This window comes from Vibrio qinghaiensis, assembly GCF_002257545.1.
Taxonomy (GTDB): domain Bacteria; phylum Pseudomonadota; class Gammaproteobacteria; order Enterobacterales; family Vibrionaceae; genus Vibrio; species Vibrio ordalii.
The window spans coordinates 2,652,107-2,709,777 of the sequence record NZ_CP022741.1; the positions used below are offsets into that span (position 1 = coordinate 2,652,107).

The following is a 57,671-nucleotide window of genomic DNA, read 5'->3' on the forward strand; positions in this document are numbered from 1 at the left end:
ATCTTTTTACCAATTTATTTGATTAAAATAATACGGGAGGGAGATCCTATTATTACACATCTTTCTTCATATTTTTTTGTAACAACGGTATTCGCACCTACTACACTATATGGTGGTATATTTGCCCCTCCTAATAACGTACTTGAATGCCCCAACCAACTCCCTTTACCTATAAATATTTTTTCGCTTGGTATATGTCCTTGATACATTATTGGTTTATCTTTCTCTACAAAACCGTGGTTTCCGCTATTTATATGTGTATATGGTGCGATAAGAGTATAGTCTTCTATATGAATTTTTGAATAAGCCTGTACATGGCTAAATGCATTAATCCTAACTGAATCACCAATAAATACTCCCTCTCCACCAGGATGAGCTTGTAGATATACTCCTTCGTCAATCTGCACATTATCAGAAATATAAATCAAATCTGAACCTGAAATCCTAATAGAATTTGGAATAAGTCTAAAGTGCCCATGTTTACCCCACCGAATGTTATCACCATAAAATAGAAAACATTTTTTATAAATTCGTTTATAAATCAATTGAAATAAAATCAAATCTAAACATACTTTAACATAATGAATAAAGCCGTCTTCAATAAAAGCTTTATTTATTATTATCATTATTCTTTTTCTTAACATTTCATTTAACCTTATATTGATAGCATATAAGAAATGACATTAAAGTAAAAATAAGCAATGAACCATATGCAGCTCCGCTCAAGCCGTAAGAACTTATAAATAAAGGATAAATAATGATAGTTAATATTACAGTTGGTATATTTACAAATAATAAAAGATGATGAGGGGGCCTTTTAATTAGTAGATAAGTAGCTAATGGCCTAGTCACATTAAGAAAGAAAATTCCCAAATTAATCCACAACCCTAACTTATAAAATTGATCAATGTTTTCTTTTTTTACACCAAAAAAACCACCCAAGTAGTCACCAAAAAACAAATAAAAACAAAATTGAAATAATGAAATTGAAGTGCAAATTAGCAAAACCTTTCTAAAGGAAAAGTTATCATTACTATTATCATTTGATATCAAAACAGGTACAAAAGACTGGAAAAACATTGGAATAACAAAAAAAAGATTACTTACTTTCGTTATTACCGTATACATTGCTATATCGTCATTAGTATATGAAAACAATTTGATAAATATAATGTTTGAGTTATAAACAAAATAAGTAATCACTCCAGTAATATGCGCCCATATTGAAAAACCTAAAATACTATCTTTGACGCAATTATATGTCACCATGAAAGATACATTTTTTATGTGTACCATTTTTGATAGTTTAATCAACCACAGAATAGTAATAATTAAACTCCAAAAAAAATATATAGTAAAGTAAACTCCCATGCTAGGGCATAAAAGCAGGATAAAGCAAAGAAAACATAAAATAAATTTACTACCAAGCTCAAATTGTGCGACTGAATTTTGCTTTAGATTCATTCTCATGAAAATTCTAGCTATTTCAGCTGCTTGTATTTGTTGAGTGATAGCAGAGAATACTATTGAATAGAAGATCCAGTTGACTTCTCCTATATATATATATATAAGGATTGCCGCAACATAATGTAAAATGATTTTTATAATAGAGAATCTAATAAAGGATGATATAAAGCAACTGATTCTATTCTTTTCAATCCATTCCTTTTGGTTTCTTAACAACCCTGTTTCTGGTGATAAAAATAACAGATTGAAAAAAAATATTGATGAGGTTGCAAGTCCAAACGTTGCTAAATCCTCTGAATTAAGATTATTTAATACAATCCATAGTGTTACAAAATCAAAAACTCTGGATCCAATTGATTCTATTGCTGAATAGCTAAATGCAGAACGTAAACTTAATACTTTATTTGATACTGATACTGCCACGAAATTTCTTCTCCAGCTTTGAATTTAGCATTATTAAGCATATTGGATTTCCAAATTGCTTTTCCTGTTGATGAAGAAATAACCTTCTCATGATTAATATCTAAATTAACGTTTATCTCACAATTTGATTCTAAAAATTCTGCGTAAGGTGAAATGTGTAAATATTCGAATTCAATACTTTTTAAAAACTTTATTTTATCGTTAACAGCAATGCCATTATTAGAAAATTTAAAACTTCTAGAAAATACCAATAATGGGGATATCCCAATAAAACCGTTCTTATTTCCAGTAAAATTTAGTTGCTCTAAAAAATAGAAAGTATTATCTTTTTTACAAAATGTCGTAAATAAATTACGCCAATATATATTTATTTTTTTTCTTGTTAAATTAAATAATCTTTGTTGAATTGGCCATTTTTTTTTCAGTTTACCATAAGGTAATGGCAGAGATTGTATTGATGAAGAAGTTAAGGCTTCTTCACCACCATATCTTGGCGTTAACTCAATACCATTAAAATGAATATAAGGAAGGGGCTGCTCATCCGCAACATGGCCAAAACCTGAAAGAGGGACACTCCAAACAACTTCAGCTCCACATTTTAATTTTTCTTTATATACCGTCATTTAAACGTTCCCGCCATAAACAAACAGTACCCTAAAAATGGTTGATAATCATATAACGTGTTATAACCATACCATCCATCCGGATGATCGGATTTAAAACAAACATCATTATCTTCAGGCTGTCTAGATCTTAATACCAGTGGATACGAGCCATCCTCTCTTTGTAAACTGATAACTTTATCTACTAGTTTGTTAAGAATATTCTCATCTAATTTTTCAATATGAGAATGGCAAAACTCAAGTGCGTAAATTAAAGAACCATAACCAAATATCTGCTCTTGACCTCGACCAATATAAATTGCAGTTCCATCCTTAAGTATGTAACTTATCGCACATTTAACTCCCTCTAAAAAACGTTTCTTAAGTGTTTTATTTTCAGGATGTTGCTCAATTATGTGCGCTAGAATAAACAAACAAAAAGCATGATATTGCAATGAACGAGTCTTAAATTCATCTAGGATTAGTCCATCTTTATTTTGAAAAAAAAACAAACCAATATGTAATTTAAATTTATCAAAAATAGAAAATTGACCGCAGAATATTTTATTTATATTTCTCAAAAGAAACCAATTAAACATTCTGGTTCCTTTTTCATGATATCCGTCCAAAAAAAAACCTTTATTTAATCTGTTCTGTTTTTTTAATTTCTGTAGAGCAAATACCACAAATTCCCAAGAATAATTAGGATGATTATTATCTTGTCGTTTAAGGTGCATTACTGCTTTTTCTGCCAATTCATTAAATTCAACGCTATCAGACTGCTTTGCTAATAAATAGCTAAAAGCATACCCCCAGCTGGGTTGATCTGGATAACCAAATTCTTTATTAAACTTTATATTTAGATAACACACTAGTCGCTTAGCACTTTGTGATAACTTGATTTTTCTGTTAAGCATCTTCACTTAACCTTAATTTGGTTTTGATTTTCAAAAAGTCATTTTTAACATTAACAACACCAACCACCATTAGAGGAAAGTTTGGATATTTCTTTTCTCTAATTCTAAATAAGGTATTTTTAATAATTCTAGGTAAATATTTCTGATATGGTATGACACCTTCAATCCTTGGATTGCACCCTCTAAGAATTAATTCAGAATACTCCGGTTTGGCTATTTTCCTGTGATGCACAATCCACTTATAACGACCATCAGGTTGTGACTCATCTCTAATATAAAAAACATTATCAAAATATTTCTCTATTGATGAGCCTTCATTAAAAAACTCCAGCCAATGCTTATCTCCCAAAGGAACCTTAACAGGCTTATCATCTGGATATTGATAATAAATATTGGAGTTATTATGTTTAATTTCCATTTCAGAAATATAAGCATTTCGATTATTGCTTAAAACCACAAATCTCGATACGAAATCAAAAAGAAAAGAGTCTTGTATTGCATGAATATCTAATTCTCTAACTAATGAATCACTTCCAATATCAATTAATTCTTTAATTTTACCTTTAGCAACACAATTATCTACATCAAAACTTCGATTAATCACTTTTTTACAGTATGTTTCTTTATCACAAACTCTATCTCGAGCTCCCGAAAAAAAACCATGTTGATTACCAAATTCGATATCTATAGCTAAATCACCTGAATTTATAAATTTATGCAGCATTATCAGCCTTAATAATGTTTGTTTTTTCATATTAGAACAGTCTGATTTTGACCATCTCTTATAAACTCTAGGGTTTGTTTATTTTCTTAAAATCATCCTTATTAGAACGCAAAAATATATAATTATTTTTTATCATTCACATAGCTGTAGTTATAGTACCCATAACCATAGGTACTAGACGCTTTCTTCTCTACCGCATTAAAGATCACACCTTTCACTTCAATACCGGCTTGTTCAAAACGGTTTCTGGCAACATCAATCTCTTTGGCGGTATTTAGGCCAAAGCGTGCCACCATCAATGTTGTGCCTGCATGGGCACCCACAATGCTTGGGTCAGTCACCGCAAGTACCGGCGGGGTATCAATAATCACTAGGTCATAATTTTGTGAAGCCCACTCAACCAAAGCTTTAAAACGTTGATGCATAAGCAGTTCTGAAGGGTTGGGTGGCACTTGGCCGCGCGTCATAATGTCTAAGTTATCTACTTGGGTGGTTTTGATCGCTTGCGCGTAATCAATTTTGCCACTGAGCAGATCCGAAAGGCCATTTTCCCAGGTTACGCCAAAAGGTTGTTGTAAGTAGCCTTTGCGCATGTCTGCGTCAATCAACAGCACTTTTTGCCCAGTTTTGGCTACAACCGCAGCAAAGTTGGTGGAAACAAACGATTTACCAATGCCCGGCGCAGGGCCAGAAATCATCACCACGTTGTTTTTGGCTTCTAACATTGCAAAGTGCAAACTGGTGCGCAGGCCGCGTAGCGCTTCAATAGAAAGGTCCGCTGGGTTGCTTTCCGCCAGCAGCATCATCTCTTGTAGGGATTTACGCTTTTTATTGATTTTTTCTGCAAATTCCAGCTGCAGAATCGACTTAGGTACACTGGCGTAAACCGAAAGGCCAAGCTGTTCAATATCGTCTGGGTTTTCTACGCCGCGGTGTAGCGCCGCTTTCACCAATACCCCGCCAACGCTTAACATGCCGCCAAGCAAGGTCGCTAATACGACTATCAGTGGTTTTTTTGGTTTCACAGTTTGAGCATAGGTGGCTGCGCTGTCTAAAATGCGCACATTGCCGACTGTTCCGGCTTTAATGATGTTCAGCTCTTGCACTTTGTTCAGCAATTGAATGTAAATTTGCTGGTTCACTTGCACGTCACGCGTCATGCGTAAAATTTCGCGCTGGGTTTTAGGCAGCTTTTGTACTTGTTGATTTAAGCGCTCTTTTTCACCAAGCAAGATTTGGCGTTTATCCAATAGTGATTTGTATGCCGGGTGGTCAGTGGTGAAACGCTGGCTCACTTCACTCTCTTTAAACGTGAGTTCGTTAAGCTGCGCTTCTAGCTTCACCATCACTTCTAAGGTGGATTTCGCTTCTAAGCTTAAATCAATCGAATCATTGGCTTGGCGGTAGCGGTTTAATACCTCTTCCGCGCTGTCTAATTCGGTTTTAATGGTTGGCAGGTGGCCTTTTAAGAAAGCTAAACTTTTTTCAGCTTCTGCCGAGTTGCGCTGCACGTTCTGCAAAAAGTAGTTTTGGCTTATATCATCCAAAATAGCTTGTATTTGGCTGGGGTTTTCACCGGTGAAAGAGAGTTCAACAATGCCGGTTTGTTTACCGCGTTCAGTCACTGATAGGTTATCTTTTAGCCATTTAATCGCATCTAACTCGCTTTGTTTGCTGATGTTAAATGCAAAACCGCTGCTCGTGTCTAAATCAGTGACAAACAGTTGGTAATCATCATTTTTTGCCAGTTCGCCTACTTTACCGCTGAGTATTACGCGGCCATCTTCACGCACTAACTGGTAGGTTTTTTGTTCTGCATCCTGCACCACTATTTGGTGGCCCGTTTGCAATGCGTAACTTGGTATGTAAAAACGGCTGACTTGAATGCGGTTTATTTCCCCGCGAAGGCGCGCAATGCCTTTACCAATAACGGGAAAGTAATCCGGCTCAACTAAGGTTGTTAGGTTAAATTTATGAACGGTGTCGCCTAAAATCATCCGTGATTTGATGATTTCAATTTCAGTGGTGGCGGATGATTCAGAAGAGAAGAGATCGCTCATTTCCCCGCCGACTAATGATGAAATACCGCCAGAGCCTTTTTGTTCGATTTGAATCAAAGCATCGGCTTTGTATATCGGTGTTGAGAGCAAGGCAAAGGCAATGCCAAAGATAGCAAAGAAAGTGGTCGTCGCGAGAATGATCCATTTGCCATCCAGCAGAAGGCCAAACAATTTACCGAGATCGATTTCGTCAGAAGTGGTGTCGACGCGTTGTTTAATCTGTTGTGCTGTCATTGTGTTTAAAGTCCTAACGGCCTGTTTTGGCTTATGGTGATTACAGCTTTTTGGCCCAAGCTTGCGCGGCTTGGTCAATTAACTGGTAGGCATGGTCAAATGCTTCTTTGCTTTGGCGATATGGGTCGGGGATCTCTTGCTGGCCTATCCATTGCCCAAATAGCATGGCTTTGCCGCGTGCTTCAGGGGCAATCTCACTTAATGCACTAATGTGCCCCTTTTCCATCACGAGAATTAAATCATACTGGCTGCAAAGCGCTGAGGTGAGCTGCTGCGATGCATGGCCAGATAAATCAATGCCATGTTCGGCAGCAACTTGGCTGGCCATGGCATCGGCGGGTTTGCCCTCAAGATGGCTTTTGGCGCTAGCAATGCCAGCCGAAGCCACTTCTTTATTCGGCAATAGCTTTTGTAATACTCGCTCGCCTGTTGGTGAACGGCAGATGTTACCGACACACACCACTAATATTTTAGAAAACACGTTTTTTCTCTTATTTACTGTTCAGTTATGGCCAATTTTTCATCCGTAACGCACCTTCAGACAGCTCATTAAAGCCGTTGATGGTTGGCAACAATTGCCTGATCAAACGGTTCCAGCGCCCAACGGGCGTGGTGGTGACATACACCACATCATAAGGTTGCAGTTCAAACTCTGTGCCCATGACTAACGCCGTGGCATCTTGCATATTGAGCTGGTAAATATTGGCGATAGGGTCATCTTGGTTGGGCGCCGCGTGGCTTAACACGGCTTGCTGTTGTTGCGCGCCGCGAATCACAAAAATACCCGTGGCATCGGCTTCGTATTCATTAATGCCGCCGACTGTGCTCAAGGCTTCGGTCAGGCTCATACCTGTACGGTCAATTTTCAGCATTTGTGGCTGTTTGACTTCGCCCATCACAAACACTTTTTGCCCGTCGTTACGTGGCACATGTACGATATCGCTATCGCGCAGTAAGCGGTTTTGCGTTAAATCGCCTTTCTGGATCAAAGCATAAAGAGAAAGAAGTTCCTCTTTACCATTACGAGTCAACGTCACATTGCGCCAATCTGCATCCGTGGTAATACCACCAGCACGGTTAATGGCATCTAATAATGTTAAGGGAATATTTGAGATGGCTTGCTGACCCGGCGTTTTAACTTCACCAGTAATGTAGGATTTTTGCGAGCGGAAAGAAGCGACGTTGACATCGACCTGAGGTGATTCAATGTACTTAGCTAACTTTTCTGAAATCACTTGGCGGATTTCCGTTACGGTTTTGTCCGCCACACTCACTTCACCAATGTAAGGGTAAAAGATGGTGCCATCCGCATGGACCCAGTTACCCGCTTCCGCCGAACTGCGGTATGAACCGGCAGGAATGGTTAACTCCGGATGATCCCAGATGGTGATATTAAGCACATCACCAGGGCCGATGTAATATTCGTAGCGAGCAATTTCTTGTTCTAACGGAGCATTGGGTTGGGTAATAGGCTGATTTTTATATTTTTTCAGCTCTTTAATAAAAGCAGGAGTAAGGGGGTAGACATTCACTTGAGAAGATAAGGATTCGTTGCTTTCTGCTTCCCATGCGGCATTTTTTTCACCCGTAGGTAGGTGTGAACCCGGAATGGTGCACCCCGTTAAAACTACTGAGGCGATAATCAAAGGCAAATACTTTTTTGACACGCGAACGTTCCTGCTATTTCAATCACAGCCATGACCAAGGTGCTTATACCCTTCCTACTTGAAGCTGCAGCGGTGTTGGCTACGTTCGTTCACCCCAATCACATAGTTTGCCTATGCTCATGGGGACTCACTCACTTGCCGCCTACCTGCAACTCCAAGTTGTTTGGGTATATATGAAGCCAAGGCACATGAATAATGTGTTTATCTATCAATGTGCTAGAAGTTATATATAAAAACTTGCTGGCACGCTACCGCCCTAGGGCGATCCCTATGACGGTGTTAAATGCGTTTAAGCCAATGATAATTGAAAATAGGTTATTCATTAAAAGTGCGATGCAGCGCGCACCAATCAAACTTTCAAATTACAATGCAATCAATAAGAAAGTAGAAAAAATAAATTTTGATTTCTCAATTTTTTGTACTATCAAAGGCTGCGGAATGATACATAGGTTACTATTGAATGTGAAGTAAGTATTTTCCCACCCTGTAAGTATTTTCCTTATTGATTTCGATCTATTTGCTATCAAGCCAATTAATGAGTGATTATTTTTTAATCTCAACTTAAATAGTCGATTCGCCTAGAGTGCAACTTGTTTACATTGGGATCAATAATGTTTATTGTTGCGACGCCCAATCTATATTGGGTATACATCGATGTAATTAAACTTCATGGGGAATACTATGAAAAAAACAGCAATCGCACTATTAGCATCTTTTGCTTTTGGTGGCGTAGCGATGGCTGCTGTTGAAGAAACAACAGCCGCGTCAACCACTGGCGGAGCCGCTGGCGGTACAGCAGCGACAACGGCAGCAGTAGGTACAGTAACGGCAACGTCTGTAGCTATCGGTGGCGCACTAGTAGCGGGTATAGTAGTTGCTTCAAGCAATTCAGGTACTTCTACTACCACCACAGTAACCGCAGCGCAATAAGCGCCTGCTTAATTCACAACCGCCATTGGCGGTTGTTTTTTTAATATTCAAATGACGAATTTTCTTATTAAGCCCCTATTATGAAGTTTGCTATTCACTCGTTATTTATTTGTTGCGGTTTTCTAATTACAGGCTGTACACAAAACACTCAATATTTTACTGATTCTTTAAATCTTGCTCTATTTGGCCCTGAATCATTAAGTATCTCGCAAAATAAAATTAATGAGTTGCCCTACGCCAGTATTTATGTAAAGCAAGGGGATAACCCTCAAGCATTAATGATATTAGCTTGGGCCGAAAAAGAGTCTCGCCAATTTCAATCCAACCCGCTGGCTTTAAAATATTTATCCGCAAATCATGAGATGATCGTTACCTCGGCAGGGCGAATCACTAAAACCGTGAATTTGCTGGATGCGAATTTATCCAATATTCGATCGCAGCAGCCTGATCCTCTAGCGATTGGTTTACATGATGCCAGCACTCCGCGCTACTGGGAATATGAGATCAGTTGGCAGCCGGGCTATCACACCCAATATCACGCTCAATCTCGCTTTGTTGTACAAGGTGAGGAGCAAAAGGTATTGCCACAGGGTGCTAGAAATTTATTACATGTGGTGGAAAATGTGACAATTTTAGCGATTGACCAACATTACACCAATCACTACTGGCTTGAGCCAAGCAGTGGCGAAGTCGTCGTTAGCGAACAAACGCCAGCTCCCGGCATGGCGCGCTTTGAACTGATTGTTGCTAAACCTTTCTCAGGAGCGAATAAGTGATGATTTTATGGCTCAACTTAATACGCCACGTTTGGCTAGAAAAACGCACGTTACTGAGCGCATCAGTGCCAAAAGCTGCATTAATAAAAGCTACATTAACAAAAGCTACATTAATAAGAGCTATATTAATAAGAGCTATATTAACAAAAGCCACATTAATAAAATCTACATTAATGAAGCATTTTCTGCTGGGCGTATTGTGCGCACTATCACCGGCGGCCTATAGTGCACCCGCTAGTGTGGTGGAAGTGAGAAGCGCAGAGAAACCGGCCCTCTCCCTCTCTTTTGCATCGGTACCAAGAGTGGATGAGTTAGTCATCAATGCGCTAAATGCCAGTGCGCAGTTACCTGCCGATATCGATTGGCTAAGCAGCGCCTTGTTTGATGTGACAAGCCCGTATCAAAAAAAGCAGCAGGTTCTGCTGGCGATCACCCATCAAGAAAGTTTGGCCACATCGGCTCACAAAAAGCGCTGGCGTCAGATGAAAGAGCAGCTACGCGCGAATGCTTTTGCACAGCGTATTTTTACTCCGCTTGATCCCGACATCACGCGCATCACTACCAGTCAGAACCCGAAATTACAAGGTCAATGGCTGCTGTCACTCAATGCGTTACCCACCACAGTATCAGTTTTGGGGAATGTTAAACAAGCTGGTGACATGGCTTGGAAACCACGCACTGATGCGGGTCATTATGTTCGCTCGGCAGGCCTTGCTGAGGCGGATATCTCGCAAGTATGGGTGATTCAACCCGATGGTCACGCCTCACTGCATGATATCGCCTATTGGAATCACGACTTTCAAGATATCGCGCCCGGAGCGACACTTTACGTGCCTTTCCCTATCGAAACGACGTCACTTTATCCTCAATATTCACTACACAATGTGAACGACATTGTCGTTGAACTGCTGCGAAATCAATTGCCATGATGAAACTGAGTTATCTTTCGTCTTCGACGATTCAACCACCTCGCGTCACTTGTATGGCGTGCTGCATTGCGTTTAGTTTGGCGTTACCGAGCCAAGCTGACGAATTCAGCTACCCAGCGCTGGTGCATTCTCAAACTGATTTTGGTGGTACAGGCTTAATACAGATGCCCAGTGCCCGCATGATGCCAGAAGGTCAATTCAGTTTAAGCGTCACAAACAACGATGATTACATTCATTACGTCAGTTCACTCCAACTCTTCCCATGGCTAGAAGCGACGATTCGTTACACGCAAGTGCATGAGCTACTTTACAGTGGCGATACCAGCTTTAGCGGTGATACGAAATACACGGATAAATCGATTGATGCCAAACTGCGTTTGCTAGAAGAGGGATATTGGCTGCCGGAAGTGTCGGTAGGGTTACGTGATGTTGGCGGTACAGGTTTGTTTGATGGCGAATTCATTGCAGCCAGTAAACGTTTTGGCCCATTGGATGTCACACTCGGCGTTGGCTGGGGTTATTTGGGTAACAACGCGAACTTAACGGGTGATAAATCCTCAACACCAGATTGCGGTCGCGATGGTAGTTACAGTGGTAAAGGCGGCCAATTTGATATTGGACGGATGTTCACGGGTTGTACGTCGCTGTTTGGTGGGGTTGAATACCAAACACCTTGGCAACCACTGCGTCTAAAAGTGGAATACGATGGCAATGATTACCGCAGTGATTTTCCCGTCACCCGTAGTGATGCAGTAATGCCCGTTTCAACACCGTGGAACTTTGGTGTGGTATACGCTCTTGCTGATTGGGCTGATTTACGCCTTAGCTATGAACGCGGTAATACCTTTACCGCAGGCATTACCTTGGGCACGAACTTGGCAACCATGCAACCGGTGTGGGTTGATGAACCCAAACCCAATTATGCTCCGAAAGCGAAATCACATGAGTTAGACGATGCTGAATGGCAAACGCTGCTTCATGACCTTGATGTAATCGCCGGTTATAAACAAGCGACTTTGTACCAAGATGATGCCACCCTCACGATCGAAGCTGAACAATATAAGTATCGCGATCGCAAAGAAGCGCATGAACGCGCCGCATTGCTGCTGGCGAATCAAGGCATTGATGCACAGACATATCGCATCATCGAGACAGCCAATAATCAGCCTCTCACTGAAACCAGAATAAAAGCGAATGCGTTTGCCCGCGTTGCTGACCGTGATTACCCTAACGCTCACATTACCGATGCCAGTGCGCGTGGTAACCCTGTCGCGATCAATGGCGAAGTAAAAGCGCAGCAGTATGATGCGTGGCAATTTGGGTTAGCGCCTGTGTTGCAGCAGTCTTTTGGTGGCTCTGAAGACTTTTATTTATACGCTCTTGGTGTTAGTGCTAATGCCAGCGTACAGACACGAGATCATTGGCTACTCTCTGGCAGCCTTTATGGCAACCTTGCCGATAACTACGACAAATACAAGTACACCGTACCGCCAGATGGTACTGATTTAAAACGGGTTCGTACCTTGTCTCGACAATATTATGAAGATGCTGTTCGCCTTGATAACCTGCAACTAACCTACTTTGATACTTTCGGCCAAAGTTGGTTTGGTCAAAGCTACGCAGGGTATCTCGAAACTATGTTTGCTGGTGTCGGCGGCGAAATACTCTATCGTCCATTAGGTAAAAATTGGGCGGTTGGGATTGACGGAAACTATGTAAAACAGCGCGACCCTGACACCGCTTTTGGTCTGTATAAAGAAGAAGTGCATTCTGATCCACAAACGGGTCGAAACTATCGAGTACAAACGGGTACAGTAACAGGCCATGCAACGCTCTATTGGCAGCCTAAGTTTTGGTCATTGATCGACAATACGTTACTCAAGGTCAGTGCGGGGCGTTACTTAACTGAAGATATCGGTATGTCGGTCGATTTTTCTAAACAGTTTGATAGTGGTGTGATTGCCGGGGCGTTTATTTCTAAAACCAACCTTTCTGCAGAAGAGTTTGGTGAAGGCAGTTTTACCAAGGGATTTTATGTTTCAATTCCTATGGACTTGATGACCATTCGGCCGAGTACACAGCGCGTGACCGTATCTTGGTTACCGATTCAACGTGATGGTGGGCAAATGCTGAACCGACAATATCGCTTGTACGATATGACGGATGCACGCTCCCCTTGGTATGGTCGCCCTATCTCAAGCAACTAGCTTAGACTATTGTTACTAATAAAAAGAGAGCTCATTCATGGGCTCTCTTTTCAATCTCTGCCTAAAGAATATCGCTACTTTTCAACAAGAAACAGCCAACCCACTATTGATTAAAGCATCTACTATAACTATTTTTTATGTGACGCATAGCAATGTAATCGATTGCATCTATACTTTTATTAGGTAAACACATTTGATCTAGATGCGCATCAAGATCTCGGTATTGTTGGCTTTGAATAGGAGGTTCTTATGTTCCTTCAGCCTGTTATCGGATCTCATTTCTGTCGATTATCTCGCTACTTAATGTTAGTGCTTACTTTCATTTTAGTAGGTTGCGCAGCGTCTAATGGGCCAACCATGAAAGCGCAAAATCCCCCAGCGATTAATTATGAATTCACCGGTATTCCATTGCTGTATTTTGGTTATGGATCGAGTGTGCCCTTAACTCCAAATTTAAGCTTAACTGCAGCCCATGTGGCAAAAATGAATTATGCCAAAGTGGTGGCTTACCATCCCACTTGTGATGTGGCTTTGATCGAGTCAGACAACCAACATGTTGTACTTCCAGAATTAGGGCTAGTTTATCAAGGAGAAAAAATAGAGGCGTTTGGTGTGAGTGGCAGTGGTGATGTGGTGATGGGAAAAGGGACGTACCATTTGGACTTAAACTTCGTCAATAGCCGTTACTTCAGCCAATGCCCAGCCAGTATTACCGACGCCCCAATACGTTCGGGCATGAGTGGCGGTGGTGCATTCAATGCACAAGGCGAATTGGTCGGTATATTAGCGGCTATTGCCAATAAAGCAGATACGAGGCTTGTGAACGGAGAAAAATTAGATATCGAACGCTTAAGCATTTTTGTTTCGATCAATTTCATCCAACCGTGGTTGAAAGCACAAGTGAACACTTACCACCACGGAGAATATCAATGGCCAAATGTAGAAACGAACGAAACAAGGTTAGCGCGAGCAGAGTAACATTGATAAAAAAGATAATTGCCAAGAATTTCATTGCGTCACAGTAAGGTCAAAAGATCTTTTGTGACGCAGACGGATTAAACCCTATCCCCAGCGCCTTTACCTAAGACGGTTTGAATAATACAGGTAAAATATAGCGTGAGTGACATGTTTTGAATCATCTTCAGATCCCAATCTGCCAACAGTTCAGGAGTTGACATATCGATCTCGTTTACCTGTGCCAGACCTGTGATCCCAGGGCGAACATCAAACACTCCTTTCTCGTCTCGGATCTGAATTAACTCTTGTTGGTTAAATAAGCATGGTCGAGGTCCAACTAAACTCATCTCACCTTTAACGACGTTAATCAGTTGAGGAAGCTCATCTAACTTCGTTTTACGCAAGATACTACCCAGCTTAGTTACTGAACTCGCGCCCACCAAGTGAGTCGCAACCGATTGAGTATCGACTGGCATGGTTCGAAACTTGATTAATGTAAATGGCTTCTTGTGACGCCCAACTCGAGTTTGCATAAACACCGGTGAGCCAGTGTCAAAATACCCTAACACGCAAACGATCAATAAAATCGGCCAAAGAATAGATAGCCCTAGCAAGGCAAAGACAAAATCTAAAATACGCAACATTAATGGTTCTCTACTTTTTATTGTGTAAGTAAGCACTTACGGTTTTTTGGATACCTTGTTGAAAGGTGTATGGCGGTGACCAACTCAGCTCACGCTTGGTATCACTGATATCGACATGCAGGTCACAACATAAACGTTGAGCCATCGATTTTTTGCCAGTAATGATGAATAACGTCTTAAGCACACGCTCAGGAATAGGCAATAAACGACTAGGTACAGCAAGCGAATTTGCGATAGTTTTCAGTATCTCAGTTGTTGAAACATCAAGATCATCAGATACTAGAAATGTCTTTCCTACAGCGTTCGTGTGAATACAACAATTAAGGATTAAATCCACTAAGTTCCCAAGATATACTAAGCTGCGTTTGTTATGTATGAGTCCTAAGGGTAGAGGTATACCTTTTTCAACCCACTGGATCATACTGAGGAAATTCGCTTTTACACCTTCACCATACACTAAGGGTGGCCGTATAATGACCACTTCTAAGCCCGTTTCATCGGCTAATTTCTTTAACCCTTGCTCGGCTTCATATTTACTTAGGCCATAAGGATCGTCAGGAATGAACGAAGTTTCAGGCCGAAAAGGCTGATCAGTTTTTGAATACTCACCATTCACTTTGATTGAACTGATGAAAATAAATCGTTTCACGCCCGCTTCCACCGCCTGACGAGCTAAATTCAAGGTACCCGCAGTATTAACATCACGATAAAGCGTCAGTGCATCCTGAGCTGAATCTTGCATTTGATGCACTCTAGCGGCGCAATGGACGACACAGTCCACACCATTGAGCGCTAAACGCCAATCCGTATTCGCCTCCAAAGAGGTAACAAAATCAGATTGAGAGTGGTTGGTGCGATTCAACGTACGACTCTGGCCAATGCACTCCCAACCGATACGTGATGCCTGTTCCATCACTTTAGAACCAACAAATCCAGAACTGCCTGTAACCAATATTTTCAAAATGTGACCTTTAATTTAAAGCTAAGTGCATGCAAACTGTGCTCAGGGTTAAACTCCACCACTGAAAGAAATATTTGAACAATAATCGATATTCCAAGTTAGGGTAAAGGGTAGCCAATTTGCCTCAAGCAAACTACAATTCTAGCGATAACAATAATATCCATATCAACATCGTACGTACACCGCCGATGTGACTCATAAAGGCTTAGTAGCAAGTAATGTTCACACCTATTGAATTTCTTCTCAATGCACAAAGACAAAACAAGCGCCTAATTACGATTTGCTATGACATTCTAGCGATTATTTGTTCTCTTTACCTCGCGATTGCACTGCGACTAGATACCTTTAGTTTTTATATGGGAGCGAAAGAGCTCGCCAGCTTAGCAACCACACTAGGTGTAACTATTTTTTGCTTTGTCCGGCTTGGAATGTACCGAGCGGTTCTACGTTATATGATGATGCCTGCAATCGGCTATATCTTCCTTTCCGTTTTCTTATCAGCGCTTACGCTTGCCTTAAGTGGCTTCTTCTTTCAGGCCTTTATTCCTAGAAGTGTACCCTTTATCTACGCTGGACTTGCTATTCTTAGCTTAGGTGGCCCAAGAATCCTTATCAGAACCATTTATTATCACTATTACAAAAGACAAAAACCAAACGTCTTTATCTACGGTGCTGGATCCACTGGGAGAGATCTAGCCTATGCCCTTATCCAAGGTGATGAATATCACCCTGTCATACTGCTTGATGATGATCCGATTAAAGCTGGCCAAATCATGTTTGGTATTCGTGTGCATCACAGCGACCAATTTGAACGACTACAGTCACTTTATCAGCCAGTCAAATTGCTGCTCGCAATTAACAATATGAATAAAGGTGAGCGATTAAGACTGCTTGAAAGGCTCTCTCATTGGCCAATTGAAGTTCAATCTGTCCCTTCAGTGGAGGATATTGCCGCTGGTAGAGCGCAAGCCACAGATGTTCAGGACTTAGATATTTCAGATTTACTGGGTAGAGCACCAATAGCGCCAGATAAGGCGCTATTGAGCAGAAATATTACTGGGAAAAGTGTGATGGTGACAGGGGCTGGTGGCTCCATTGGTTCTGAACTGTGCCGTCAAATTATTGCCCAAAATCCCACAACGCTCGTTTTATTTGAACTCAATGAATACAATCTATATTCCATCGATCAAGAACTACAAGCCATAAAAAAAAATCTAAAATTAGAGACCAAAATTGTCGCGGCTCTTGGTTCGGTGCAAAAGGAAAACCGTTTACATAAACTAATGGTCGCTCATAAAGTTAACACTATTTACCATGCTGCGGCTTATAAGCATGTACCGCTTGTAGAAGATAACGTCATCGAAGGTATTCGCAACAATGTATTCGGTACCCTAGCATGTGCTACGGCGGCTATCGAGGCTGGTGTCGAAAGTTTCACACTCATTTCAACCGATAAAGCGGTACGTCCTACGAATATTATGGGCACCAGTAAACGGATGGCAGAATTAGTTCTACAGGCACTGGCTGATAAAGGAACCAAAACTATTTTTACTATGGTGCGTTTTGGTAATGTGCTTGGTTCTTCAGGTTCTGTTGTACCCCTCTTCAAAAAACAGATAAAAGCTGGCGGCCCTGTTACCGTTACTCACCCTGACATTATCCGCTACTTTATGCTAATACCAGAAGCAGCCCAGTTGGTTATTCAGGCTGGAGCAATGGGGCATAATGGACAAGTCTTTGTGTTAGATATGGGCGAGCCAGTTAAAATTGTCGACCTAGCAAAACGGATGATCCACCTGATGGGTATGAAAGAGTACTTTGATGGCAATAGCAATGAGGGAGATATTGAAATTAAATTCACTGGTTTGAGACCCGGTGAAAAGCTCTACGAGGAATTATTGATTGGTGACAATGTCGAGGGCACAAGCCACCAAAAGATAATGACGGCTTGTGAAGATAAGCTCACTTGGAAAGAGATGCATCCCCTACTCCAAGAATTGGATATATGCTGTCATAACTTCGATGTTGAATGTATTAAGCGTATCTTACTTGAAGCGCCAACTGGTTACTCACCACAGCAATGAGATATTAATGAAAGTATTACAAGTATACCGAACTTGCTACCCAGAAACTAACGGTGGTGTGGAGCAAGTCATCCGATTTATCGCTTCCGGAACGAAAACACTAGGTGTTGAGACAAAGATACTGACGTTGTCTGATAATGATGTGTCCCCCTACAGTTGTGAAGGCACAGAAATAATCCCAGTAAAGAAAACATTTGAGGTTTCTTCAAATGGGTTTTCTTTAAAGCTTATATCTGAGTTTAAAAAATTATCTGAGTGGGCTGATATAATCCACTATCACTACCCTTGGCCATCAGGTGATTTAATATCATTATTCAACACCATTCAAAAGCCCAGCTTAGTGACTTATCATTCTGATATTGTTAAACAAAAGCTCTTAAAGGTTTTGTATAAACCTCTAGAGATTCATTTTCTAAACCATGTAAATATAATCGTCGCAACATCACCTCAGTATGCTCAAACCAGCACTAACTTACAGAAATATAAAAATAAGGTACGGGTAATTCCACTTGCGATTGACGAAGAGACTTACCCAACTCCGTCAAAAGACAATATTGATATGTGGCGGGATAAAGTTGGAGAAGGTTTCTTTTTGTTCGTTGGGGTATTGCGTTATTACAAGGGGCTCGATTACTTGCTCGAAGCAGCAAAAATCAACCGATTACCGATAGTGATTGCCGGAGATGGCCCGGAAAGAGAAAAACTAGAAGCATATATAGCCGAACATCATTTAGAAAATGTAAAGTTGGTAGGATTCATTTCTGAAGAAGACAAAGTCTCCCTGCATTTATTATCTAAAGCTTTCATTTTTCCTTCACATTTACGTTCAGAAGCGTTTGGAGTGTCTTTATTGGAAGCACAGATATCAAAGAAACCGATTATTAGTTGCGATATAGGAACAGGATCTACCTATGTCAACATCCATAATAAAACCGGAATTGTAATAAAACCGGCTAATGCAACTGATTTAAGTGATGCGATGAGTAAGCTCGAGAACAACAACATTCTCTGCAACAATCTAGGTCAAAACGGATATGAACGAACAAAAAAATTATTTAATTTAGAACAACAGTCTCATAGCTACTTAAAACTCTATCAAACTATTATGGGGCTTACCTAAAATAGGCTTTAGTATTTTCATGGACCTCAATGGAATCCATTAAATCATTTATAGACCACCAACGATAATCACAGTGCTGCTCTCTAGGTAAACACTTCAAATCATGATCTAGTAATATATTATAGCCAAGCACGATATAATGCGTTGTAAAATCTGTACTACTAAAATTATCATTGTAAAGATGTTCAAAAACTCCTTGAAACTTAAATTGGGAAATTTCATAGCATTTTCCCAATTCATTTCCAGTTAATCGACTAAACGCATCTCTTATTCTTTCATCCTTTAAAATACGCCCCCCCGGAACAAACCAATATCCTTGAGCGGGTCTATTATTCCTATAACCAAGTAAAATTTCACCAGAAGAGTTTCGAACAATCAAGTCTATCGATATGAGTGGCGTTGATTTTATTACATTTTTGAATGTATTAATTTCTAACATAGTTTTATTGAATAATAAATAATAGTATCAGTGAAAAACCGCCTTCTTAGAAGGTGGTCACGGAAAAATCATGAACACTCTCATTAATAAAGGCTCGAAAACACCTTTAAAAGGTACTCTGAATCCATCGTACACATTGCTCTTTTGTGTTTAATACTTGCTTTTAAAGTCGTTTCACTCTTCAGCATGTTTAAGCACATTTGTCTGATCCTTGCGAAGTTCTCTGCACTTTCTTCAGCCCTTTTTCGGCAAGCATCTTCGCCAAATTCAGTATCGAGTGTCCAATGCATCGACTCAACTAACCAGTGTGAACGCGTTGCATTTAACAATTCCTTAGCATTTAAATCCTTCGAGCTAATATAGTATCTCACCGTCACTTCCGACTCTTTCGCTACGGCTTCTTCTTGTCTCACAGAAACGACGATACCCATTGTTTTTAGCTCGGGCCAATCAAATTCTAAGTCACCTAAAACTCTCAAATCTGTGTTGGTTAAGGCCAACCTAGTCTCTTGTCTGCCTCGCGATTTTTCTTGCGTGCTATAAGAATCACCGTCGTGTTTTTGCAGCATACTCATATCAAAATAGTTATCGAACGCTTGCTCCAAACGACCTTGATTTCCTTTCACCGCTAGTAGGTAATCCGCGTTTTTGTTTAGTACTTTTTGAGCAATTTTCTTTTGGCATCCCATCGCATCAATACTGACCAAGCAACCAGATATATCAAGCAGTTCCAGCAACTCTGGGATGGCCGTAATCTCGTTACTTTTTTCGTAGACTTTATGCTGTCCAAGACTCACGCCATTTTCGGTCGCAAAAGCATTAACCATATGGATGGCGCCAAGCCCTCGAGAGTTATCATAAGAGCCCCTAACGGTTTTTCCATCAATAGCAATGACTTCACCTTTCGTTAGCTCACAGCAATCTTTCATCCATTCGATAAAGCATTTTTGTAGGCGAGTCGCATTAATCATGCCCATCGCCCTGGCTATCGTCGAGGTAGAGGGAACGCCATGGCTAAAATCACCAAATCGCTTCAAGAAATCCAACCGAGCTTCGCCGTATAGGCTAATCGCTTTCCAGTCATCTTGACCAGAAAGCACAGCACAAATTGTTAACAAAATGATATCCGTTAACTTGTGTTCGACTTTACCTTTTTGGCGGTAATCTGGAATGACATCGAAATGCATAAATGGGTGCTGGTTACTCATTGTTGGACCTCCAATTTGTTTATGGAGGTATTAGAAAACACTGAAAATGATCGTCAAATTGATCATTGGTTAATTGTTTGTTGTGTGATGCCGCTATCCATCAGAACAAGAAAACTGTTAGCTCACCATGCTACAAATCCTTTAAACATGGGCATGTTCATGATTTTTCCCTGATCTGCCGATGGAATGTCTGCCTCAAAATGACCATATCGTTTTAGGAAATCTAAGCGAGAATTGCCAAAGTCAATAATGTCTGATAATTTGTGTGCTATTTTATTTTCCTGTCGATAATCTTTAATGATTTGAAAGTGCATGAATGGGTTGGTTAACTCGCTCATATTTAGGCTCCTATATTGTCTATAAGCAATTAGAAAACAACGAAAATGATCGTCAAATTGATCATTCGTTAATTGTTTTTTGTATGATACAGTTATCCATCAGAACAAGAAAATGGTGAGATCATTATGCTAAAAATCCTTTAAATATGGGCATGTTCATGATTTTTCCCTGCTGAGGTCCCTACTCTCTAGTCACTTTTAGAATTAGCTTTGATGAATTTTATTACCCTTAATGATGGCTTTTCAACTAACTTATGTATAACTATAGAAACAAACAGAACGGAAATAAAAGTCAATATTATACTATAGTAAGCAGATACATTAATTGTATGGAAGTAATACATTAAACTATAGCCCAATAAAGCATGGACAGCATACAATGGATAACTAATCGAAGCAAAATACTGCAGTAATCTATATTTTGGAAATGTATCTCTTGATATAAAAAATGCAAGGAAAATGGTCAGTGCAACTAAGTAACTGCTAAAATCAAAGTTAGATAGAGCAGGGTGGGCTTTTGCACAAACTTGAAAGGCCCATATTAAATAAAAAACAAATAAAACTGTCGAACCAAATGTTTCATGTTTAGTTACAAAGTAATAAATAAAAGTTCCAGCATACATAAACAATAAAAATGGAATTACATATGATAAATACAACAATGATGTCTGAACAATCCCCCCAGTATGATTCACCGCATCAATACAAACTGCAGAAAGTAGCGGAGATAAAACCACAAATAACTTAATAGACACTCTTTTCTTGATGACCTTATCAATCGACATAAAAATAGCAGTTAGAAGATAGAAAGTTAATTCTATTTCCAAAGTCCAACTGAGTCCATCAAGTGACGGCACCCAAAAGTAGCCTCTAAGTAAAGTAACTTGCACGATTAGCTGATTTATACTATATGGAAATAAATATTCATCCTGTATTATGCTACCTAGAATATAGATCGAAAGCATCCCTATTAGAAATGATACAATATAAACCGGAAATATACGCACCACACGTGAGACTAAAAAGGAAATAAATGACTGCCTCTCTAATGAAATAGGTATAACAAAACCACTGATAACAAAGAATAAAGCAACCCCAAAAGAGCCATAGCCGAAATTTGGACTAAAAATAAGAGGCTCTAGTCTTTCGGGTAAGTTTACGCTCAACGCTTCCAAATTTAGTAGAGATGAAATGGCGCTGGGACTGGTCCAAAAAGTCAACCCAAAATGAGCTATTAATACTGAAATACATGCAATACCGCGAAGAGAGTTTGCAAATTCAAAGCGCTGAGACATTAACGAATCCTATTGTCAACCTCATTCACTAATGAGGAATTTATAAATATAAGAATAAGAGCTAAATAGGTAAAGTAAGTTTAAACTAGACTCAAACCTAACTTTTAATTTTAACTGTAGGATTACCAACATAGACCCCTGGTTCTTCGATATTTTTTATTACTGTAGATCCTGCACCAATTACCACATCATTAGTAATAGTAACACCATCAATAATTGTAGCATTTGCCCCTACAAAAACGCGATCACCTATTTCTACGCTACCACACAAAACTGAGGAAACGGATATATGACATGAATTCCCTATCTTTACATCATGCTCCAGAATTGAAGATGTGTTAATTATGTTATTATCCCCAATAAAAACACAAGGTCCTATATAGCTTTTTAATGCAATATAGTTTCCTTTTCCAATAGTGACATCATCCATTATATCTGAGGTTATAATCATATTAATGAGATTATTTCGATTTGAATACTTATTATATAATTCTTCCCTTAAATAATTATCTCCAATGCCAATAATTAGATTTGATAAAATAGGCAAACTTTCTATATCAATGAAATGGCTATTACATTCTGCCAAGTTTCCAAAATAACAATGCTGTATCTGCAATCCGATAAGTTTAGACAAGCTAGCTATACTTTTTGCATGTTTTCCACTACCCAAAATATATGTGTTATCCACTCAATTACCGCTCAATCGATTTAATATATTCATTAGCTACTATATCCCAAGTTCTACGCTTGAAGTTCTCATATAGCGGCTCCTGTAACTCTAATGCAAGATCTCGATTATTTATCACCCAGCTAACACAATCAACAATACTCGCAATTGATGTTGGTTCAAAAAACATATTTGGATAATCATCGTACTCTTTAACTATCTCTTTTACCATTGGGATTCTACTCATTACAGAAGGTGTACCAACCGAGTACGCTTCAGAGAAGGTAAAAGGAAATCCTCCCTCAAATAAGGTCGGATTTACATGACAAATAGCATGCTTATTTAGGGCTGCTAAGACTTTCGTTGGCACATCCGTTAGTGAAATAACATCACAATGTAACCCGTTAGAATCAATAAAATCAGCGATTATGTCATCATCATATACCCTACCTGTAAGGACGAGTTTAATAGGGATAAATCTTTCTCGCAAAATTATTTTATACGCTTTCAGCAATGCTAGGATGTTTTTATGTGGTCGACACTGAGATGCATAAAGAATATAGTCACAATCGTGCAATGGGAATCCATTTAGATAATCATCAGACTCATAATATTCTTTGATGTAACTTTTTAGTATTTCTTCTGAAGAGGTTCCCGTCAAAAGATTAGACATATCAACATGCCCGTGCTGTATTACATCAACATCAGTTGAAGCTACTCCAAACCTTTTGCATATATGATTATTCTTGACGTATTCACTGTAACATATGAACTTATCAGCAGTAGCCATAGTGTTTTCAACTCGGTCTAGTGCTTTTATCCAATATTCATCACGAAATTCAACGGGAAAATCATAAAACACAATATCAGGTACAGTAACTACTTTTCGCCCCTGCAAATATTTAATTTCAGGCCAAAACAACGTCGGAACAAACCAATTTTCTATATCCTGCCTGCTATTTAATTTCTGAGCTAGTTTAAAAAGTTCTTGATCTCGTATACGTTCAAAAATCTTTTGCACCAACTTATCATTTTTAATATCTTTTCCATTTGATTTATAGCGAGCTAAAAGACTAAGAACAGTAGAGTGGTACCTTCTAGTTATCCTTTTAACCCCCTTCATGCCGATGAATAATAGTATAGCAGTAATAAAGACTGGCATTAATAGTATACCGAGAATAGCTGAGATGCTTATTATTAAAGCACTAATAGTAATCAACTTATTAAATGACCATCCTCCAGATATAATATTAAAAAATTCATTAGCTAATCTAAACTTGACTGGAAGAAATTTAACTTTAATCCTAGAAAAAAAACCGAACTTTCGTTCCCTTAATTTCTCTCGAATCCGAAATATTAAGGGAATGTAATCAGTAGTAATGATTTCAATATTATCTAAATCAATATCGTGCTCGTAAATTAGCTCTAGAAAGGTATCCTCATACCATTTTGGCATTGCTATAGGAATTCTGCTATGAGTGTTATTATTGATAACACCTTTAAGAATAAAAGTAAGCAATCGCCCTAAACCTTGGTCATTTAGTTTTTGTTCTGGCGCGTACCCTAAATAAATCCCAAACTTAGCCAAAAAGCACCTCCTTAAATGCATTAGAAAAATCTTGAAGGCCAATATTTCTTACTACTTTTTTATCAATTGAGTTAGTAGGTTCATCCATTACTAATTGCTCCATATATTTAAGTCTTTTAGCGAAAGATGAAATCGTTCGTTCTTCAATATATACAACATTCAGATCATAAATTCTATCCATCTCAACTATCTGAGGGTACTTACTGGATAAGCAAGGCACACCTAACTCTTTTGCTTCCAAGAGACAGAATGTCCCATTGTCAAACTCGCAACTATGTAATAAAAAATCACTACAATTTAAGATCGATGCATAACGTTCTTTTGTTAACTCTCCCATTAGTCTAATGGATGATTTAGTTAGTTCAGACAGAGAGTGATATGTACTTGTTACTTTAGCTAAGTGGTGCTTATCATTTTTATCAATGCGACTATCAAACCTATTAGTATCAACACCCGTTATAACAAGATCTAATTGTCCATCTAGGCATTCTTTATAGTAACTAAATGCTTTCAATGTTAACTCTTGATTTTTATGAGGACCGCTATTTGTAGTCCAGATAATATATTTATTTTCTGATTCAATTTTTTTATCTTTAGGGTTGTCTACTAAATATTTTTTGATAGACTGGTAACACATCGGTGCAATGCTAATTTTATTTCTATTGACTCCAGCGTAACTATTTATATCCTTAGCTGTATGCTCTGTTGTTACAATAACTCTATTGGAATTTCTGACTGTATACATATAGCCAATCTGGGCTTCTTTTATTCCATGATACAGGCCGGGTATATATCTTTGTATATAATCAAAAACTAGTACACTATAGGGCTTGATTGGCGCTAAAGGAGGAGATAAGCGATCTGATACAACTAACCAATGATCGCAATCTTGTAAATATCCTAGGCCATCATCAGGGAGTGAATATCTTTGTGATTTTGCAATAATTTTACTACTATAGCCGCTAAGTCTTCGTATATTTTCTACTTCGCTATGACTAACTTCCAACCAATTTGTAACTCTTATTTCAACTCCTTCAGATCGTATTGACTCTAGCAGATCTTCACTATAATCATGCCCATGAGGTATCGAAAAGACAATCCTTGTTATAAATATACCTTTCTCCGATAGTTTAAATATATTCTGAATTGTTGATATACAAGCATTTAAAGTTCCGCCAGAATAAGCTATTGGTAATATAACAGCAATTGTTCTAAACTTTTTATTTTTTCCATCAACCCCTAAAAGTTCGAAGTTATTCTTCCACTGATTAAGGATTTCATAAGGATCAAATTCCTCAAGTAATATTTGTTGAGATTTTTTGACTTCACGAATGAATTCTTTATCTCCGCTTAAGATTCTTTCAATTTTTTCTTGAGCTTCCTCATAACTACTGCATGCACCAGGAAGCTTTGAATTAGCGATTTCTCCAAGTAATCCACCTTGCATGTAGATTAACGGTTGTCCTGCTATAATAGCTTCGATGGGATGATAATGAAGATGTCTTTTCTCATTAGAATGGTAAAACATTACACTACTTGACAGTATATGTTGATTCAATTCCGATCTAGAAATAAAACCTAAAACTCTTTCATCATCAACAGCGATAGGCTGTGCGCCACCAATAATCCATGGATAGCCAGAAAAATATTTCTTCATCTCTTCATAAATAACCCCATAGTAAGCTGGTGAGCTATTTATTCTCGGACATACAGTAAAAAGTTGATTTTTTTCTCCGTTCCACTTATTAGATAAATCACTAACTAATTCTTTAGGTAATGATAGTTTGAAAGTTAGAGCTTTTTCCTTAAATAAACCAGTCTCAACAACTGATAGATTAGAATAAGCTTGAGCAAAGACAAACCTTTGTTCAATTTTGCATAGTTCACTATAAAGTTCAGGTTCATTTTCCTGAAGTATTCCCGTATAAGTAGCTTCACCAGCTAGACCAAAAACTCTTAAAAAGACAAAGCCTAAAAAACTAGATACAACATGCTTAAGTTGCTCTGGAAAAAAACCACAAAAAACTAAGTCAAACTCATCATTTGCTATATCTTCTACACCAGTAAGCCCATGATTATAAAAATCTTGTTGATTTAATCTTTCTAATTTATCGGCATCTAAGGTCAATGATTTATCATAAATGTATGTTACGTCAGCAGATCTATTAGCCTCATTTTCTGGTATGATCTTAGGTACGAAGATTTCACATCCCATACTTTGTAACAAGGGTACCTCAAAGTCTCGTAATGTCGTGTGGTTTAACAACCACATGACTCTAATTGGTTTTTTACGTTGCAATTCCATTTATTTCCTTATATTCCAAAATAGCACTATCTATTGGACCATCAAATACAATCTCTCCTTTATGAAATACTATACCTCTAGTACAAATATCCTTTAGTGATGAAAAGTCATGCGATGCCAATACCAATATTTTCGCCTGTTCAATTAGTTCAGTTATACGTCTCTTTGCCTTAGCCATAAAATTAGCATCACCGGCGCCAATAACTTCATCTAAAAGAAGTATATCTCCACCAACTGCTGTAGAAATAGCAAAGGCTAATCTAACTTGCATTCCCGCTGAGTATGTTTTAATTGGGTAATCAATAAACTCCCCAATACTTGCAAAGTCTACTATCTCTTGCTCTTTTTCTCTCATGAACTTAGGAGACAGGCCTAATAATAGCCCTCTATATAGAATATTCTCCCGCCCTGTTGCATCAGGTTCAAAACCAAGGCTAAGATCAAATAAGGAGCGAATCTGTCCCTTAACTATTAGCTCACCACTAGAAGTCGGGTATAAACCAGCAACGGTTTTTAAAAATGTACTTTTTCCTGCGCCGTTATGACCTAATAAACCAACTCTTTCACCATCACTTATCTCTAAACTAATATTTTTTAGAGCATGTACATCAACCACATTTTCTTTTTTATTTCCACTGATAACACTTGACAACAATGATTTGATCGATCTTTCTTTATACGATGATGAAGCATAATGCAGATTAATATTTTTAAGAAGAATTTTGTTACTCATAGGTAGAAGATCACTTTTCGTTCTGCTTTACGGCCTATTAACCAAGCAAATATATAAAGAATTAGAGCGGTTAATAGACAAAAAGAATAATTCTGATAAGTTGGGAATTCCCCTCTTAAGAGGGGAGCCCTAAATAATTCCAAAACGTGGTAAACAGGATTATTATCAACCAGTATATCTAACCCACCATTTCTAAACATTCTTTCTTCGAAATAAACGGGTGATATAAACCAGATTGACTGCATAACTAAGGCCATTATGTGAGGAACATCTCTAAATCTAACACCAATATATGCCAACAACGTTGCTAAAGGCCACCCAATCAACGCTATTATTGGAAATGCAGTTAAAGTTGCTAACCACGAAATATTTATATTTTCCGGTAAAACAACAGCTGTCCATGCATATAAAGATAGACTTGCTAACATAAGAACCATTATATTGCTAAATATACCTCTTAAGGTATATATAGCTAATGGGTGATTACATTGCTTTATATATGCATCTGCCTGAACAAATGCTAGTGACCCTCCCGCAGTACAAGAAATAACAAAATCCCAAACAATTATTCCAGATAATATATAGGGAGCATATGTGACAATATCTGTATTGAACATTTTGCTAAACACAACAGATATTAATAATGTTAGACCAAGTGGCTGTATAAATGACCACAATACCCCAAAAAAAGACCTACGCCATCTAGACCTTAAATCAGAAAAAGCCAGATGTTGCCAAAAATATCTAGCTTCCCATATACCTTTTAAATATGAATTCATATGAAACCTTTCAATCACTAACCGCCACTGAAGCGGCTAGCAAACTAGCCTACTTAAAGAAATTTCTGATTAGAGAGCAAATATAAAGAACATTCTCCTGCGTTAGATCAGGGAAACTTGGTAGATTAAAACCGCAATCTCCTAGCATCGTTGCCACTTTAAAGTATTCATCGGAAAAAACATGAGGCATAGTGTTTACAGGCGGGAAGAGTGGTCGAGTATCCACTCCTTCACATTTCAAACTGTCTCGTAATCCGTTCCGTATTTCTTTATTTTCAGCAAGAACTGAACACATCCAGTATGAGTGTGTTAAATCACAATTTACTTCCTGTAATTTTAAAGGTAAACCTACCAAACCTTCGCTATACCATAGTGCAATAGTTTTCTTTTTCTTTAAAATTTCGTCAGCTCTTTCTAACTGAGCTAAGCCAATCGCTGCACATAAGTTGGTCATACGATAATTATAAGCTATTGCATCATGCCAATATTCTCGAGTTTTTGAGACACCTTGACTCTTCAAATGACATGCTTTGTCATAGCTTTTCTCTGTTTTGCAAACTACCATACCACCTTCACCAGTAGTGATGGTTTTATTGCCAAAGAAACTAAAGGTAGCTACATCTCCAAATGTACCTACGTGTCTTCCTTTGTAGTAAGTTCCAAATGCTTCTGCACAATCTTCAATTAAAAGCAAATTGTATTCAGAGCAGATATTATCAAGAGCATCCATATCACAAGCTAACCCGTACAAATGGACAGCCATAATTGCTTTAGTTTTTGGTGTTATTTTTTTAATTACGTTAACAGGATCTATATTCCAAGTACTTTCTAAAGAATCTACATACACTGGTTTTGCACCAGTTTGTACAATCGTATTTACAGATGCAACATAAGTAAATGCAGGTACAATTACTTCATCACCTTCACCTATACCAAGAGCTTCCATCGCTAAATGTAGCGCAACTGTGCCATTGCTTACTGTAGTACAATGCTCGGCTCCAATGTATTTACCAAATGCAGCTTCAAACTTATTAATATATTCTCCGCGAGAAGATATCCACGTAGTTTCAACACAGTCAGCTACATATTTAGCTTCATTTCCAAGTAGACTTGGCTTATATATTGGTATCATATTTTAAATCACTCTACCGAAACACTTACATCAAAACCACTATCTTTTAGTAGTGCATGTTGTTTAGCAAGACTATAGTCATGCTTTACCATTTCCGAACACATTTCTTGTACCGTAATTTCTGGAATCCACCCGAGTTGCTCTTTCGCTTTTGTAGGGTCTCCTAGTAGAGTTTCTACTTCTGCCGGACGGAAGTAGCGAGGATCAACTCGAACTATCACATCACCGATGGCTACAGATTTCGCAAGATCCCCTGTAACTGCTTTAACGACTGCTATTTCATTAACCCCTTCGCCAGAAAACTCAAGTTCAATACCCAATTCTTGGGCTGACATTCGTACAAACTCTCTAACCGAAATTTGTTTACCTGTTGCAATTACAAAATCTTCAGCAATTTCTTGTTGCAGCATCATCCATTGCATTCTGACATAATCTTTAGCATGGCCCCAATCACGAAGCGCATCCATATTGCCTAGATACAAACACTTTTCTATGCCTTGTGAAATATTTGCAATACCACGTGTGATTTTTCTAGTAACAAATGTTTCACCACGTCTTGGGGATTCATGGTTAAACAAAATACCATTACATGCATACATACCATATGATTCGCGATAGTTTACAACGATCCAATATGCATACATTTTTGCAACAGCGTATGGTGAGCGGGGGTGAAATGGCGTTGTTTCACGCTGCGGGATTTCTTGTACTTCACCATAAAGTTCTGATGTCGATGCTTGATAAAACTTAGTTTTCTTTTCCATCCCTAGAAAACGAATAGCTTCAAGAAGTCGAAGTGTTCCTACGGCATCCACATCTGCAGTATATTCAGGGCTTTCGAATGAGACCGCAACATGCGATTGAGCGCCTAAATTATAGACTTCATCTGGTTGAACTTCATGTAGAATTCGAGTCAAGTTGGAGGTGTCAGTTAAATCACCATAATGAAGTTTAATATTGACATTTTCTTCATGCGGATCTTGATACAAATGATCAATTCTTTGTGTATTAAATTGAGATGAACGACGTTTAATACCATGAACTTCATAACCTTTTTCAAGTAGAAACTCAGCTAAATACGATCCGTCTTGACCGGTAATCCCCGTAATGAGTGCAATCTTTTTTGACATATCTATTTTTCCATTCCGATTATTATTTCTGTTATTTCACTGATTCTTATATTCATAAGATCAGCATTATTTTTTGACTCTACATTTAACCTTAATAAAGGTTCCGTATTAGATGACCTCAAGTTAAATCTCCAGTCTTCAAATTCAAAAGAAATCCCATCCGTTCTATCTACAACTAGGGCGCTAGAGCTATATTTATTTTTTATTTTGTCAATTATGAAGTCTGTGCAGTTTACCTTAAAATTAATTTCACCAGAGCAAGGGAATCGGCGAAGTCTTCCATTCAAAATTTCGCTAATTCCTTTACCTTTAAGAGATAATAATTCCGCGACCAACAACCAAGGAATCATACCAGAATCACAATATGCGAAATCGCGAAAATAATGATGAGCGCTCATTTCACCACCGTAGATAGCATCTTCTTTGCGCATGCGCTCTTTTATAAAGGCATGACCCGTTTTAGACATAACAGGAATGCCACCAGCTTGACTTACAACATCAATGGTATTCCAGCTTAAGCGTGGATCATGAATGATTTTAGCACCTTGCTCTTTTTGTAAGAATGCCTCAGCCAATAAGCCTACGATGTAGTAACCTTCAATAAAATCGCCATTTTCATCAAATAGGAAGCAGCGGTCAAAATCACCATCAAAGGCAATCCCCATATCAGCCTTGTGTTCCTTTACTGCATTTGCGGTATCAGCACGGCATTCTGGCAACAATGGGTTAGGAATACCATTTGGGAAATTACCATCTTCTTCATGGTGCACTTTGATAATTTCTAATGGGATACTTAATTCAACAAAACGTTTTTCCAACTCATCAATCACGTGGCCAGCGGCTCCATTACCCGAATTGATGACCAGCTTCATTGGCTTTATGTTTACTGGCGTAATATAGCCCATTAAGTGATCTACATATTCTTGAAGTAAAGATATCTTTTTGTAGCTACCTTTCACTTCAACGTCTACAAACTCATTCTTTTCAGCCAAAGCTTGAATTTCGCGTAAACCAGTATCGCCACTAATAGGTTTAGAACCTTCACGAACCAGCTTCATACCGTTGTAGTCCATTGGGTTGTGACTTGCGGTTACTTCAATACCACCATCAACACCAAGGTGGAAGGTCGCAAAATAGATCTCTTCGGTACCAGTAACGCCGATATCAATCACATTAACACCAGCATCTATTAAACCATTAGCTAACGCCTTTTTTAGCTCTTCACTGGTTAAGCGAACATCACCACCTACAACAACTGTTTTATCTGTGTCATTTTCGCTTTTTAAAAACTGTCCATATGCGCGGCCAATTCTGTATGAAATGTCGTTATCGAGTTCAGTACCTAATTGCCCACGAATATCATAAGCTTTAAAACACGTTAATTCTTTCATGATTATTTATCCTCGAAACGTACTACATCATCTTCGTTTAGGTATGAACCGGATTGAATTTCAATCAGTTCTAATGGAATTTTTCCTGGGTTTTCAATCATGTGGTTCATTCCAACTGGAATATACAGTGATTGGTTTTCGGTAATGACTTTCACTGAATTATCAAAAGTTACTTTTGCCGTACCAGACACAACCACCCAGTGTTCAGCTCTATGAAAATGCATCTGTAGTGACTGTTTTTTACCTGGTTCAACCGTAATGCGGTTTACTTTATAGCGCTCACCTTTATCTATCGCATCTGATTTACCCCAAGGGCGATAGCTTTCACGGTGCTCTCTATACTCAGCACGGTTCTCTGCTTTCAGATGCTCGACAATTTTCTTTACTTCTTGGACCTGATTTTTGTCTGCAACTAGCACAGCATCTTTAGTCTCTACTATTACGATATCTTTCAAACCAACAGCAGCTACTAGTTTATTTGGCGCGTAGATGTAGCAGTCAGAAGTACCATTTAAAATGGCATCACCTTGACATACATTACCGTATTCATCTTTATCAGATACTTCCCACAAAGCAGACCAAGAACCGACATCACTCCAACCGGCATCCATAGGAACAACCACACCGAGCTTAGTATGCTCCATTACTGCGTAGTCGACGGAATCATCAGGACATTGGAGGAATGCATCTACTCCAACTCGAATAAAGTCAAAATCATGAGTTATACCTTCCATTGCAAGTTCACATTGTCGGTAAATGTCTGGCGAATGTTGTTTGAGTTCCTTAAGAAAAACCGAGGCTTTAAACATAAAGCAGCCACTGTTCCAGTAGTACTCACCGCTGGCTAAATATTGTTCAGCGACTTCCAACTGAGGCTTTTCGACAAATGCATTGATACTATAAGTTCCGGATGCAACTTCTTCACCACGATGAATATAGCCATATCCTGTTTCAGGGGCCATAGGAACAATACCAAAAGTAGCGAGCTTACCAGCCTCTGCTTGATGTGCAGCCTGAATAATTGCCGATTGAAATGCTGCTTTATTTTTTACAAAATGATCGGCAGCTAAAACAAGTAATATAGGATCATCGCCCTGCTGTATTGCTGTCAAAGCAGCCAAAGCTATAGCTGGAGCTGTATTTCTTCCTGCAGGTTCAAGAATAATTCGCGACTTTTTTCCATAACTACGGATTTGTTCAGCAACTATAAAACGGTGATCTTCATTTGAAATAATGATTGGCTCAGCGACTTGCAAGCCATCCAAGCGCTCTATAGTTGATTGCAGCATTGTGAGTGAATGTTGATTGTCAAGTGACAAAAACTGCTTAGGAAAAGCAGAGCGAGAGAGAGGCCAAAGCCTTGAGCCTGAACCACCAGCCATAATGACAGGAATAAACATATTTTCCTCAAGTTTCAATTATAAATTTTTATTGTGCAAGTAACCAAATAGATAATTTTTATACCACCCAACTTTTTATATTATAAATACAAGGCACCCTTAAACAGAACGCCATTTTTATCTTTTTCTGACATAATCATGAGGCCAGATTCAGCTATAGGCCACTCTATCTGAACCTCTGAATCGTTCCACAATATAGAACGTTCAACTTTAGGGTTATAATAATCAGTACATTTATAAACAAACTCCGCGTCATCACTGGTCACATAAAAACCGTGCGCAAACCCTTCAGGAATCCAAAGTTGTCGCTTGTTTTCGGCAGATAGATATACACCAACCCATTGTCCAAACGTTGATGAGTCTTTACGAATATCCACCGCAACATCAAACACTTCACCAGCTATAACTCTGACTAACTTTCCTTGAGTGTTTTCTGTTTGGTAGTGTAAGCCTCTTAAAATGCCTTTCTTCGATTTCGAGTGGTTGTCTTGCACAAATTGGGTTGGCTTACCTGTTACCAGTTCTTCAAAACGCTGTTGGTTCCAAGTTTCCATAAAGAAACCGCGTTCATCACCAAACACGGTCGGCTCAATGATTTTGACATCAGGAATGTCTGTCGCTATCACTTTCATTTTATACACTCTTATAATCGATGAGATGGTTCAATGCCGCCCGCCAATCACTGGCAGTAAGACCAAAGTGTTGATGGATTTTCTGGGTATCTAACCTTGAGTTAGCTGGTCTCTTAGCCGGAGTCGGGTACTCTTGGGTGGTTATCGCATTGACTTGAAAGGGTTTATTTAATAATCCTTGTTCACGGGCTTTATCAAAAATGGCACAAGCAAAATCATACCAACTGACATGGGGTGTCCCTGAAAAATGGTACACACCAAAGGCCGTCGAATTCCCTTCAACAATCGCTTTCGCCATCATCAGTAACGCATTAGCAATATCTCCCGCATAGGTCGGGCCACCATACTGGTCTGACACAACACCTAATGCATCGCGTGTTTGTGCCAAACGGAGCATGGTTTTCACAAAGTTATTGCCATGCTCACCAAACACCCAAGCCGTGCGAAAGATAATGTGCCTAGGGCAAGCCTGTGCAACCGCGATTTCTCCCGCTAATTTGCTTTTGCCATAAACCCCTTGAGGCGAGGTAGGGTCATTTTCCATATACGCATTCGGTTTGTCACCAGCAAACACATAGTCAGTAGAGACATGCAGTATCGCAGCTCCAACGTTATGCGCCATTTGGGCAAGGTAATGAGGGCCATCACGGTTAACCGCATAGGAAAGTTCAACCTCTTGCTCCGCTCTGTCAACCGCGGTATGCGCCGCAGCATTGATGATGATATTTGGTTTGAACTCGTTTACCACCGAATTGACGTGACACGGATTGGTAATATCCAGTTGATCACGATCTACCGCTAAAAACTCAACATCGACCATGGCATTGAGCTGCTGGGTTAAGCAATAACCTACTTGTCCATGACTGCCCGTCACTAAAACACGCATCATGAATGGAATTCCTCTTTAGCTAATCCCGCCAAATATTGACCATAGTCATTTTTAAACATAGGTTTGGCGCACTCAAGGAGTTGCCCTGAAGAGAGCCAGCCATTTCGCCACGCAATCTCTTCTAAACACGCTATCTTCAAGCCTTGAATATGCTGCACGGTTTCAACAAAAGAAGAGGCTTCATGCAGGCTTTCATGGGTACCCGTATCTAACCAGGCAAACCCACGACCAAGCAGCTCCACATTGAGTGAACCATCGTTTAAGTACATCTCGTTTAACGTGGTGATTTCTAATTCACCACGCGCTGACGGTTTGACCTGTTTGGCAAGCGCCACTACTCGGTTGTCATAAAAATATAGCCCAGTGACGGCATAGTTTGACTTGGGCTTAAGAGGCTTTTCTTCGATTGAGATAGCGCGCATCTGCTCATCAAACTCCACCACACCAAAGCGCTCTGGGTCTTTGACTTGATAACCAAACACGGTCGCACCGTGCTCACGAGACGCCGCATGGCGCAGAGTTTTACTAAACGATTGTCCATAGAAAATGTTATCACCTAACACCAAGCAGACAGAATCCTTACCGATGAACTCTTCACCGATCAGAAAAGCTTGTGCGAGGCCATCTGGGCTTGGTTGAAGCTCGTATTGCAGATGAATACCGAAGTCACTGCCATCCCCCAATAAGCGTTTAAAGCTTTCGTTATCTTCCGGAGTGGTGATAATCAGAATATCGCGAATCCCCGCCAACATTAATGTCGAAAGTGGATAGTAGATCATCGGCTTGTCGTAAATGGGAAGAAGTTGTTTTGATACACCACGAGTAATGGGGTAAAGACGAGTGCCAGAGCCACCCGCTAAGATAATACCTTTCATGAAATCGCCAACTGAATTGATTGTTATTGTCCGGAGCCTAAACGTTCACGGCTGTATGAACCATCTAATACTCGGCTCCACCATTCACGGTTATTCAAATACCATTCCACAGTTTTGCTAATACCTGATTCAAACGTCTCTTCTGGCTTCCAGCCTAGCTCTAGCTCGATTTTAGAGGCATCAATCGCGTAACGCACATCATGCCCAGGGCGGTCTTTAACGTAAGTAATAAGGTCTGCGTAATGGGTAATGTTGGCAGGTTTATTCGGAACTAAGTCTTCAAGTAATGCACAGAGTGTGTTCACCACGTCAATGTTAGCTTTTTCGTTATGACCACCAATGTTGTAGGTTTCACCTACTTGGCCTTCTGTCACCACTTTATAAAGCGCTCGAGCGTGATCTTCGACAAATAGCCAATCGCGAATTTGCATTCCATCGCCGTAGACAGGAAGTGGTTTGCCGTCCAGAGCGTTCAGAATCATTAATGGAATAAGCTTTTCAGGAAAGTGGTATGGTCCATAATTGTTAGAGCAGTTAGTCACTATGGTAGGAAAACCATAGGTACGTAACCAAGCGCGTACTAAATGGTCGCTAGAGGCTTTTGATGCAGAATAAGGTGAGGAAGGTGAATATGGAGTCTCTTCGGTAAAGAGGTCATCTGTACCTTCCAAATCACCATACACTTCATCGGTTGAAATATGATGGAAGCGGAATGCCGATTTTTTATCGCTCTCAAGCGTGTTCCAATAACTGCGCGCAGCTTCAAGCAAGGTATAAGTGCCAACGATATTGGTCTCAATAAACGCGGCTGGGCCATCAATAGAACGGTCCACATGGGATTCAGCGGCCAAGTGCATAATCGCATCTGGTTGATGCACATAAAACACACGATCTAATTCTGAACGGTTACAGATATCGACTGGTTCGAAAGAATAACGGCCACTACTTTCAATATCTTGTAATGATTCCAAGTTCCCCGCATAGGTCAACTTATCAACATTGATCACACTATCTTGTGTGTTTTGAATAATATGGCGAACAACTGCCGAACCGATAAAACCAGCACCGCCAGTAACTAAAATTTTCATATGTTTACCCAGAATAGTATTAATATACTACGTTTTAGGCACGCTACCGCCCTTAGGTCTAACTCCTACAAGCGGCACTCTCTTAAGTGGACTCTTCCTTTATAAAATCAGGAAGGGCTATTGGGCAGAAATACTACATCAAAACAATACATAGCGCGAGACTGTCGCTAGCCTAGGTTCGATTTTGTGATTACAGCCACTGGCTAAGCCGCTATAATGCGCATAATTGTTCGTATTATAACCATAGGAATTTTGTATGATCATCGTAACTGGTGGCGCTGGCATGATTGGCAGCAACATTATCAAGGCGCTTAATGAACAAGGCATTACTGATATTCTTGTTGTCGATAATTTAAAAAATGGGCGTAAATTCAAAAACCTCGTTGATCTGGACATTGCCGATTATATGGACCGAGACGATTTCTTGGTGCAGATCATGTCTGGTGAGGATTTTGGTCCTATCGAAGCCGTATTTCATGAAGGCGCTTGCTCTGCCACCACCGAATGGGATGGCAAGTATGTGATGCTTAATAACTATGAGTATTCTAAAGAGCTACTGCACTACTGCTTAGAGCGCGACATTCCATTTTTGTATGCTTCATCAGCCGCAACCTATGGCGATACCGATACCTTCATTGAAGAAAAAGAGTATGAAGGTGCGCTGAATGTGTATGGCTATTCCAAGCAGCAGTTTGATAACTATGTGCGCCGTATTTGGCAAGAAGCGCAAGCGCACGGTGAAACTCTTTCCCAAATTACCGGCTTTCGTTATTTCAATGTCTACGGCCCGCGTGAACAGCATAAGGGTTCAATGGCTTCTGTTGCTTTCCATTTAAATAATCAAATGAATGCGGGTGAAAACCCGAAACTGTTTGCAGGTAGTGAAACCTTCCAGCGTGATTTCGTTTATGTGGGCGACGTTGCGGCTGTGAATTTATGGTTTATGAACAGCGGAGTATCCGGTATTTATAACTTGGGTACTGGCAATGCTGAATCTTTCCAAGAAGTGGCCAAAGCCGTTATCAAGCACCATGGTAAAGGTGAGGTTGAAACCATTCCATTCCCAGATCACTTGAAAGGTGCTTACCAAGAGTTCACTGAGGCTGATCTGACGAAATTGCGCGCCGCAGGTTGCCAGCATCAATTTAAGACGGTGGCTGAAGGTGTGGCTGAGTATATGGCGTTGATTAATCAATAGTCTTTATCAGATTAGTAGAACGGATAAACGTTCGTTCTACACGTACTAAAAAGTTATTGCTATGCAACTGAGAGCTAATGTTTTTGAAATCCCCGTTGTTTCATTTTTCTTTCTTTCTATTTTCACTTCTAAATCAGGAATATATATAGGTTTAGTATTATTATCAATTTTATCACTCTATCTGTTATATACAGAAAAGAACCTATTAAAAAATATTAAAAAGCCACCTGTTTTTTTTATTTTCCTATTTGGACTAGGTATTATTATCACCTTTCCTTACCATGGTGACATAAATGACTTTTTAGTGTATTTAAGAAAGGGCTGTATATTTATTATTGTCCCTGTATTAGTCTGTATTCTTCAAAGAAGGCATAATCTAAAATATGCAGTTTTATCCATTGCGGGTGGATTACTTATAGCTCTAGCGTACGCTACATTAAAACTTTTGACCACTACAGCCTATGAACAGCCGCCTTTACGGCTTGATAGTTTTTGGGATGTTGGCCGTTGGTCTGAAATGTTAGCTTATTGCATTGCAATCTTGCTTCCTATTTCTTTTGAATCTAATAAAAATGACCGATTCAAAATATTTTCAATACTACTGCTTATTTTGAGTGTTGTTTTTCTACTTCTATCAGGTAGCAGAGGACCATTGCTTGCTGTACTTATCACAGCATCTTTTTATTTCTTACTGAGATCTCCAAAAGTGATCCTTGGTGTGATTATGATTTGTGCTCCATTGTTCTATTTCGGTAACAACATTTCACAAATTGAAAATATTTCAAACCGAGTAATCAGTATTTCGGACTTAAACACTGATGATTCCAATAAAGCCAGATTAGCAATGTGGGAGCAAGGTGTTAAGTTTTCTTATTATAATCTGCTTGAGCAGCCTCAATACTTCTTCTTCGGTGTTGGTATCAAACAGTTCAGATCAAGCTATACGCAATTTTTAAATGAAACGACCGATATCAGCACAATATTGGAAGAGACTAACAATCAATTTTCGCTTAATGATTTACACAATACCTATTTAGATTTAATGGTAAAATTAGGGGTAATCTACGGGTTAAGCTATATCGGGTTGCTTTTTTTCGTATTTTATCAATTTTGGCAATATACCAAAAATAGTCCTCCATGGGCCTATGCAGGGATCTGTTTAATAGCAACTTATGCTATAAATGCCATGTTTTATACCAGTGGTCTTGAGTATCAAACCACCGTCTTCTTTACTTTAATCGCGTTGTGTTACGCTAAGCTACACAGCAATACGAATGAAGGTGTAACAACTAATGTGTGAAGCAAGCGTCATTATCTCTTTCTATAACAACGTAGATGCGCTTATCTGCATCATACGCTCGTTAGAAAATCAGCAGGGAAACTTTGAAATCATCATTGCAGATGATGGCTCCAAGCCATCTAGTGTTGAACAGGTACAAGCTCTTGTTGATTCATCTTCTTTACCGATTACCCACGTCTGGCAAGAAGATTGTGGATTTAGGAAAAATAGAGCGCTAAATAAAGCTGTACAGCACTCTAAGAGCCCATACTTAATTTTCATTGATGGTGATTGTGTACCCCAATCTCATTTTGTTGCTGATCATCTCAAACATAGAGAGAGCGGCTTTATACTTAACGGCCGACGGGTAGACTTAGATCCGAATTACAAATCAGCTCTTTATAACAGTTTAAAACCAGAGCTATTTTTTAAAAGCAATCAGCTCAATATTTTTTCGCGATACCTTATTGGTAAAGGTAAAAATATCGAAAAAGGTGTGAGGATCACCCATCCAAAATTGTTTAATCGACTTAACCAAAAAAACAAAGGCATTGTCGGTTGTAATTTCTCCTTACATAAGGATGACTTTTTATTGGTCAATGGATTTGACAATCGATACGATGTACCAAGCGTAGGTGAAGACACCGATCTTGAATACCGTTTGATTCAAAGTGGAAAAAGAATCAAGAATATTTTTTATCAGGCAAGTGTTCTCCACATTATTCATCCTGAGCTACCTCGTTTACAGCGAGCGGTTGAACTATTTGAAGAAACGTTGCGAGAAAACAACATCGTCGCACTAGATGGCTATGCTCAGGCTGACCGTGTTAATTAGCCATAACTGAACAATGGTTGAAAATAAATTATGAATATATTAATGGCTCTTTCCCAACTCGAAGTTACTGGTGCAGAAGTGTATGCCACCAAGGTTGGTGATGAGCTAAATCGCCGCGGACATCAGGTATTTTATGTTTCCGATACGCTAACAAAACCTCACCAAGGGCTATTTTATAAACTCCGTTTTAATAAACGCAGTATTCCTCGCCGCTTTTGGCATGTGGGTTATCTTATTTATCTGATTAAGAAACACCATATCCAGCTAGTGCATGCTCACTCTCGCGCCTCAAGCTGGAGTTGTCACATTGCTTGCAAATTAACAAATACGCCTATGGTCACCACAGTACATGGTCGCCAGCCTGTACACGCATCTCGTAAAAAATTTCACGCCATGGGTGACAAAGCGCTGCCGGTTTGTGAGGCCATTGAACAACAACTCATGACTGAATTGAATGTTCCACAAAGTTCGCTCGTCGTAAGCCGAAACGGCATTGAAACGCAAGAATTCGCTTGGCAAAACGCTCCTCAAAATAGCAAACCTGTGATCAGTATTATTGGTAGGTTAACCGGCCCCAAAGGAGATCTTTGCTATCGGTTGCTCGATGAGTGTTTAGACTCAGCGAAATACCAGATTCAGGTCATATCTGGTTCTAAAATTGAAGCGCGTTTTGATAAGTTTACTTCTGACGTTCACTTTCTTGGTTATTCACAAGATGTCGTCTCGATAATTGCTCAATCAGACTTAGTCATTGGGGCTGGCAGAGTGGCAATGGAATCTTTGCTGTGTGGACGGCCTACACTGGCAATCGGGGAAGCAAATGCAATTGGTATTGTCGATGACAAGAATATCGCAGCCGCCATGGCAAGCAACTTCGGTGACATCGGGCCTAAAGATCTCGATATTGATTTTTCAAAAGTTAGTCAATATGTAGAACAAGGGTTAAAAACACCACACTGCTCGCCACAAGTCAGTGAGATAATTCAGCACAGCTACAGCTTAACCAATGTGGTCGATCAAATAGAAGATATTTATCAAACGGTTCATGTTGAAAAGCTGCGTAAAGAGATGCCGATTATTATGTATCATCGCTTTATTAAGGATGAGAGTGAAAAAGGCGTACATGGAACCTATCTGCATATTGACATGCTTGAAAAGCACTTCAAACTGCTAAAAAAAATGGGGTTTGCAACGCTAACCTTTAAAGATTTAGCGGATAAAGGACTCATTCACCGCCTTGAATCAGGCAAGCGCTATATCATCTTAACGGTTGATGATGGCTATCAAGATAACTACGAATTGATGTTGCCGCTATTACGAAAATATGGTTTTAAAGCGGTTGTCTATGTAGTAAGTGGGGAAGATTTTAACCGTTGGGATGTTGAAGTACCGAGCAATCCAGAAAAAGCCGTTGCGTTGATGCACAAACACCAAATTAGGGAATTACACCAATCTGGTCATGTAGAAATTGGCGGTCATACAATGACTCACCCACTGTTGAGTCATCTGCCAGATGCGCAACAACGTGATGAGATAGCCCACAATAAAGCGCAATTAGAAACAATTGTCGGTGAACCGTTAATCTCGTTTGCTTATCCGTATGGTGATCATAATGAAGCCTCAAAATTGATTGCAAAAGAGTTGGGCTATCAGTTTGCGGTTGCAACCAACAGTGGGCCTATAGCTATCCATCAAGACAGATACCAGATTCGACGTATCGCTATTTTCCCGAAAACCGATGTTTTAGGACTATGGCGCAAAGTGCGTGGTAATTATACGTTTAGAAAATTTTCTAAGAATAAATAGCGTAGGCAACCCATGAACGTTTTCCTTGTTACTTCACCATTTCAATATTTGTGTGCCAACGAAGCACGAGTCTTTTTTACTGCAAAGCCAAGCTGCATTGTGGTTGAACTTGGCGATACTGAGATTGGTATTAAGCAACTAAAATCCATGATAGACCATACTCAATGGGATGAGGTCATTATCATACCGGCCAAACAGCGTGCCATGATCACACCAAAGGTGATCAAAAAAATTGCTAAGTTATGCCAACAATATGACAGTCCTCTTGATACTTTTTACTTTGGCGAATACAACGGATGGCGTACCAAAATTTTGATGCGTAATCTGCCATTTGATCGCTATGTCTATTTTGATGATGGAACCTTGACTTTAAACGAGTACAGTCAACTGATTGTTCCTAAAAAAACCTACTACCGCCCGCGTTGGCTACAAGATAACTTATTGCGAATTCAAGGTTGCCAGCCTGCTGGTCATTTGCCTCATTCGGATAAATTACAGATCTTCACACTGTTTGACCTCCCCCCTTCAGATGTAACTATCCACCGTAACCACTTTACTGAGCTACGCCAAAGTCTACGTTTGGATGAACTCTATTCTGCCAAAGCACCGGTCGGTTTTATTGGTCAAGGTTGTATTGGTGAACAAGGACATACGAGCTTATCTGATTATCTGCAAAAGGTTCGTCGTGTTGCACAACAGACATCAAATGGTGTGATCTATTTTCCTCACCGAAATGAATCGAGTAAAGTGACAGAGCAAGTGAAGAAAGTAACGAATCTTAAATATCATTGTTCTCAAGCCCCTCTTGAATTAGAGCTTTATCAACAAAATATCTGCTTATCGAAATTAGTAGGTATGTTTTCTACTGCTATGTATACGTTATCAATGATCTATAAAGAAATTCCTATTGAATCCATCGATAACGATGTTTAATTGTTCACTATTTTGATCAGGCCGTATGAAGTATTTAATTATTGGCCCATCTTGGGTCGGCGATATGGTGATGTCACAATCACTGTACACCACTTTAAAACAGCAAAACCCAGAAGCGACTATTGATGTCATCGCCCCAGGCTGGTGTAAGCCGATTTTACAACGCATGCCCGAAGTGAGCCGCGCAATCGAAATGCCACTGGGTCACGGTGACTTCAATTTATTAGGGCGATATGAAATAGGCAAATCGCTGCGTGAATTTGGCTACGATCACGCTTACATTCTCCCTAATTCAGCCAAATCAGCACTAATACCGTGGTTTGCCAATATTCCTCTGCGCACAGGCTGGCGCGGTGAAATGCGTTACTGGCTGATCAATGACTTAAGATCCAACAAAAAAGCCTTCCAATATATGGTGGAACGTTATGTTGCTCTAGCCCATCCATCCCCAAAAATGCTCGGCTCAACCTCTTTAGGAGGTTTAGATACTCTACCAAAACCTAAGTTGTCTATTGACCCTCTCGCTCAGCAACAAACGCTTGAAAAATTTGCTCTTAATACACAAGGTAAGATTATCGGCCTTTGCCCTGGTGCTGAATTTGGCCCAGCCAAAAAATGGCCAGAAAATCATTATGCTGATGTTGCGCACGCCATGTGCAAACAAGGTAAGCAAGTCTGGCTATTTGGCTCTCTAAAGGATCTCGATACTTGCAATGCCATTAAGCGAGGTATTGCAAAAGAATACCAGACTCTCGTGCATGTATTGGCCGGACAAACCAGCCTAATTGAAGCCGTAGACTTACTCGCGGCTTGTGATACTGTCGTTAGCAATGATTCAGGTTTAATGCACGTTGCCGCTGCCGTCGGGTGTAACGTCGTAGCGGTATACGGCTCTACCTCACCCAAATACACACCGCCACTAGCAAAAAATATGGAAATAGTTCATACCGATATCGAATGCCGCCCCTGTTTTAAGCGCGAGTGTCAATATCAGCATCTGAAATGCTTATCGGAGCTAACGCCAAATCAGGTGTTAGCTAGTATTCGTAAATTGGAAGCCATTGTGGTGAGCGCATGTTAATGAGGCTTGTTTATACACTCATGCTGACTTTGGCGGCTCCTTTACTTTTATTCGGCCTGTATCGTCGTCGGCCCAACAAGCCCAAATTTGGCCCTCGCTGGAAAGAACACTTTGGCATAACTCCCCCACTAAACAGCACTTCGTCCCCTTTGTGGGTACATGCCGTTTCTGTTGGTGAGAGTTTAGCTGCAATCCCACTGATCAAAGCGCTCAAAAAGAATAACCCAGAACAAGTAATAGTCGTCACCACAACCACCAGCACAGGAGCTGAGCAAATAGCTAAGCTCGGAGATTTGGTTGAACATCGTTATATGCCGATCGATTTTGCTTTTGCAGTGCGTGGTTTTCTCAAGGTAATTAACCCTGAGAAAATGCTGATTATTGAAACCGAGCTGTGGCCAAATACCTTAGCCACCGTACACAAAGCCGACATTCCTATTATCGTAGTCAACGCTCGTTTATCTGAAAAGTCCCAGCAAAATTACGCAAAAATACAGCCACTGTTTAACCTGATTCACCCGTGTTTGAGCAAAGTTCTGTGCCAATCTCAAACTGATGTGAATCACTTTGCCATATTAGGCGTACCGACAGATAAACTCTGTGTTACTGGTTCAATCAAATTCGATATCCAAATATCCGACGAGATCAAATCTAAGGGGGATGAATTGCGTATCCAACTTGGTCAAGGCAGACCTGTTTGGATAGCCGCGAGTACCCACAAAGGTGAAGATGAGCAAGTGTTAGAAGCGCATCGACAAGTACTAGGAACACACCCAAACGCGTTATTGATATTGGTCCCTCGTCACCCAGAGCGTTTCGATTCTGTGTTCGAGCTATGCCAAACGCAAGGTTTTGAAACAACAAGGCGAACACAAAGACAAGCCGTTGGAAATACAATTCAAGTTTACCTTGGCGACACCATGGGTGAGATGCTGGTATTGCTGAGCGCAGCAGACGTCTGCTTTATGGGCGGAAGCCTGATTGGAAATAAAGTGGGCGGGCACAATGTACTTGAACCTGCCGCATTGAATATTCCAATAATTATCGGGCCAAATTACTTTAATTTTAAAGAAATCGTGGAAAGACTCGCTGAACAAAATGGTATTTGGATAAAACAACCGGAAAATTTAGAACCGGCTGTAACAGCACTCCTAAGCAACGTTGAAGTCAAAAAGCAATTGAGAAACAACGCCTTCAAGTTTATCCAGGAAAACAAAGGTGCTTTGGAGCGAACTTTGGATTTTTTGAACTAGCTTGCTGTATTAACAATTTTTGTTGGCGACCAAATACCGTGACGAAGTAAAACCTATATATAGAGACTATCTATAATGAGAGAATATAACCTTACTCAAGACGAGAAGAACAATCTGGACCGCTATGGATACCTTTTGGTGAAGCGCCGTTCCGGAAAAAAAACACTGAACCCTTGGCTTGCTTATAAATTAAGTTTTATACGCCGCCATCTTTGCAGAGATCAATATGGAAAATTTAAAGAAGGTTACCGTTATATTTCTGAAAAACTATTCGGATTTACTGTCGGAAAATACAGCACCGGCTACGAACAGTTTTGGCACCAAACACCCTTACTCGATTCTATAGGCGCATTCTGCAATATTTCTGCAGACAATGTAACGATTGCGGGCAACCATCCTATTACCACAGTTTCTACTAATACATTTACCTATTCAAAAAAAGTTGGCTTTATTGAAAATGATAGGCCAATCGATCATTTGACGAATATTAAGAAGATAAAAATTGGTAATGACGTTTGGATTGGTGCCAACGTAATTTTACTACCAGGCGTGGTTATTGGTGATGGCGCAGTCATTGCAGCAGGGGCGGTGGTCAGTAAAGATGTTCCACCTTATGCTATTGTGGGTGGAGTACCAGCAAAAATCATTAAGTATCGTTTTGAACACTCTGTTATAGCATCCCTTCTCAATACTCAGTGGTGGAATTGGGATGATGATAAAATAAAACGCTTTATCCCATATATGGAATCGCCCAATCATTTTCTTACTGCCGTCGGACAAGAAGAGGGGTAACCCTCTTCTTCTAAATGACTATAGTGAAAAGCCATCATCAACGATAATATTTTGCCCTGTCACGTAACGTGATTGCTCTGAGAGTAAAAACAACACAGACCCCACCACGTCTTCAACATCGAGCATACCTGCGCCGTGTGTTTTCTCTTTATAAGCTTTCAGAAATGCTTCTGGTTGGCGGTCAAAAATACCACCAGGGCTGACACAGTTAATTCGAAAACGGCTGTCATTTACATACGAAACCACATATTTATTGAGATGCTGAATCGCAGCTTTAATTGCGGCATACTCCACTGGCATGGTCATCGGCGTGTTGTTATAAATCTCAAACTTAGGCGCAACCACACCATAAATCGATGAGAGATTAACCAGTGAGAAAGGTTGCTGTTGTTGCTTGAAATAAGCAGCACACTGCTGAGTAAATAGAAAAGCGCTGCCAAGATGCAATGACAGATTTTCATTAAAGCTCTCTAAGCTGACGTCAAAAAAGTGTTTGCCGTAAGTTTTATTGCGTGGATAAGTTGAGTTTACTGCGCCATCGATACGTTGATTTTGCTGAGCAAAAAAGCTCTTTACACTCACTTCTTTAGTGACATCCAACTCGCAGCATGACAAATTTTCATTCTGCACATTAATACCGAGTGAATGAAGACGTTCACGCATCGCTTCCAAGTGAATATCCGCTGCAATGACTTTTGCTCCTTGCTTAAGCAAAGCAGGAACAAGACGAGTACCGAGAAGGCCACCCGCACCAGCAACGAGAACGGTTTTATTGTCGAGGAGTTTTTCCATTATTGATGTTCCTGAATGATGGCTTCAGCCAATTTAAAATCGTAAATATCATCAATATCCACCGCACGCTCTTTGGGTATCTCGACACTGGTGACTTTGCCAGAAAAAATTCCGTAGTGGTTTAATACAAACTCAGGAGTGGTGGCGTAAACCACAGTGGTAATATCAAAAATGGCAGGCGCATCCTGACGACGAGCCACTTCGCCTTGCGGTTTATTAACCAGTTCCACCAAACCTGTTTCTGTTTGCTTCACCATATTGAAGAACGGGCTGCGACTGGCTGGCGTAACGGAAATACAGATGTCGGCGTCAGTGTTTTTAAGCTGATTGATAGCATTTTCAACATCGTCAACACTTCTTAGTGGGCTTGTTGCAGGCAAACTGACAAAACAGTCAAACTCACCATAGTGGGTTTGAACCCACTCAACAGCATGACGCCAAGATAACCATTCTGGGCTAGTGTCACTGGCTAATTCTTCTGGGCGCTCAATGACAATAGCACCACCAGCTCGTGCAACATTGGCAATCTGTGCGTCGTCAGTTGAAACGAAAACGTGACCTATCGATGGCGATGCTAACGCAGTATCGATTGAGTATTGGAGTAATGGTTTCCCTGCCAATGGCTTAATGTTTTTTCCTGGCAACCCTTTTGAGCCACCACGGGCAAAGATAAAAGCATTGTTTTTCATTAAATAGTTAACCCTTTAAATCATCAGAGGTTGACATGATTGGAGCGCGCAGTTTGATTTGTTCGATTAACGCTATACTCTTTACAGCTTCACTCAAAGGCACACATTGATTCGGCTGATTTTGAATCTGTGCGACAAAATCCATCACCATGTTGGTGTACATTTGGTTCTTGTCCCACTCAGGCTCACTGTAAAGCACCTCTATTCCTTGCGTTGAAATAAACCGGATTTCGTTGCCGATTAAATCCCACTCTAGTGCCCCTTTGCTACCAACAAAACGACACTGGCGATAAGCCTTGCGCTGCAAAAAATCAAGATGAACGTGCACCACGGCTTTCTCACCTGTGCTGAGCATCAGATCCGCACTGTCTTCAACGTCTAAACCTAACTCTTCTGTTTGGCGTAAAATTGCATGCTCTAGGGTTAACTCACCCAGTAACCATAGTGTGTAGTCGAGTTCATGACTTAGCTCTAACAAAGCGCCACCACCCAATTCAGCTTGCGCAGAAACACTCGCGCGATAATCTTTACTTGGACGCCAATCGGGTAGGTACTGACCTATTTCAACATTGGCGTGATACAAGCGCCCCAGTTTGCCGGCTGCAAAAATTTTCTTCATTTCGAGTGCAGAGGGCAAATAGCGCAAACAATAACCGACAGAAATGGGCGTTTGATAACGGCTAGCAGTCTCTTGCAACCGGCTTGAATCATCTACGCTTGCTGTCACTGGTTTCTCGATCAGTACCGGAATACCCGCCTCAATCAGGGGAATAGCGTGAGACGCATGAAAAGGTGCAGGGGAAGCCACAATCACTAACTGAACCTGCTGCTCAATCAAGGCTTGGATAGAATTAACCAGATGATCAGCATTACTTACTGCCTCTGTTGGGATCCGGCCACTGGCCGACATGGCGTACAAATGAGCTTGAGGAAAGAGCTGTTTTAAATTTTGACGATGACGATTGGCAATATTACCTAAGCCAACAACCGCGATTTTATCCATTAATCTAGCCCCAAGGTGTGAATATCTGCCTGAGCGCGTTTGAAATCATCCATTCGTCCAATATCCAGCCAATATTCATGAATGGGAAACATCAATATTTTGTCACGCTCTTGCATGTGCTGTTCTAATAAGGTTGGCATATCGATGCGATGATTTTCCGGCACCGATTGGATCACTCGAGGAGAGACGACATAAATGCCCGCATTGACAAAAAATCGTTGGATAGGCTTTTCCACCATACTGGTGATTTTGTTGCCTTCTCCATTGATCACGCCGTATGGAATTTGGTAGTCGTATTCACGCACACACATGGTCGCATCGGCATCATGACTGACGTGAAAATCAAGCAATCGCTGAAAATCGACTTTGGTCAACACATCACCATTCATCATGATCAGCGGTAAGCCTTCTGGCAAACCTTTCGGTAAAAGGCCAAGAGCTCCCCCCGTACCAAGCGGGAACTCCTCATGCACATAAGTGATATTCACACCAAGCTCTGAGCCATCGCCAAAATGTGCATGAATCAATTCAGGCATGTAATGTGTCGAGATATAGAAATTGACGAACCCCGCTTTGATAAAACTGCGGATCACCGTTTCAAGGATCGGTTTGTTGCCAATTTTGAGCATTGGCTTTGGACAATTATCTGTCAGAGGGCGTAATCGGGTGCCGAATCCTCCTGCCATCAAAAATACTGGATTTTGATATTTCTGGCGATGCAGTGCACCATGCAAGGTCTCAAGGCCTACCACCTTTCCTGCATCATCTAGAAGCGGGATAGATAGAATGCCTTTTTTCTCCATTAACTCGATAAGATCTTCTCGGCTAGCTCCCGCCTTCACTGTCGTAGGAGATAAGTTCATCACCAAAGAAACTGGTTCGGCGAGGGTGAGATTCTTGAGCAACCCACGGCGAATATCTCCATCGGTCACAACACCAACCAAATACTGGTTGTTGTCGACCACTAACACCACTCTTAAGGCTTCGTTATTGATGATCTCCAGTGCGTCGCGTATTGAGTTGTCAGGTTTAATCAATACATTCTTCCAGCAGTAGCTCATGGAATATCCTTGAATTTTATTTATTGTCTTTAATTTTAATGACGGAGCGAGCTGGATAGCATGTACAACCCTGTGGTAAGGAACGAGTTAACATTGCCCCTGCGCCGACGACGCTTTGCGCTTCTAACACAACGCCTTGAATCACAGTTGCGTTGGCACCAATATACACATCCTCTGCTGTGCAGACTTCACCGCACAAAGTAGCATTTGGCGCGATATGGTTATAGGCACCAATTTGGCAATCATGCTCGATCAAAGCACCACTATTCACTATCGTATGTTCTGAAATGATCGCTCCTGCTTGCACTCTTGCTCCGGGAAAGATCTGTGCGCCTGATTTTACTTCTGCGAAAACTGAGACTTTAGCGTCATCAGCAATAACCGTCTCAAAGTGATATCCCAGTTTGAGAAACTGTTGGTTGATGCGTTGGCGAAAAGTGGAACGTGGCAACATGCCAATTCCATTAACCAAAAATACACTCTCCGGTGAGAAATGTTTAACGTCTTCATCTTGCGTGAAATGAACAAGACCGGCAAACACAGCTCTTGAAGAAATGTCATCCGGACAGATGACGGCTAAAATCTCCCGTCCCTGAGCGAGCAAAATGTCAGCCAAAACACTGGCGTGTCCACCACCACCAATTAAAACCAGCGGTTTTTTTTTATTCAACAATCAGATCTCCAGCTTGGTAGTCTTGGCTTGCACAGCACTCTAACATCTCCCAATATCGATAAGGCGACATACCGCTGCCTGGGCGTTTAATCGTCAAGTTCTCAGCACGAAACGCTTCTCCTGCTCGGATCGCTTGACTGGCCACTAGGCTTTTACGTGCAACCGTTTTGTTTTTCACTTCCGAGACGGTCGGAGATTTCACCGCCGATCCAAGCGCTACTTCGACTTGGCGGATGGCTTTCACCATCGCCGCAAGCTCATCAGGTTCGAGTGAGGCTTTATGATCTGGGCCTTGCATATTCTTATCGAGCGTAAAATGCTTTTCGATAAGCACCGCGCCACGAGCCACGGCAGCAATAGGAATGGTGATCCCTTCGCTGTGGTCAGAATAACCAGCAGGTAAATCAAACGCATTACCCAACGTATCCATCGCTTTCAGATTAATTTCTGCCATCGGGGCTGGATATTCAGTGGTACAGTGCAAAATGGTCACTTTTCTTTTAAGCGCTTTCTGCCCTTCAGATGAAGCATAAGCTTGCTGAAAAGCCATCAGTGATGGTTTTGCGTCGGATTGGGCGGTATAACCAAAGGCTATCACCCCAAGTGCCAGTTCGATTTCCGCAAGCGTCGCCATTCCCGTTGAGACAATAAGATCACAACCAGTACGAGCATGCTCTAATACCAGCGGTGCATTAGTCAATTCGCCCGAAGGCAGTTTTAGGCGTTTTAAACCAAGATTATTCACTAGAAATTCGAGGCTTTCTGAATCAAATGCAGTAGAGAGAAACTCGATACCCAGCGACTGACAATGTTTAACCAACTGATGATGCGTGGCGTATGAAAGCTCTAAACGACTCAGCATCGCCAATTGTGACTCTTGTTTTTGCGTATTAGCCACTTGGTAGTCTGCTTGCTTGGCTTGCTCAGTCACTAAATTTTTTGCTTTAAAGGTTTGAAACTTAACAATATCGGCACCAGCTCGATGCGCAGCGTCGACAAGTTTAAACGCCAGCGCTTCATCTCCATTATGGTTTACACCGGCTTCTGCAATTATCAGTGTCATGTGGCCTCACTCAATCGGTTCAAAAGGTAAATCATAAAAAGACTTACAAGGGTTAAAACGCAGTGACTTTATCATTGCGATAACTTGCTCACTGCTATCACCTTGGCCATAAGGATTGTCGATGACTTCGTTATCGCTTTTGTAGCTTTTTGTCACTGCGCTTTCAATCGCCTGCCCAATATCCATTTGGGTCGCTTTACAATGCAGCACGCTTTTCGCTGCTAAACGACCTTGTTGACGTACGCCTATATTGACGGTTGGAACATCAAAGGCAGGCACCTCAATAATGCCGCTGGATGAGTTACCAATCACTGCGCTGGCGTGCTTTACTGCACTTAAATAACGCACCTGTCCTAAGGAAGGGATCGCAAATATTCTTTGCCGATTGGCAGCCGCATAGGCTTCTAACATTGGAATGATACGTCTACCGCCATCATCGGCATTCGGATACGTGAGGATCACATGATGTTCAGGATACGCATCTAACGCATCAAGTAGAGCTTGAAAACTGGCTTCTGGCGCTTCTTTTCCTAATGTCACTGGATGATAAGTTACTAGGAAATATGGTGTTTTCAGAGGAAAACCAAGAGAAGCCGATAATTCATCCATGTCCATAAATTGACCACGCTTAAGGTGGTCAAGGCCAATCGCACCGATGTTTTTGACCCGATCTGGCGCTTCTCCCAATTGAATAACGCGCTGACGGTAGGCCTCTGTTGAGGTGCCGTGCAAGTAACTCAGCTTAGTGATCGCATGACGAATCGCATCATCATATGCGCCCTGGGTGATTTCACCTCCATGAAGATGAAGAACCGGGATACGCAGTATCATGGCGGTCTGCGCCGCCGCTAACGCTTCAAAACGGTCACCGAGAATCACGAGAATATCAGGGTTTAGTCTCGCAAGGGCGTCAGCAAAACCGAGCACACCCAACCCCATACTTTTCGCCGTACCTACCGCTGAATCTGACGAGAGCAAGATCTCAATTTTTTCGTCAATTTGAAAGCCATCTTGCTCAATTTGCTGATACGTTTCGCCAAATTCTGGCGACAGGTGCATCCCTGAAACCAGCAGTTGTAACTTGAGATCCGGATCCATTTGGAGATCTTTTAAAAGCCAAAAGAGCAGGCCATACTCTGCTCTAGTTGCCGTAAAAACCGCGACTTTTTTCTTCTGCTTGCTCATGCTAATTCTCTTACGCACCGACAGGCGTGCTAGGCAGGTTAATAAGATGCTCCTCAATAAATTCCGAGTAGGTTAAATCACCACGCAAAGCCTGTTTAAACATTGGCAAACGGTGCATTAGTTGCCAAATTGGGCGTGTCATCACAGCAGCGGCATTGGTCTGCTCTAGCAGTTCATTGCGCTGCTGTGCATCAGCACAAATGATGGCATTGAGCCAGTAGTTTGACTGTGCGTATTCTGGCTCGACCAAAAATGTCACGTCGCAGCTGGCGAAAAACGCTTGGTATTGATGCGCCAACTGGCGTTTTTGCGCCAGATAGTGTTCCAGCACTTCCATCTGCGCGCAGCCCAGCGCCGCATTTAAGTTCGGCATGCGGTAGTTAAATCCTGGCTCATCGTGGAAGAACTCATACGGGTGCGGCACTTTCGCCGTCGTAGTCACATGCTTAGTGCGTTTACCCGCCTCTTCAGAACCACAGAGCACCATACCACCACCACCAGTGGTAATAATTTTATTGCCATTGAAGCTGACCGCGCCAAATTCGCCAAGGGTTCCTGTGTGCTTTCCTTTGTAGAAAGAGCCAAGGCTTTCCGCTGCATCCTCAACCAACACAAGCTGCCATTTGAGACAAACCGCCACCAATTCATCAAGTTCCACAGGATGACCAAAGGTATGCATCGGCACTACGGCTTTGATGCGTTGACCGGTTTGTTTGTGTACGCAGCCACGCTCAGTTAACTCGGCGTGCTCGAAGAGATATTGCTCTGCGGCCTTAGCACACAAGCCTAAGCTCACTGGAGAAACATCGACAAAAATCGGCTCAGCACCCATGTGATAAAGCGCATTACAGGTAGCCACAAACGTCAATGCTTGGGTCATTACTAGGTCGCCTCGTTCAACGCCAGCCATATACAAGGCGGCATGCAACGCCGCAGTACCATTAACGGTGGCGACCGCACGTGGGCTGCCAGTAAAAGCTTCCATTTTGCGTTCAAATTCATCAACAAATTTACCGACACTCGAGACAAACGTGCTATCGAGAGTTTCCATTACATAAGCTTTTTCATTGCCTGCAAACGTTGGAGCATGCAACGGAATAAAGTCTTGGGTTTGGTATTGGTCGCGTACAAATTCAACTAGCAACTGTGCTTTCATTCTTCCTCACCCTTACATCTTGCTATCAAGGTATTTGCCCGTTTCTTTATGACCAAAATCGGGGATCATCCTAAAGAAGAGAGCCACAATCTGCTCTTTGCTCCACGCTTTTGCTTCTTTCATCTTAGCAATCTGTTCTTCAAAAAGGCTCAATAATTCTGGTTGATATAGAAGCTCGTTTTTGATGATACCCAAATTTTCAAAACGTACCATGTCGAGCACTTCTTTATCAGTGAAAAACTCTTCGAAATCCTTTTCACCCGTCGTATCACTTTCGGTGAAAAGACAAGGCCATTTACCTTGTGCTGGTAGCCTTTTCGCCAGTTCACGAGCTTCATCTTCATTAGCGCATAAATGCGGCTCGTAGCCTCGTTGCTTCAGGTATTTCACCGCAATATCTGCAAATGTAATCAGATGCAATGCTTCACTGAGTTTCGGGAAGAAAATGTCGCGATTTTCACCAAAAATACACGACATGAGGCACAGTTCACCCGATTCTTGAGGAGTGACGAAATAACGTTTGATATCGTTTGGTGCGACAATCGGCTGATTTTTTTGGATACGTTGGTTAAAACCGTGCAGCAGCGAACCATCTGAAAAGGCAACGTTAGCAAAACGCGCAGTTGAGATGGCAATTTGCTCACTCTTACGCATCAAGAACATTTCCATAATACGTTTGGACGCTCCCATCATATTGACTGGGTTGGCCGCTTTATCCGTCGAGACACAGAAGTACTTTTTAACGCCAGCATCAATCGACTGTTGAATAGTCTTGTCAGTGTTGAATACATTGACATCTATCATACGCATTAAGGTAAATGGGTCTTTCTCACTGCGAACATGCTTAAGTGCAGATAAGTTCAATACGTAGTCATATTGGCCATCCGCCTTAATAAACGCATCATACTCAATAGAGTCAATGTCCAACGCGAAAGTTTGGAAATCACCATCGATATAACCAAATGAACTACGGATATCACGCACCAACTCCACCATGTTGTTTTCACTGATATCGACAACATGAAGTTTCTGCGGGTTACGTTTGAATATTTCTTTGGTGACCGCTTGGCCAATCGACCCTGCACCACCTAAAACCAAAAAACGAGATTGTGAAACGATACGAGATAACTCGGCCTTGTGCTGGGTTATATCTAAGGTAAACAGCGCATCGGTACGACCGATAAGTGGGAGGATGGTGTTCATAAAAGATGACTACTCATTGTGACTAATGCTCGGATTTTAAACTAAGCAGCCATAAGGGGGAAGCAAAGGCAAAAAACAACTGCAATATTGGTATTTATTGCAGGAAACCACGCATGAACTGCTCTGCTTTTAGCTGCAATGAAAACTGGCAAAAACCGATAAGAAGGCTAGAGGCTTATCGGTTTTTGCTGTTATGTTCTATTTACTAAATCGACTCATTTGCTCAAGCGCTTCTTTTAGATAACTAAAATTAGGCTGTTCATCCTTTAATGGGCGATTCGTTTTATCCATGAACTGATACTGGCCACCACCACCCACTTCAAGAATGGCGTTATCTGTGATCATCGCGTAACTGCTATAACTTGAAGAAAAGACCCAAGGCCTTTCTACATGGCCACCAAGCAAATCATAACCCGAAGAATAGTCATGGCTATCATTAAGCACTCCAAGGTAGTTATTCATCACAGTTGGCACGACATCTTCGTGACTGGTAAAAGAATCCATATCCCATCGAAGACGGTCTGGCTCAACTCCTGGGCCAAAGAGCGCAAATGGAACGTGAACCTGCGCATCGGTAAAGTTACTGTTGTGTCCCCAGAAGTTTAACTTGTTATCGTTCATCTCTTGCCCGTGATCACCCGTGATGATCACTAAAGTATTATCCAAATCACCGCTCTCTTTTAACTTGTTTAATACCTTTTCTGCCATTGAATCAACATAACGAACACTGGTTTTATAACGGTTAAAGAACGGCGTAGGATCGGTTTCATTATCTAGTTTTAGGTAATTGACTGTGTTCAGCATAGGCTGATATTTAGGTTCAAAATCCGCTGGAAAATCATAGCCATGAGGTGAATCGTAGAACAAGAAAGAGAACGTCGGTTTTGATTTATCGCGTTGATCGTACCAGGTCATCCAATCTTGAGTTAAGTCAGCATCTAGCTCATATGGACGATTGCCTTTCGAGCCAATTCGTAGGTTATCCACTTTAGCAAACACGGTTTGATTAAATTCAGGGCTACGCAATTGCGCTGCTGTAAATATACCTAATTGGTAATCTAATTCCTGCAGACGATCCATCAATAACGGTGATTGTTGATTGGCAAGAAATCCGTGCCAATAAGTACCGGAAATACCATAAAACAAGCCAAAGATACCGGTTCGAGTTGCATTCCCTGTGGCGATGTGATTATTAAATACAACACCTGCTTGCGCATACTTCCACATATTTGGGGTATTTTCAGCGTTAAAAGTATCAGCCCGCCACGAATCAACTACCAGCAGCATAATATTGATGGGTTTTTCCACTGACTGAGTTTCTAAAGGTGACAGTGGATAATTGAGATCGTTTTTACGTTCAAACGCCATTGCTTTTTGTTGCTCCAGCGCCTCTTGGTCAACCCAGCCATGCTTGTGCATAAAAGAATTAGCCGTTGCGGGATAAAATAATGGTAGATAACGCTTTACTGTTGTGACGGGTTGATAGGCATGCGCTGCCGCCCATATATGAATGATATGGGTAAACAACAGAGCTAAAATCGTCAAAAAAGCAAACTTACGGCCCAGTTTAAGACAACGCACCATTGCACCGTTTTCCAGCCAACGAATCAACCACAACTCTATCGCCAAAAGTAATACGACTCCGCCAATCACAGATAGCCAAGTTATAAGAGGGAAACTCACAATCTGACCGGATAGTACTAATTCCAGCACTACAGCATTAATGTGGAATCGGTACTGTGCAAATACTATGGTATCGATAATAATTGTTGCGACACCTAAAGAAGCAACAATCGCCTGGGTGCTATTTCGCAACATTTTCGGTAATAGTAAAGTCGGAATGGTTATCAGGCCTACGATCGTAGTAAGCAGCGTCATTTGTCCCCAAGTTCCGCTAAAAATAAAAATCAGACCTAATAGATCGGTAGGGAACTCGGGCAGAAATGCGAAATAACGACTAGCGATCAGCATTAACGCCAAAGCGTTAATCAGAATAAACCAGCCGTGAGCATGCAGCTTTTGTTTAAAGGGCATGTAACTAACTTCCTGATACTTAAAAATGGTTATTGAAAACTTTCATAGCCAGCTAACAGGGCTTGAAAGTCATTACTATGCCAGTGAATATCTCGCTTCACTAACTCTTTATTAAATGAACGCTTTAATCGTGCTAAATTATCGTCTTTCCATATATAACCATCCTGCTGGTAACATTTATCAAAGTCGATAATCCAAACCTTTTCCTGTATATCAATCAGAATATTGTGGATGTTGAGATCAGTGTGATTGACTCCGACATGATGCATTTTCGCAATTTCGATACCGATTTTCTGATAAAGCTCCGCACTTATCGGGTGTTTTTGCAGTATAGTCACGAGATCTTGCGCATTGGCAATTCGCTCACTCAGTAAGTCTGCTTGATAAAAGAGCCCTTTTTTTGTTACACAGGCAGCTATGGGTCTGGGTACATTGACGTCTGCTTCACGTAAACCGTTCAACAGATCAAACTCAGCGAAGCTACGTGTTGCAGACCAATCGCTAAACCAGTAATGATCTTTAACCAACTTACCAAATAGGCCACCTCGTCGGTAATGGCGCAGCGCTGCCGTTATCTTGGGGAGTTGCACAAACCACGTTGTGCCACGCCCGGTGGCACTGCCGACAACTTTATCTTGCTGCTGCCAATATTGGGCATCAAACAAAGCCAGTGCAGGAGAACTAATCCACTCGCTGTCGTAACAAATTCGACTTTGACCAAACTGCTGTTGCTTAATCATGCTTTACCACCAATAATGGCTGCCAACGATATAGAGCCAAGTGAAACCAGCGAAGATCAACGCCACCAGCACCGCCGCAGACCCAATGTCTTTTGCTCGGCCACTCAGTTCGTGATGTTCAACCCCAACCCGATCCACCACAGCTTCGACTGCCGAATTCATTAATTCAACAATCAACACCAGCACGACAACCGCAAGCAAGGTAATACGCTCAAGCATCGACACATCGAGCCACGTTGTTAAAATGATCGCGGCTATTAATAAGGCAAACTCCTGACGTACTGCAACTTCATGTTTAAATGCC

The 57,671-nt window shown here is 40.7% G+C and carries 54 protein-coding genes and 1 pseudogene (2 of these 55 running past the window's edge); 15 read left to right on the forward strand and 40 right to left on the reverse strand.

Annotated features, from left to right (window positions below):
- From CCZ37_RS12305 to CCZ37_RS12345, 9 genes are all read right to left on the reverse strand, one after another.
- Window positions 1-2 carry a 2-nt sliver of a glycosyltransferase family 2 protein gene (locus CCZ37_RS12305; protein ID WP_094500651.1) on the reverse strand. The gene continues 775 nt to the left of window position 1, outside the view, so a 2-nt sliver of its 777-nt coding sequence is all that appears in the window; its start codon straddles the left edge of the window (only 2 of its three bases are visible, at window positions 1-2); its stop codon lies off the left edge, out of view.
- 12 nt (window positions 3-14) lie between these two features.
- Window positions 15-644 carry an acyltransferase gene (locus CCZ37_RS12310; RefSeq protein WP_094500652.1) on the reverse strand — a complete coding sequence of 210 codons (630 nt, stop codon included), beginning with the start codon at window positions 642-644 and terminating at the stop codon, window positions 15-17.
- A 1-nt stretch (window position 645) separates the two neighbouring features.
- Window positions 646-1,890, reverse strand: a complete 1,245-nt coding sequence (locus CCZ37_RS12315; protein ID WP_094500653.1) for a lipopolysaccharide biosynthesis protein — start codon at window positions 1,888-1,890, stop codon at window positions 646-648.
- Window positions 1,860-2,513, reverse strand: coding sequence for a hypothetical protein (locus CCZ37_RS12320; protein WP_088729224.1), 654 nt, complete (start codon window positions 2,511-2,513; stop codon window positions 1,860-1,862). Before CCZ37_RS12320 ends, CCZ37_RS12315 begins: the two co-directional genes overlap by 31 nt.
- The gene (locus CCZ37_RS12325) at window positions 2,510-3,409 is read right to left on the reverse strand and encodes a hypothetical protein (RefSeq protein ID WP_094500654.1); all 900 of its coding nucleotides are present in this window, start codon (window positions 3,407-3,409) and stop codon (window positions 2,510-2,512) included. The genes CCZ37_RS12320 and CCZ37_RS12325 overlap by 4 nt, the downstream gene beginning before the upstream one ends.
- Entirely contained in the window at window positions 3,402-4,163 is a 762-nt protein-coding gene (locus tag CCZ37_RS12330) for a hypothetical protein (RefSeq protein ID WP_094500655.1), read from the reverse strand. Before CCZ37_RS12330 ends, CCZ37_RS12325 begins: the two co-directional genes overlap by 8 nt.
- Window positions 4,164-4,255: 92 nt before the next feature.
- A complete protein-coding gene (locus CCZ37_RS12335) occupies window positions 4,256-6,427 on the reverse strand; it encodes a polysaccharide biosynthesis tyrosine autokinase (RefSeq protein WP_094500656.1) in 2,172 nt (723 codons plus the stop codon).
- 40 nt (window positions 6,428-6,467) lie between these two features.
- On the reverse strand, window positions 6,468-6,908 hold the full coding sequence (locus CCZ37_RS12340; protein WP_017044356.1) for a low molecular weight protein-tyrosine-phosphatase: 441 nt from the start codon (window positions 6,906-6,908) through the stop codon (window positions 6,468-6,470).
- Between the two features lie 25 nt (window positions 6,909-6,933).
- Window positions 6,934-8,094 carry a polysaccharide export protein gene (locus tag CCZ37_RS12345; protein WP_094500657.1) on the reverse strand — a complete coding sequence of 387 codons (1,161 nt, stop codon included), beginning with the start codon at window positions 8,092-8,094 and terminating at the stop codon, window positions 6,934-6,936.
- Between the two features lie 681 nt (window positions 8,095-8,775).
- On the opposite strand from CCZ37_RS12345, the gene CCZ37_RS12355 reads away from it, so the two are divergent.
- The 5 genes from CCZ37_RS12355 (at window position 8,776) to CCZ37_RS12375 (ending at window position 13,914) form a co-directional block, all read left to right on the forward strand.
- Complete coding sequence (locus tag CCZ37_RS12355) at window positions 8,776-9,024, forward strand: hypothetical protein (protein WP_167372412.1); 249 nt, start codon at window positions 8,776-8,778, stop codon at window positions 9,022-9,024.
- An 80-nt stretch (window positions 9,025-9,104) separates the two neighbouring features.
- The gene (locus CCZ37_RS12360; protein WP_094500660.1) at window positions 9,105-9,800 is read left to right on the forward strand and encodes a YjbF family lipoprotein; all 696 of its coding nucleotides are present in this window, start codon (window positions 9,105-9,107) and stop codon (window positions 9,798-9,800) included.
- 173 nt (window positions 9,801-9,973) lie between these two features.
- Window positions 9,974-10,729: a capsule biosynthesis GfcC family protein gene (locus tag CCZ37_RS12365; RefSeq protein WP_244187268.1), complete on the forward strand. Its 756-nt coding sequence runs from the start codon at window positions 9,974-9,976 to the stop codon at window positions 10,727-10,729.
- Window positions 10,726-12,936, forward strand: a complete 2,211-nt coding sequence (locus tag CCZ37_RS12370; RefSeq protein WP_094500662.1) for a YjbH domain-containing protein — start codon at window positions 10,726-10,728, stop codon at window positions 12,934-12,936. The genes CCZ37_RS12365 and CCZ37_RS12370 overlap by 4 nt, the downstream gene beginning before the upstream one ends.
- A gap of 249 nt (window positions 12,937-13,185) precedes the next feature.
- Window positions 13,186-13,914 carry a S1 family peptidase gene (locus CCZ37_RS12375; protein WP_094500663.1) on the forward strand — a complete coding sequence of 243 codons (729 nt, stop codon included), beginning with the start codon at window positions 13,186-13,188 and terminating at the stop codon, window positions 13,912-13,914.
- Window positions 13,915-13,991: 77 nt separating this feature from the next.
- Here CCZ37_RS12375 and CCZ37_RS12380 read toward each other — a convergent pair whose 3' ends face one another.
- Window positions 13,992-14,537 (reverse strand): sugar transferase, encoded by a 546-nt coding sequence (locus tag CCZ37_RS12380; RefSeq protein WP_094500664.1) that lies wholly within the window; start codon window positions 14,535-14,537, stop codon window positions 13,992-13,994.
- 10 nt (window positions 14,538-14,547) lie between these two features.
- The gene (locus CCZ37_RS12385; protein WP_244187298.1) at window positions 14,548-15,450 is read right to left on the reverse strand and encodes a UDP-glucose 4-epimerase family protein; all 903 of its coding nucleotides are present in this window, start codon (window positions 15,448-15,450) and stop codon (window positions 14,548-14,550) included.
- 266 nt (window positions 15,451-15,716) lie between these two features.
- On the opposite strand from CCZ37_RS12385, the gene CCZ37_RS12390 reads away from it, so the two are divergent.
- Window positions 15,717-17,582 carry a polysaccharide biosynthesis protein gene (locus tag CCZ37_RS12390; RefSeq protein WP_094500666.1) on the forward strand — a complete coding sequence of 622 codons (1,866 nt, stop codon included), beginning with the start codon at window positions 15,717-15,719 and terminating at the stop codon, window positions 17,580-17,582.
- A gap of 7 nt (window positions 17,583-17,589) precedes the next feature.
- Window positions 17,590-18,702, forward strand: coding sequence for a glycosyltransferase family 4 protein (locus tag CCZ37_RS12395; RefSeq protein WP_094500667.1), 1,113 nt, complete (start codon window positions 17,590-17,592; stop codon window positions 18,700-18,702).
- On the opposite strand, the gene CCZ37_RS12400 is transcribed toward CCZ37_RS12395, so the two are convergent.
- The 17 genes and pseudogenes from CCZ37_RS12400 to rfbB form a co-directional block, all read right to left on the reverse strand.
- Window positions 18,695-19,141 carry a GDP-mannose mannosyl hydrolase gene (locus tag CCZ37_RS12400; RefSeq protein WP_094500668.1) on the reverse strand — a complete coding sequence of 149 codons (447 nt, stop codon included), beginning with the start codon at window positions 19,139-19,141 and terminating at the stop codon, window positions 18,695-18,697. The genes CCZ37_RS12395 and CCZ37_RS12400 overlap by 8 nt on opposite strands.
- An 83-nt stretch (window positions 19,142-19,224) precedes the next feature.
- On the reverse strand, window positions 19,225-20,349 hold the full coding sequence (locus tag CCZ37_RS12405; protein WP_167372413.1) for an ISAs1 family transposase: 1,125 nt from the start codon (window positions 20,347-20,349) through the stop codon (window positions 19,225-19,227).
- 125 nt (window positions 20,350-20,474) lie between these two features.
- Window positions 20,475-20,687, reverse strand: a pseudogene (locus CCZ37_RS12410) (transposase family protein); the annotation flags it as partial.
- A 188-nt stretch (window positions 20,688-20,875) separates the two neighbouring features.
- The gene (locus tag CCZ37_RS12415) at window positions 20,876-21,982 is read right to left on the reverse strand and encodes an acyltransferase family protein (RefSeq protein ID WP_094500669.1); all 1,107 of its coding nucleotides are present in this window, start codon (window positions 21,980-21,982) and stop codon (window positions 20,876-20,878) included.
- A 97-nt stretch (window positions 21,983-22,079) separates the two neighbouring features.
- Window positions 22,080-22,670, reverse strand: coding sequence for a DapH/DapD/GlmU-related protein (locus CCZ37_RS12420; protein WP_094500670.1), 591 nt, complete (start codon window positions 22,668-22,670; stop codon window positions 22,080-22,082).
- Between the two features lie 4 nt (window positions 22,671-22,674).
- Window positions 22,675-24,237 carry a glycosyltransferase gene (locus CCZ37_RS12425; protein ID WP_157729205.1) on the reverse strand — a complete coding sequence of 521 codons (1,563 nt, stop codon included), beginning with the start codon at window positions 24,235-24,237 and terminating at the stop codon, window positions 22,675-22,677.
- Window positions 24,230-26,542: a glycosyltransferase gene (locus CCZ37_RS12430; protein WP_094500672.1), complete on the reverse strand. Its 2,313-nt coding sequence runs from the start codon at window positions 26,540-26,542 to the stop codon at window positions 24,230-24,232. Before CCZ37_RS12430 ends, CCZ37_RS12425 begins: the two co-directional genes overlap by 8 nt.
- Complete coding sequence (locus CCZ37_RS12435) at window positions 26,526-27,275, reverse strand: ABC transporter ATP-binding protein (RefSeq protein ID WP_017043777.1); 750 nt, start codon at window positions 27,273-27,275, stop codon at window positions 26,526-26,528. Before CCZ37_RS12435 ends, CCZ37_RS12430 begins: the two co-directional genes overlap by 17 nt.
- Window positions 27,272-28,054, reverse strand: a complete 783-nt coding sequence (locus CCZ37_RS12440) for an ABC transporter permease (protein ID WP_017043778.1) — start codon at window positions 28,052-28,054, stop codon at window positions 27,272-27,274. The genes CCZ37_RS12435 and CCZ37_RS12440 overlap by 4 nt, the downstream gene beginning before the upstream one ends.
- A gap of 49 nt (window positions 28,055-28,103) precedes the next feature.
- Entirely contained in the window at window positions 28,104-29,186 is a 1,083-nt protein-coding gene (locus CCZ37_RS12445; RefSeq protein WP_017043779.1) for a DegT/DnrJ/EryC1/StrS family aminotransferase, read from the reverse strand.
- An 8-nt stretch (window positions 29,187-29,194) separates the two neighbouring features.
- Window positions 29,195-30,316 (reverse strand): GDP-mannose 4,6-dehydratase, encoded by a 1,122-nt coding sequence (gmd, locus tag CCZ37_RS12450; protein ID WP_094500673.1) that lies wholly within the window; start codon window positions 30,314-30,316, stop codon window positions 29,195-29,197.
- Window positions 30,317-30,318: 2 nt separating this feature from the next.
- Window positions 30,319-31,707 carry a phosphohexomutase domain-containing protein gene (locus tag CCZ37_RS12455; RefSeq protein ID WP_094500674.1) on the reverse strand — a complete coding sequence of 463 codons (1,389 nt, stop codon included), beginning with the start codon at window positions 31,705-31,707 and terminating at the stop codon, window positions 30,319-30,321.
- A gap of 2 nt (window positions 31,708-31,709) precedes the next feature.
- Window positions 31,710-33,107 carry a mannose-1-phosphate guanylyltransferase/mannose-6-phosphate isomerase gene (locus tag CCZ37_RS12460; RefSeq protein ID WP_094500675.1) on the reverse strand — a complete coding sequence of 466 codons (1,398 nt, stop codon included), beginning with the start codon at window positions 33,105-33,107 and terminating at the stop codon, window positions 31,710-31,712.
- A gap of 80 nt (window positions 33,108-33,187) precedes the next feature.
- A complete protein-coding gene (gene rfbC / locus CCZ37_RS12465) occupies window positions 33,188-33,739 on the reverse strand; it encodes a dTDP-4-dehydrorhamnose 3,5-epimerase (RefSeq protein ID WP_094500676.1) in 552 nt (183 codons plus the stop codon).
- A 1-nt stretch (window position 33,740) separates the two neighbouring features.
- A complete protein-coding gene (gene rfbD / locus CCZ37_RS12470; RefSeq protein WP_094500677.1) occupies window positions 33,741-34,628 on the reverse strand; it encodes a dTDP-4-dehydrorhamnose reductase in 888 nt (295 codons plus the stop codon).
- Window positions 34,625-35,503: a glucose-1-phosphate thymidylyltransferase RfbA gene (gene rfbA / locus CCZ37_RS12475; RefSeq protein ID WP_094500678.1), complete on the reverse strand. Its 879-nt coding sequence runs from the start codon at window positions 35,501-35,503 to the stop codon at window positions 34,625-34,627. The genes rfbD and rfbA overlap by 4 nt, the downstream gene beginning before the upstream one ends.
- A gap of 23 nt (window positions 35,504-35,526) precedes the next feature.
- Window positions 35,527-36,591: a dTDP-glucose 4,6-dehydratase gene (rfbB, locus tag CCZ37_RS12480; RefSeq protein WP_094500679.1), complete on the reverse strand. Its 1,065-nt coding sequence runs from the start codon at window positions 36,589-36,591 to the stop codon at window positions 35,527-35,529.
- A gap of 256 nt (window positions 36,592-36,847) precedes the next feature.
- Between rfbB and rfaD the strand changes: the two genes are divergently transcribed.
- The 8 genes from rfaD (at window position 36,848) to CCZ37_RS19600 (ending at window position 45,768) form a co-directional block, all read left to right on the forward strand.
- Window positions 36,848-37,789, forward strand: coding sequence for an ADP-glyceromanno-heptose 6-epimerase (gene rfaD, locus CCZ37_RS12485; RefSeq protein WP_094500680.1), 942 nt, complete (start codon window positions 36,848-36,850; stop codon window positions 37,787-37,789).
- A gap of 61 nt (window positions 37,790-37,850) precedes the next feature.
- Complete coding sequence (locus CCZ37_RS12490) at window positions 37,851-39,089, forward strand: O-antigen ligase family protein (protein WP_094500681.1); 1,239 nt, start codon at window positions 37,851-37,853, stop codon at window positions 39,087-39,089.
- A complete protein-coding gene (locus tag CCZ37_RS12495; protein WP_094500682.1) occupies window positions 39,082-39,903 on the forward strand; it encodes a glycosyltransferase in 822 nt (273 codons plus the stop codon). The genes CCZ37_RS12490 and CCZ37_RS12495 overlap by 8 nt, the downstream gene beginning before the upstream one ends.
- A 30-nt stretch (window positions 39,904-39,933) precedes the next feature.
- Entirely contained in the window at window positions 39,934-41,709 is a 1,776-nt protein-coding gene (locus CCZ37_RS12500) for a bifunctional glycosyltransferase family 4 protein/polysaccharide deacetylase (protein WP_094500683.1), read from the forward strand.
- Between the two features lie 12 nt (window positions 41,710-41,721).
- Window positions 41,722-42,642: a hypothetical protein gene (locus CCZ37_RS12505; RefSeq protein WP_017043764.1), complete on the forward strand. Its 921-nt coding sequence runs from the start codon at window positions 41,722-41,724 to the stop codon at window positions 42,640-42,642.
- Between the two features lie 25 nt (window positions 42,643-42,667).
- On the forward strand, window positions 42,668-43,723 hold the full coding sequence (gene waaF / locus CCZ37_RS12510) for a lipopolysaccharide heptosyltransferase II (protein WP_094500684.1): 1,056 nt from the start codon (window positions 42,668-42,670) through the stop codon (window positions 43,721-43,723).
- Window positions 43,717-44,976, forward strand: coding sequence for a lipid IV(A) 3-deoxy-D-manno-octulosonic acid transferase (gene waaA / locus CCZ37_RS12515; RefSeq protein ID WP_094500685.1), 1,260 nt, complete (start codon window positions 43,717-43,719; stop codon window positions 44,974-44,976). The genes waaF and waaA overlap by 7 nt, the downstream gene beginning before the upstream one ends.
- Before the next feature lie 75 nt (window positions 44,977-45,051).
- Entirely contained in the window at window positions 45,052-45,768 is a 717-nt protein-coding gene (locus CCZ37_RS19600) for a CatB-related O-acetyltransferase (protein ID WP_017043767.1), read from the forward strand.
- An 18-nt stretch (window positions 45,769-45,786) separates the two neighbouring features.
- Here CCZ37_RS19600 and CCZ37_RS12525 read toward each other — a convergent pair whose 3' ends face one another.
- The 12 genes from CCZ37_RS12525 to CCZ37_RS12580 all read right to left on the reverse strand — a co-directional run.
- Window positions 45,787-46,560: an oxidoreductase gene (locus CCZ37_RS12525; protein WP_094500686.1), complete on the reverse strand. Its 774-nt coding sequence runs from the start codon at window positions 46,558-46,560 to the stop codon at window positions 45,787-45,789.
- Window positions 46,560-47,249, reverse strand: a complete 690-nt coding sequence (locus CCZ37_RS12530; RefSeq protein WP_017043769.1) for an acylneuraminate cytidylyltransferase family protein — start codon at window positions 47,247-47,249, stop codon at window positions 46,560-46,562. The genes CCZ37_RS12525 and CCZ37_RS12530 overlap by 1 nt, the downstream gene beginning before the upstream one ends.
- Window positions 47,250-47,256: 7 nt before the next feature.
- Complete coding sequence (locus CCZ37_RS12535) at window positions 47,257-48,252, reverse strand: Gfo/Idh/MocA family protein (RefSeq protein ID WP_017043770.1); 996 nt, start codon at window positions 48,250-48,252, stop codon at window positions 47,257-47,259.
- The gene (locus CCZ37_RS12540) at window positions 48,252-49,313 is read right to left on the reverse strand and encodes a nucleotidyltransferase family protein (RefSeq protein WP_017043771.1); all 1,062 of its coding nucleotides are present in this window, start codon (window positions 49,311-49,313) and stop codon (window positions 48,252-48,254) included. The genes CCZ37_RS12535 and CCZ37_RS12540 overlap by 1 nt, the downstream gene beginning before the upstream one ends.
- A gap of 16 nt (window positions 49,314-49,329) precedes the next feature.
- The gene (locus tag CCZ37_RS12545; RefSeq protein ID WP_094500687.1) at window positions 49,330-49,986 is read right to left on the reverse strand and encodes an acetyltransferase; all 657 of its coding nucleotides are present in this window, start codon (window positions 49,984-49,986) and stop codon (window positions 49,330-49,332) included.
- Window positions 49,976-51,049: an N-acetylneuraminate synthase gene (gene neuB / locus CCZ37_RS12550; protein WP_094500688.1), complete on the reverse strand. Its 1,074-nt coding sequence runs from the start codon at window positions 51,047-51,049 to the stop codon at window positions 49,976-49,978. Before neuB ends, CCZ37_RS12545 begins: the two co-directional genes overlap by 11 nt.
- A gap of 6 nt (window positions 51,050-51,055) precedes the next feature.
- Window positions 51,056-52,234 carry a UDP-N-acetylglucosamine 2-epimerase gene (gene neuC / locus CCZ37_RS12555; RefSeq protein WP_094500689.1) on the reverse strand — a complete coding sequence of 393 codons (1,179 nt, stop codon included), beginning with the start codon at window positions 52,232-52,234 and terminating at the stop codon, window positions 51,056-51,058.
- Window positions 52,235-52,244: 10 nt separating this feature from the next.
- On the reverse strand, window positions 52,245-53,390 hold the full coding sequence (locus tag CCZ37_RS12560; protein ID WP_094500690.1) for a LegC family aminotransferase: 1,146 nt from the start codon (window positions 53,388-53,390) through the stop codon (window positions 52,245-52,247).
- Window positions 53,391-53,402: 12 nt separating this feature from the next.
- On the reverse strand, window positions 53,403-54,593 hold the full coding sequence (locus CCZ37_RS12565; RefSeq protein WP_094500691.1) for a UDP-N-acetylglucosamine 4,6-dehydratase: 1,191 nt from the start codon (window positions 54,591-54,593) through the stop codon (window positions 53,403-53,405).
- A gap of 198 nt (window positions 54,594-54,791) precedes the next feature.
- On the reverse strand, window positions 54,792-56,627 hold the full coding sequence (locus tag CCZ37_RS12570; RefSeq protein ID WP_017042221.1) for a DUF3413 domain-containing protein: 1,836 nt from the start codon (window positions 56,625-56,627) through the stop codon (window positions 54,792-54,794).
- A gap of 29 nt (window positions 56,628-56,656) precedes the next feature.
- Window positions 56,657-57,367 (reverse strand): 3-deoxy-D-manno-octulosonic acid kinase, encoded by a 711-nt coding sequence (locus tag CCZ37_RS12575; protein WP_094500692.1) that lies wholly within the window; start codon window positions 57,365-57,367, stop codon window positions 56,657-56,659.
- 3 nt (window positions 57,368-57,370) lie between these two features.
- Window positions 57,371-57,671 carry the 3' portion of a diacylglycerol kinase gene (locus CCZ37_RS12580; RefSeq protein ID WP_017042223.1) on the reverse strand. 89 nt of this gene lie beyond the right edge of the window, so only the last 301 of its 390 coding nucleotides appear in the window; its start codon lies beyond the right edge, outside the window — the gene reads right to left on this strand; it ends in the stop codon at window positions 57,371-57,373.

Coding starts and splice junctions, on each gene's coding strand:
- neuC (WP_094500689.1), bottom strand. CDS start 52,234: ATGAGCAAGCAGAAGAAAAAAGTCGCGGTTTTTACGGCAACTAGAGCA.
- CCZ37_RS12310 (WP_094500652.1), bottom strand. CDS start 644: ATGTTAAGAAAAAGAATAATGATAATAATAAATAAAGCTTTTATTGAA.
- CCZ37_RS12365 (WP_244187268.1), top strand. CDS start 9,974: ATGAAGCATTTTCTGCTGGGCGTATTGTGCGCACTATCACCGGCGGCC.
- CCZ37_RS12330 (WP_094500655.1), bottom strand. CDS start 4,163: ATGAAAAAACAAACATTATTAAGGCTGATAATGCTGCATAAATTTATA.
- CCZ37_RS12575 (WP_094500692.1), bottom strand. CDS start 57,367: ATGATTAAGCAACAGCAGTTTGGTCAAAGTCGAATTTGTTACGACAGC.
- CCZ37_RS12355 (WP_167372412.1), top strand. CDS start 8,776: ATGAAAAAAACAGCAATCGCACTATTAGCATCTTTTGCTTTTGGTGGC.
- waaA (WP_094500685.1), top strand. CDS start 43,717: ATGTTAATGAGGCTTGTTTATACACTCATGCTGACTTTGGCGGCTCCT.
- CCZ37_RS12320 (WP_088729224.1), bottom strand. CDS start 2,513: ATGACGGTATATAAAGAAAAATTAAAATGTGGAGCTGAAGTTGTTTGG.
- CCZ37_RS12490 (WP_094500681.1), top strand. CDS start 37,851: ATGCAACTGAGAGCTAATGTTTTTGAAATCCCCGTTGTTTCATTTTTC.
- CCZ37_RS12500 (WP_094500683.1), top strand. CDS start 39,934: ATGAATATATTAATGGCTCTTTCCCAACTCGAAGTTACTGGTGCAGAA.
- CCZ37_RS12390 (WP_094500666.1), top strand. CDS start 15,717: ATGTTCACACCTATTGAATTTCTTCTCAATGCACAAAGACAAAACAAG.
- rfaD (WP_094500680.1), top strand. CDS start 36,848: ATGATCATCGTAACTGGTGGCGCTGGCATGATTGGCAGCAACATTATC.
- CCZ37_RS12380 (WP_094500664.1), bottom strand. CDS start 14,537: ATGTTGCGTATTTTAGATTTTGTCTTTGCCTTGCTAGGGCTATCTATT.
- rfbD (WP_094500677.1), bottom strand. CDS start 34,628: ATGATGCGTGTTTTAGTGACGGGCAGTCATGGACAAGTAGGTTATTGC.
- CCZ37_RS12360 (WP_094500660.1), top strand. CDS start 9,105: ATGAAGTTTGCTATTCACTCGTTATTTATTTGTTGCGGTTTTCTAATT.
- rfbC (WP_094500676.1), bottom strand. CDS start 33,739: ATGAAAGTGATAGCGACAGACATTCCTGATGTCAAAATCATTGAGCCG.
- CCZ37_RS12400 (WP_094500668.1), bottom strand. CDS start 19,141: ATGTTAGAAATTAATACATTCAAAAATGTAATAAAATCAACGCCACTC.
- CCZ37_RS12445 (WP_017043779.1), bottom strand. CDS start 29,186: ATGATACCAATATATAAGCCAAGTCTACTTGGAAATGAAGCTAAATAT.
- CCZ37_RS12435 (WP_017043777.1), bottom strand. CDS start 27,275: ATGAGTAACAAAATTCTTCTTAAAAATATTAATCTGCATTATGCTTCA.
- CCZ37_RS12525 (WP_094500686.1), bottom strand. CDS start 46,560: ATGGAAAAACTCCTCGACAATAAAACCGTTCTCGTTGCTGGTGCGGGT.
- CCZ37_RS12430 (WP_094500672.1), bottom strand. CDS start 26,542: ATGGAATTGCAACGTAAAAAACCAATTAGAGTCATGTGGTTGTTAAAC.
- rfbB (WP_094500679.1), bottom strand. CDS start 36,591: ATGAAAATTTTAGTTACTGGCGGTGCTGGTTTTATCGGTTCGGCAGTT.
- CCZ37_RS12325 (WP_094500654.1), bottom strand. CDS start 3,409: ATGCTTAACAGAAAAATCAAGTTATCACAAAGTGCTAAGCGACTAGTG.
- CCZ37_RS12560 (WP_094500690.1), bottom strand. CDS start 53,390: ATGAAAGCACAGTTGCTAGTTGAATTTGTACGCGACCAATACCAAACC.
- CCZ37_RS12335 (WP_094500656.1), bottom strand. CDS start 6,427: ATGACAGCACAACAGATTAAACAACGCGTCGACACCACTTCTGACGAA.
- CCZ37_RS19600 (WP_017043767.1), top strand. CDS start 45,052: ATGAGAGAATATAACCTTACTCAAGACGAGAAGAACAATCTGGACCGC.
- neuB (WP_094500688.1), bottom strand. CDS start 51,049: ATGACACTGATAATTGCAGAAGCCGGTGTAAACCATAATGGAGATGAA.
- waaF (WP_094500684.1), top strand. CDS start 42,668: ATGAAGTATTTAATTATTGGCCCATCTTGGGTCGGCGATATGGTGATG.
- CCZ37_RS12395 (WP_094500667.1), top strand. CDS start 17,590: ATGAAAGTATTACAAGTATACCGAACTTGCTACCCAGAAACTAACGGT.
- rfbA (WP_094500678.1), bottom strand. CDS start 35,503: ATGAAAGGTATTATCTTAGCGGGTGGCTCTGGCACTCGTCTTTACCCC.
- CCZ37_RS12565 (WP_094500691.1), bottom strand. CDS start 54,593: ATGAACACCATCCTCCCACTTATCGGTCGTACCGATGCGCTGTTTACC.
- gmd (WP_094500673.1), bottom strand. CDS start 30,316: ATGTCAAAAAAGATTGCACTCATTACGGGGATTACCGGTCAAGACGGA.
- CCZ37_RS12375 (WP_094500663.1), top strand. CDS start 13,186: ATGTTCCTTCAGCCTGTTATCGGATCTCATTTCTGTCGATTATCTCGC.
- CCZ37_RS12455 (WP_094500674.1), bottom strand. CDS start 31,707: ATGAAAGAATTAACGTGTTTTAAAGCTTATGATATTCGTGGGCAATTA.
- CCZ37_RS12530 (WP_017043769.1), bottom strand. CDS start 47,249: ATGAAAAACAATGCTTTTATCTTTGCCCGTGGTGGCTCAAAAGGGTTG.
- CCZ37_RS12540 (WP_017043771.1), bottom strand. CDS start 49,313: ATGAGCTACTGCTGGAAGAATGTATTGATTAAACCTGACAACTCAATA.
- CCZ37_RS12385 (WP_244187298.1), bottom strand. CDS start 15,450: ATGGAACAGGCATCACGTATCGGTTGGGAGTGCATTGGCCAGAGTCGT.
- CCZ37_RS12495 (WP_094500682.1), top strand. CDS start 39,082: ATGTGTGAAGCAAGCGTCATTATCTCTTTCTATAACAACGTAGATGCG.
- CCZ37_RS12370 (WP_094500662.1), top strand. CDS start 10,726: ATGATGAAACTGAGTTATCTTTCGTCTTCGACGATTCAACCACCTCGC.
- CCZ37_RS12460 (WP_094500675.1), bottom strand. CDS start 33,107: ATGTTTATTCCTGTCATTATGGCTGGTGGTTCAGGCTCAAGGCTTTGG.
- CCZ37_RS12570 (WP_017042221.1), bottom strand. CDS start 56,627: ATGCCCTTTAAACAAAAGCTGCATGCTCACGGCTGGTTTATTCTGATT.
- CCZ37_RS12405 (WP_167372413.1), bottom strand. CDS start 20,349: ATGAGTAACCAGCACCCATTTATGCATTTCGATGTCATTCCAGATTAC.
- CCZ37_RS12415 (WP_094500669.1), bottom strand. CDS start 21,982: ATGTCTCAGCGCTTTGAATTTGCAAACTCTCTTCGCGGTATTGCATGT.
- CCZ37_RS12505 (WP_017043764.1), top strand. CDS start 41,722: ATGAACGTTTTCCTTGTTACTTCACCATTTCAATATTTGTGTGCCAAC.
- CCZ37_RS12440 (WP_017043778.1), bottom strand. CDS start 28,054: ATGAATTCATATTTAAAAGGTATATGGGAAGCTAGATATTTTTGGCAA.
- CCZ37_RS12535 (WP_017043770.1), bottom strand. CDS start 48,252: ATGGATAAAATCGCGGTTGTTGGCTTAGGTAATATTGCCAATCGTCAT.